Origin of the sequence: Pseudomonas rossensis (assembly GCF_039888995.1) — a bacterium.
In the GTDB taxonomy this organism is placed as follows: domain Bacteria; phylum Pseudomonadota; class Gammaproteobacteria; order Pseudomonadales; family Pseudomonadaceae; genus Aquipseudomonas; species Aquipseudomonas rossensis.
This window is the reverse complement of record NZ_JBBWCB010000050.1, coordinates 1-42,298: the sequence shown is the minus strand read 5'-3', so window position 1 is coordinate 42,298 and position 42,298 is coordinate 1. Positions and strand designations below refer to the sequence as shown.

40 protein-coding genes, 1 tRNA gene and 3 pseudogenes are annotated in these 42,298 nt (G+C 59.3%); 30 read left to right on the top strand and 14 right to left on the bottom strand.

Going from position 1 to position 42,298, the window contains the following annotated elements; genetic code table 11:
* The 4 genes from WLY71_RS15435 to WLY71_RS15420 all read left to right on the top strand — a co-directional run.
* Positions 1 to 954 (top strand): HAD-IC family P-type ATPase (locus tag WLY71_RS15435; protein WP_347804222.1); only part of this gene is annotated, 954 nt, incomplete at its 5' end.
* Between the two features lie 53 nt (positions 955 to 1,007).
* Positions 1,008 to 1,553, top strand: a complete 546-nt coding sequence (kdpC, locus tag WLY71_RS15430) for a potassium-transporting ATPase subunit KdpC (RefSeq protein WP_347804221.1) — start codon at positions 1,008 to 1,010, stop codon at positions 1,551 to 1,553.
* Positions 1,554 to 1,711: 158 nt separating this feature from the next.
* Positions 1,712 to 4,363 (top strand): DUF4118 domain-containing protein, encoded by a 2,652-nt coding sequence (locus WLY71_RS15425; RefSeq protein WP_347804220.1) that lies wholly within the window; start codon positions 1,712 to 1,714, stop codon positions 4,361 to 4,363.
* Between the two features lie 48 nt (positions 4,364 to 4,411).
* Positions 4,412 to 5,110 (top strand): response regulator, encoded by a 699-nt coding sequence (locus WLY71_RS15420; protein WP_347804219.1) that lies wholly within the window; start codon positions 4,412 to 4,414, stop codon positions 5,108 to 5,110.
* Positions 5,111 to 5,225: 115 nt separating this feature from the next.
* Here the strand turns inward: WLY71_RS15420 and WLY71_RS15415 are convergent, their stop codons facing one another.
* On the bottom strand, positions 5,226 to 6,266 hold the full coding sequence (locus WLY71_RS15415; RefSeq protein ID WP_347804218.1) for a patatin-like phospholipase family protein: 1,041 nt from the start codon (positions 6,264 to 6,266) through the stop codon (positions 5,226 to 5,228).
* Positions 6,267 to 6,487: 221 nt separating this feature from the next.
* On the opposite strand from WLY71_RS15415, the gene WLY71_RS15410 reads away from it, so the two are divergent.
* The 3 genes from WLY71_RS15410 (at position 6,488) to WLY71_RS15400 (ending at position 8,626) form a co-directional block, all read left to right on the top strand.
* Positions 6,488 to 6,766, top strand: coding sequence for a hypothetical protein (locus WLY71_RS15410; protein WP_017337340.1), 279 nt, complete (start codon positions 6,488 to 6,490; stop codon positions 6,764 to 6,766).
* An 89-nt stretch (positions 6,767 to 6,855) separates the two neighbouring features.
* Positions 6,856 to 7,614, top strand: a complete 759-nt coding sequence (locus WLY71_RS15405; protein WP_347804217.1) for a CHAD domain-containing protein — start codon at positions 6,856 to 6,858, stop codon at positions 7,612 to 7,614.
* 214 nt (positions 7,615 to 7,828) lie between these two features.
* Positions 7,829 to 8,626 (top strand): acyl-CoA thioesterase, encoded by a 798-nt coding sequence (locus tag WLY71_RS15400; RefSeq protein WP_046047940.1) that lies wholly within the window; start codon positions 7,829 to 7,831, stop codon positions 8,624 to 8,626.
* A gap of 24 nt (positions 8,627 to 8,650) precedes the next feature.
* On the opposite strand, the pseudogene WLY71_RS15395 reads toward WLY71_RS15400, so the two are convergent.
* Both WLY71_RS15395 and WLY71_RS15390 read right to left on the bottom strand, forming a co-directional pair.
* A pseudogene (locus WLY71_RS15395) lies at positions 8,651 to 8,869 on the bottom strand (terminase); the annotation flags it as partial.
* A gap of 230 nt (positions 8,870 to 9,099) precedes the next feature.
* Positions 9,100 to 10,581: a methyl-accepting chemotaxis protein gene (locus tag WLY71_RS15390; protein WP_347804216.1), complete on the bottom strand. Its 1,482-nt coding sequence runs from the start codon at positions 10,579 to 10,581 to the stop codon at positions 9,100 to 9,102.
* A 177-nt stretch (positions 10,582 to 10,758) separates the two neighbouring features.
* Between WLY71_RS15390 and WLY71_RS15385 the strand changes: the two genes are divergently transcribed.
* From WLY71_RS15385 to WLY71_RS15350, 8 genes are all read left to right on the top strand, one after another.
* The gene (locus WLY71_RS15385; protein WP_347804215.1) at positions 10,759 to 11,289 is read left to right on the top strand and encodes a hypothetical protein; all 531 of its coding nucleotides are present in this window, start codon (positions 10,759 to 10,761) and stop codon (positions 11,287 to 11,289) included.
* Positions 11,290 to 11,353: 64 nt separating this feature from the next.
* Positions 11,354 to 11,545, top strand: a complete 192-nt coding sequence (locus tag WLY71_RS15380) for a PLDc N-terminal domain-containing protein (protein ID WP_008148797.1) — start codon at positions 11,354 to 11,356, stop codon at positions 11,543 to 11,545.
* A gap of 209 nt (positions 11,546 to 11,754) precedes the next feature.
* On the top strand, positions 11,755 to 12,630 hold the full coding sequence (gene speE / locus WLY71_RS15375; protein WP_347804214.1) for a polyamine aminopropyltransferase: 876 nt from the start codon (positions 11,755 to 11,757) through the stop codon (positions 12,628 to 12,630).
* 163 nt (positions 12,631 to 12,793) lie between these two features.
* Positions 12,794 to 13,027: a hypothetical protein gene (locus tag WLY71_RS15370; protein ID WP_129442539.1), complete on the top strand. Its 234-nt coding sequence runs from the start codon at positions 12,794 to 12,796 to the stop codon at positions 13,025 to 13,027.
* A 213-nt stretch (positions 13,028 to 13,240) separates the two neighbouring features.
* Positions 13,241 to 13,582: a ribonuclease E inhibitor RraB gene (locus tag WLY71_RS15365; protein WP_008148805.1), complete on the top strand. Its 342-nt coding sequence runs from the start codon at positions 13,241 to 13,243 to the stop codon at positions 13,580 to 13,582.
* A gap of 460 nt (positions 13,583 to 14,042) precedes the next feature.
* Positions 14,043 to 15,452 (top strand): circularly permuted type 2 ATP-grasp protein, encoded by a 1,410-nt coding sequence (locus WLY71_RS15360; RefSeq protein WP_074874854.1) that lies wholly within the window; start codon positions 14,043 to 14,045, stop codon positions 15,450 to 15,452.
* A gap of 12 nt (positions 15,453 to 15,464) precedes the next feature.
* Positions 15,465 to 16,415 carry an alpha-E domain-containing protein gene (locus WLY71_RS15355; RefSeq protein ID WP_111450675.1) on the top strand — a complete coding sequence of 317 codons (951 nt, stop codon included), beginning with the start codon at positions 15,465 to 15,467 and terminating at the stop codon, positions 16,413 to 16,415.
* The gene (locus WLY71_RS15350) at positions 16,412 to 17,221 is read left to right on the top strand and encodes a transglutaminase family protein (RefSeq protein WP_347804213.1); all 810 of its coding nucleotides are present in this window, start codon (positions 16,412 to 16,414) and stop codon (positions 17,219 to 17,221) included. Before WLY71_RS15355 ends, WLY71_RS15350 begins: the two co-directional genes overlap by 4 nt.
* Positions 17,222 to 17,356: 135 nt before the next feature.
* Here WLY71_RS15350 and WLY71_RS15345 read toward each other — a convergent pair whose 3' ends face one another.
* Entirely contained in the window at positions 17,357 to 18,178 is an 822-nt protein-coding gene (locus WLY71_RS15345; protein ID WP_347804223.1) for a c-type cytochrome, read from the bottom strand.
* 109 nt (positions 18,179 to 18,287) lie between these two features.
* On the bottom strand, positions 18,288 to 18,491 hold the full coding sequence (locus tag WLY71_RS15340; RefSeq protein ID WP_347804224.1) for a hypothetical protein: 204 nt from the start codon (positions 18,489 to 18,491) through the stop codon (positions 18,288 to 18,290).
* Positions 18,492 to 18,774: 283 nt separating this feature from the next.
* On the opposite strand from WLY71_RS15340, the gene WLY71_RS15335 reads away from it, so the two are divergent.
* The 3 genes from WLY71_RS15335 to WLY71_RS15325 all read left to right on the top strand — a co-directional run bounded on the left by WLY71_RS15335 (position 18,775) and on the right by WLY71_RS15325 (position 22,976).
* Positions 18,775 to 19,980 carry an acetyl-CoA C-acetyltransferase gene (locus WLY71_RS15335; protein WP_347804212.1) on the top strand — a complete coding sequence of 402 codons (1,206 nt, stop codon included), beginning with the start codon at positions 18,775 to 18,777 and terminating at the stop codon, positions 19,978 to 19,980.
* A 33-nt stretch (positions 19,981 to 20,013) separates the two neighbouring features.
* On the top strand, positions 20,014 to 22,158 hold the full coding sequence (locus WLY71_RS15330; protein WP_347804211.1) for a 3-hydroxyacyl-CoA dehydrogenase NAD-binding domain-containing protein: 2,145 nt from the start codon (positions 20,014 to 20,016) through the stop codon (positions 22,156 to 22,158).
* 95 nt (positions 22,159 to 22,253) lie between these two features.
* Positions 22,254 to 22,976 carry an amidotransferase gene (locus WLY71_RS15325; protein WP_347804210.1) on the top strand — a complete coding sequence of 241 codons (723 nt, stop codon included), beginning with the start codon at positions 22,254 to 22,256 and terminating at the stop codon, positions 22,974 to 22,976.
* Positions 22,977 to 23,084: 108 nt separating this feature from the next.
* On the opposite strand, the gene WLY71_RS15320 is transcribed toward WLY71_RS15325, so the two are convergent.
* From WLY71_RS15320 to WLY71_RS15310, 3 genes and pseudogenes are all read right to left on the bottom strand, one after another.
* Positions 23,085 to 24,056, bottom strand: a complete 972-nt coding sequence (locus WLY71_RS15320) for a magnesium and cobalt transport protein CorA (RefSeq protein WP_347804209.1) — start codon at positions 24,054 to 24,056, stop codon at positions 23,085 to 23,087.
* A 162-nt stretch (positions 24,057 to 24,218) separates the two neighbouring features.
* Positions 24,219 to 24,939 (bottom strand): annotated as a pseudogene (locus WLY71_RS15315) (lysophospholipid acyltransferase family protein).
* Positions 24,940 to 25,153: 214 nt separating this feature from the next.
* On the bottom strand, positions 25,154 to 25,843 hold the full coding sequence (locus WLY71_RS15310) for a crotonase/enoyl-CoA hydratase family protein (protein ID WP_347804208.1): 690 nt from the start codon (positions 25,841 to 25,843) through the stop codon (positions 25,154 to 25,156).
* Positions 25,844 to 25,907: 64 nt separating this feature from the next.
* Here WLY71_RS15310 and WLY71_RS15305 point away from each other — a divergent pair, with 64 nt between their 5' ends.
* The 10 genes and pseudogenes from WLY71_RS15305 (at position 25,908) to WLY71_RS15260 (ending at position 30,623) form a co-directional block, all read left to right on the top strand.
* Entirely contained in the window at positions 25,908 to 26,057 is a 150-nt protein-coding gene (locus WLY71_RS15305) for a hypothetical protein (RefSeq protein ID WP_347804207.1), read from the top strand.
* Between the two features lie 93 nt (positions 26,058 to 26,150).
* Positions 26,151 to 26,240 (top strand) — tRNA-Ser (locus tag WLY71_RS15300).
* A gap of 328 nt (positions 26,241 to 26,568) precedes the next feature.
* Positions 26,569 to 26,751 (top strand): hypothetical protein, encoded by a 183-nt coding sequence (locus tag WLY71_RS15295; protein WP_082459027.1) that lies wholly within the window; start codon positions 26,569 to 26,571, stop codon positions 26,749 to 26,751.
* A gap of 41 nt (positions 26,752 to 26,792) precedes the next feature.
* A pseudogene (locus WLY71_RS15290) lies at positions 26,793 to 27,982 on the top strand (serine hydrolase domain-containing protein).
* 34 nt (positions 27,983 to 28,016) lie between these two features.
* Positions 28,017 to 28,337 carry a YbjQ family protein gene (locus WLY71_RS15285; protein ID WP_095130296.1) on the top strand — a complete coding sequence of 107 codons (321 nt, stop codon included), beginning with the start codon at positions 28,017 to 28,019 and terminating at the stop codon, positions 28,335 to 28,337.
* Between the two features lie 146 nt (positions 28,338 to 28,483).
* A complete protein-coding gene (locus tag WLY71_RS15280; protein ID WP_347804206.1) occupies positions 28,484 to 28,675 on the top strand; it encodes a hypothetical protein in 192 nt (63 codons plus the stop codon).
* Between the two features lie 330 nt (positions 28,676 to 29,005).
* Positions 29,006 to 29,377, top strand: coding sequence for a hypothetical protein (locus WLY71_RS15275; protein ID WP_059404653.1), 372 nt, complete (start codon positions 29,006 to 29,008; stop codon positions 29,375 to 29,377).
* A gap of 183 nt (positions 29,378 to 29,560) precedes the next feature.
* Positions 29,561 to 29,989 (top strand): glycine zipper domain-containing protein, encoded by a 429-nt coding sequence (locus tag WLY71_RS15270; RefSeq protein ID WP_347804205.1) that lies wholly within the window; start codon positions 29,561 to 29,563, stop codon positions 29,987 to 29,989.
* Positions 29,990 to 30,117: 128 nt separating this feature from the next.
* Complete coding sequence (locus WLY71_RS15265) at positions 30,118 to 30,303, top strand: hypothetical protein (protein WP_347804204.1); 186 nt, start codon at positions 30,118 to 30,120, stop codon at positions 30,301 to 30,303.
* A 107-nt stretch (positions 30,304 to 30,410) separates the two neighbouring features.
* On the top strand, positions 30,411 to 30,623 hold the full coding sequence (locus WLY71_RS15260) for a hypothetical protein (protein ID WP_347804203.1): 213 nt from the start codon (positions 30,411 to 30,413) through the stop codon (positions 30,621 to 30,623).
* A 525-nt stretch (positions 30,624 to 31,148) separates the two neighbouring features.
* On the opposite strand, the gene WLY71_RS15255 is transcribed toward WLY71_RS15260, so the two are convergent.
* A complete protein-coding gene (locus WLY71_RS15255) occupies positions 31,149 to 31,466 on the bottom strand; it encodes a hypothetical protein (RefSeq protein ID WP_347804202.1) in 318 nt (105 codons plus the stop codon).
* Between the two features lies 1 nt (position 31,467).
* Positions 31,468 to 36,264: an RHS repeat-associated core domain-containing protein gene (locus WLY71_RS15250; RefSeq protein WP_347804201.1), complete on the bottom strand. Its 4,797-nt coding sequence runs from the start codon at positions 36,262 to 36,264 to the stop codon at positions 31,468 to 31,470.
* Positions 36,265 to 36,527: 263 nt separating this feature from the next.
* On the opposite strand from WLY71_RS15250, the gene WLY71_RS15245 reads away from it, so the two are divergent.
* Positions 36,528 to 37,223 (top strand): HAD-IA family hydrolase, encoded by a 696-nt coding sequence (locus tag WLY71_RS15245; RefSeq protein ID WP_347804200.1) that lies wholly within the window; start codon positions 36,528 to 36,530, stop codon positions 37,221 to 37,223.
* A gap of 70 nt (positions 37,224 to 37,293) precedes the next feature.
* Here WLY71_RS15245 and WLY71_RS15240 read toward each other — a convergent pair whose 3' ends face one another.
* Complete coding sequence (locus WLY71_RS15240) at positions 37,294 to 38,040, bottom strand: 3-oxoacyl-ACP reductase family protein (protein WP_347804199.1); 747 nt, start codon at positions 38,038 to 38,040, stop codon at positions 37,294 to 37,296.
* Positions 38,041 to 38,165: 125 nt separating this feature from the next.
* Here WLY71_RS15240 and WLY71_RS15235 point away from each other — a divergent pair, with 125 nt between their 5' ends.
* A complete protein-coding gene (locus WLY71_RS15235) occupies positions 38,166 to 39,089 on the top strand; it encodes a LysR family transcriptional regulator (RefSeq protein ID WP_347804198.1) in 924 nt (307 codons plus the stop codon).
* A gap of 126 nt (positions 39,090 to 39,215) precedes the next feature.
* On the opposite strand, the gene WLY71_RS15230 is transcribed toward WLY71_RS15235, so the two are convergent.
* The 3 genes from WLY71_RS15230 to WLY71_RS15220 all read right to left on the bottom strand — a co-directional run.
* Positions 39,216 to 39,944 (bottom strand): aspartate/glutamate racemase family protein, encoded by a 729-nt coding sequence (locus WLY71_RS15230; protein WP_347804197.1) that lies wholly within the window; start codon positions 39,942 to 39,944, stop codon positions 39,216 to 39,218.
* Between the two features lie 56 nt (positions 39,945 to 40,000).
* The gene (locus WLY71_RS15225; RefSeq protein WP_347804196.1) at positions 40,001 to 41,542 is read right to left on the bottom strand and encodes an NCS1 family nucleobase:cation symporter-1; all 1,542 of its coding nucleotides are present in this window, start codon (positions 41,540 to 41,542) and stop codon (positions 40,001 to 40,003) included.
* 452 nt (positions 41,543 to 41,994) lie between these two features.
* A partial coding sequence (locus WLY71_RS15220; RefSeq protein ID WP_347804195.1) for a phosphoadenosine phosphosulfate reductase domain-containing protein occupies positions 41,995 to 42,298 on the bottom strand: 304 nt, incomplete at its 5' end.

Sequence of the window (42,298 nt, the reverse complement as noted above, 5' to 3'; positions counted from 1 at the left end):
GAACCAAGCGCCGAGCTGCTGACTGCCGTACCGTTCAGCGCCGAGACGCGTCTGTCTGGTGTCGACTATCAGGGCCGTGTTTATCGCAAAGGCGCGGTGGATTCGTTGCTGGCCTTCGTTGGCCTGAAACGCGCCGACCTGGCCGCGCCGCTGTCCCGGGAAATCGACAAGATCGCCCAGAGCGGTGGCACCCCGTTGCTGGTTTGCGCCGACGGTAAATTGCTCGGCGCGATCCACCTCAAGGACGTGGTCAAACCCGGCATCCGCGAGCGATTTGCCGAGCTGCGCAAGCTGGGGATTCGCACCGTCATGGTGACCGGCGACAACCCGCTGACCGCAGCGGCGATTGCGGCCGAAGCGGGCGTCGATGACGTGCTGGCTGAAGCCACTCCAGAGAAAAAACTGGCGCGCATTCGCCACGAGCAGAACGACGGTCGCCTGGTCGCCATGTGCGGCGACGGCGCCAACGACGCCCCGGCCCTGGCCCAGGCGGACGTGGGCATGGCGATGAACGACGGGACGCAAGCGGCGCGCGAGGCGGCGAACATGGTCGACCTCGACAGCGATCCGACCAAGCTGCTGGACGTGGTGCAGATCGGCAAGGAATTGCTGGTGACCCGCGGTGCGCTGACGACGTTTTCCATCGCCAACGACGTGGCCAAATACTTCGCGATTCTGCCGGCGCTGTTCGCCTCGATCTACCCGCAACTGGGTGTGCTGAACGTCATGCACCTGAGCAGTCCGCAGAGCGCGATTCTGTCGGCGATTGTGTTCAACGCATTGATCATTGTGGTGCTGATTCCGCTGGCATTGCGTGGTGTGCGGGTGCAGGCGGCGAGTGCGGCGGCGTTGCTGCGACGCAATCTGCTTATCTATGGATTGGGCGGGATTCTGGTGCCGTTTGTGGGGATCAAGGCGATCGACATGCTGTTGACCGCGTTGCATCTGGTTTGACCCTGGGGCGGTGTGCCAGGCACACCGCTTTCTGCGAATTCGAGGATTTTGAAATGTCCACATTGATACGCCCGGCCCTGAGCCTGCTCGTCCTGATGACCCTGATCACCGGCGTCGCCTACCCATTGGTCGTCACCGGTGTCGCCCAGGTCGCGTTCCCCGATCAAGCCAATGGCAGTCTGGTCCACGACGCCGATGGCAAGGTCCGCGGCTCCTCACTGATCGCCCAGGATTTCGTCGGCGACGCCTGGTTCCATCCACGGCCATCGGCCGGTGCATTTGCCACCGTGTCGAGCGGGGCCAGCAACCTTTCGCCGAGCAACCCGGCCCTGGCCATTCGGGTAACCGATGATGCCAACAAGCTGCTGGTGCCGGGCCAGGGTCCGGTGCCATTGGCGATGGTCACCACCTCCGGCCGCGGCCTCGATCCACACTTGCCACCGGCTGCGATTACCTATCAACTGGCGCGTGTTGCGGCCGCGCGCAATTTGCCGGTGGCGACCCTTCAACAATTGATGGATGCGCATATCGAGCAGCCATTGGTGGGGCCGCCGGTGGTGAACGTGTTGGCGCTGAATATGGCGCTGGAAAACCTGTAAATCGGTGGCGCCGCTAATCGCGGGCAAGCCCGCTCCCACAGGAGGCGATGGTGGATACAGAATTTGTGACCACCATCGATCCCTGTGGGAGCGGGCTTGCCCGCGAAGAGGCCCTGACAGTCACTGCATCAACATCAGAATGAGAGAGAACTTCAAGCATGAGTGACTCCGGCCGCGCCGACGCGCTGTTAGCAGACCTGCCCCGCGATGGCCGTGGCCGGCTCAAGGTTTTTCTCGGCGCCGCGCCCGGTGTCGGCAAGACCTACGCCATGCTGCAAGCGGCTCACACCCAATTGCGCCAGGGCGTGAAAGTCATTGCCGGCGTGGTCGAAACCCATGGCCGCGCCGAAACCGAAGCGCTGCTCGGCGGCTTGCCGCAGCAGCCGTTGGTGCGCTCGGAATACCGTGGCGTATTGCTTGAAGAAATGGACCTCGACGGCTTGCTGGCCACCAAACCGAAACTGGTGCTGGTGGACGAACTGGCCCACACCAACGCCCCCGGCAGCCGCCACGCCAAACGCTGGCAAGACATTCAGGAACTGCTCGCTGCGGGCATTGACGTGTTCACCACGGTCAACGTCCAGCACCTGGAAAGTCTTAACGATAAAGTGCGTGGCATCACGGGTGTGCAGGTCCGCGAAACCCTGCCCGACTGGGTGCTGCAAGAAGCCTACGAACTGCTGCTGATCGACCTGCCGCCGCGCGAGCTGCTCGAGCGTCTGCGCGATGGCAAGGTCTACGTGCCGGAGCAGGCGAGGGCGGCCATCGACGCCTTTTTCACCCAGACCAACCTCACTGCCCTGCGCGAACTGGCGATGCAAACGGCGGCGGCTCAGGTCGATGATGATTTGGCCCAGGGCTATCGCCAGTTGGGACAAGCCGCGCCAGCGGTACGCGGTCGCTTGCTGGTCGGCGTCGATGGCGATGCACAGGCCGAACGCCTGGTGCGTCACGCCAGCCGCGTCGCTCAACGTCGGCATTTGCCGTGGAGCCTGGTGCATGTGGACAACGGCAGCGTGCGTGACGAGCAGTCGCGCCTGCGTCTGCAAAGTGCCCAGCAATTGGCCGAACGCCTCGGCGGCGAAGTGGTGCTACTGCGGGCTGGTGAGGTGGCGAAAACCCTGATTCAGCACGCCGCCGAACGCCGCGCGAGTCTGGTGTTGGTCGGTCAGTCCCGGCAGCGTTTGCGTCGGCGGTTGTTCGGCGGCGGTCTGGCGTCACGCTTGCTGCGCGATGCGCGAGGGCTGGAAATCAACGTCCTCGACAGCGATCACGAACAACATCAGCCGCGTCAGCGTTCGGCGCAGTCACTGGTGTGGTTCGACTACGCGTTGGCCGTTGTTGCTACGATTTTGGCCACTGCTCTGGCCTGGGCAGTGGCGAGTGTTTTGCCGCTGCCGAACATTTCGCTGGTGTTCCTCGCCGCCGTGTTGCTGGTGGCGGTGCGCAGCAGCCTCGGCCCGGCGCTGGCCTGTGCGGCGTTGTCGTTTCTGACCTATGACTTTCTGTTCATCCCGCCGACTTTCTCCTTCAGCATCCAGCGCGAAGAAGACGTGCTGACCTTGCTGTTCTTCCTGCTGATGGCGGCGCTTACCGGTAACCTCGCGGCCCGGCAACGGCGGCAATTACAGGCGCTGCGCGACACTCAGGAAGAGACCACCGAACTGCTAGACCTGTCGCGCAAACTCACGGCTGCCACCGACCGCCAGGCGGTGGTCAGCGCAGCGGCCCAGCACCTCGATGGCTGGAGTGATCTGCAACTTTGCCTGCTCAATCAAGACGGGCAGGGCGGCTGGAAAGTCGAAACCGGTGGCCCGCTGGAATTTTCCGAAGCCGAGCGCGCTGCCGCCGATTGGGCCTGGCAACACGATCAACCGGCCGGCGCGGGCACCGGCACGCTGCCGTTCGGACGTTGGTGGTGGTGGCCGTTGTCGGTGGAAGACGGGCCACTGGCGCTGCTCGGCGTGTGTGCCAAAGAGGGGCAGACCTTGAGCGGTCAGCGTCGGCGTTTGTTGACCGCGCTGAGCCAGCCTCTGGCCCAGGCGCTGGCCCGGGCGCAATTGGCCGAAGACCTGGAAGCCGCCCGGCTGCACGGCGAAACCGAGCAACTGCGCAGTGCCTTGCTGGCCTCGGTGTCCCACGATTTGCGCACGCCGCTGACCTCCATGCGCGGCAGCATCGACAGCCTGCTGGCCCTCGGCGAAGCGATCCCGCTGGAGGATCGCCGCGAACTGCTCGAAGGCACTCGCGATGAAGCCGAGCGCCTCGATCGCTATATCCAGAACCTGCTGGACATGACCCGTCTCGGGCATGGCGCGCTGAAGCTGGCGCGGGACTGGGTGTCGCCGGCTGACATCGTCGGCAGTTCGCTTAATCGTCTGCGTGCCGTGCTGGCACCGTTGCAGGTGACCACCGAAGTGCCGCCGGAATTGCCGCTGCTTTACGTCCACGCCGCGCTGATCGAACAGGCGCTGGTCAACGTGCTGGAAAACGCCGCGCGGTTTTCACCGTCTCATGGCCGCCTGCAATTGCGTGCCGGGGCCGACGATGGCGAGCTGTTTTTCTCGGTCAGCGATGAGGGGCCGGGGATACCGGAGGAGGAGCGTGCGAAGATTTTCGACATGTTCTACACCGCCGCACGCGGTGATCGTGGCGGGCAGGGTACGGGGTTAGGGCTGGCGATCTGTCAGGGCATGGTCGGTGCTCACGGCGGGCGGATCAGCGTCGCCGATGGCATCGAAGGGCGCGGCACCTGCATCACCCTTCACTTGCCACTGCAGGAACAACCGGGTTTTGAAAGTGAAGCCTGATCCCGCTTGCGCTACTCTCTTGCCACTTCTTTGTGTTGATGTGAATTCATGAGCCAGACCGCGACCATTTTGGTCATCGACGACGAACCGCAAATCCGTAAATTCCTGCGCATCAGCCTCGCCTCCCAGGGCTACAAAGTGCTGGAGGCCGGCACCGGCACCGAAGGCCTGGCCCAGGCCGCGCTGAATAAGCCAGACCTGCTGGTGCTCGACCTCGGTTTGCCGGACATGGACGGCCAGCAAGTGCTGCGCGAGTTTCGCGAGTGGTCGACAGTGCCGGTGCTGGTGCTCTCGGTGCGCGCCAGTGAAGGGCAGAAAGTCGAAGCGCTCGACAACGGCGCCAACGACTACGTGACCAAGCCGTTTGGCATTCAGGAGTTTCTTGCGCGGGTTCGTGCCTTGTTGCGTCAGGCACCGGCGGGAGAAGCTCAAGCCGCGGCGCTGACGTTCGGCCCATTGACCGTGGATCTGGCTTATCGCCGGGTGTTGCTCGACGGCACCGAAGTCGCGCTGACCCGCAAGGAATACGCGGTGCTGGCGCAACTGGCGCGACATCCGGGGCGGGTCATCACCCAGCAGCAATTGCTCAAGGATATTTGGGGGCCGACCCATACCGAGGACACTCACTATTTGCGGATTGTGGTCGGGCACCTGCGCCAGAAACTGGCGGATGATCCGACTCAGCCGCGATTTATCGTCACCGAGGCGGGAGTTGGGTATCGGTTATTGAGTGAGGGCAGCCTTTAGTTTTAGTGTTGAAAGTTCCGGCCTCTTCGCGAGCAGGCTCGCTCCCACAGGGATATGCATTCCAATGTGGGAGCGAGCCTGCTCGCGAAGGAGCCTTATCATTCGCTCGAGAATCTCAGGAATCCCGTTCATTTTCATACCGATCCAGCGTATCCCGCGCAATCTCCCGCCCCAGCGCGATCAATTCCGGCGCTTTGTAAAACTCGAAAAACCGGCACACCCGCTTTGGCACGTTGATCAAAATATCCGGCGGATAACCGGCGATCTTGTACTGCGCCAATGAGGTTTGCATCACCTCGAAACTCTGGTTAATCAGGTCCAGCAAAGACGCCGGTCCGACGTTGTCGATGATGAACGAGCCGGTGGCGGACTTCGGCGCGCCGTCGCGTTCAGGGGCGGCGGCCGGTTGCTGGGCTTCGGGTTCGGCGGATTCGATCCACGGGTTGATCTCGGCCGCTTCTGCCATCAACGCTTCCTTTTCCAGCAGCAGCAATTGTTCCGCCTGTTTGCGGCGGAAGGGCATTTTTGAACCGAGCGAGTTGATCAGGCTGTCGAAGCGGGTCTTGAACGCCGCCGGGCGCTGGATCACCGGCAGTTGATAGTGGCGCTGGTTGGTGGAGTTGAGGTTGACCGCGATGATCAGGTCGCAATGACTCGACACCACCGGCACGATCGGTAAAGGGTTGAGGATGCCGCCGTCCACCAGCATGCGGTTGCCCTGCATCACCGGGGTGAACAGGCTGGGAATCGCCGCCGAAGCGCGCATGGCCTGGTGCAGGCAGCCTTCCTGAAACCAGATTTCCTGTTGGTTGGTCAGGTCGGTGGCCACCGCCGTGTAGGGGATGCGCAAGTCTTCGATATTGATCTCGCCGACGATCTTGCGGATCTGCCCGAAGACTTTCTCCCCGCGAATCGCGCCCAGACGAAAACTGACATCCACCAGACGTAAAACGTCGAGGTAATCCAGGCTCTCGATCCAGTCGCGATATTCATCGAGTTTACCGGCGGCATAGATCCCTCCGACCACTGCGCCCATGGAGCATCCGGCGATGCAGGCGATGTCGTAGCCACGCCGTTCGATCTCTTCAATGACCCCGATATGGGCGTAGCCCCTGGCTCCACCTGAGCCCAGCACCAGCGCGACACGCTTTTTCATGAATCGCCCTCGTCTGACAAGGTTCAACAATGCACCCATCGAGGGGCGCGCTTCAATCGCTAAGGTCGTTGCGCGAGGCGAGGGCGTCGTTTTTTCGACACTCTTTGGCGGCAGATGGGTATTCTCGCGAGCACTAGAGTTTCCGAGGCGGGGCCAAGGCACTTTTCACGCGCCAGACCGTCTTAACTGCACGACTGTTTACTATCTTTGAGGTGTGATTAATGAAAGCCTGGATCTGTGTGCCTTTGATTGCCCTAGCACTCGCCGGATGTGCCGGCAAAACCGCTTACCGTGACAGCTGCGGTAGCGGGATCGATGCCGCGTGGCGTGAACTGGATCTGGCCAAGGCTGAAGGTTTTGCCGGAACTGTCAGCTATTCCAAGGCCCTGTCGCTGCTGACCGGCGCCAAGACCCAGCAGCAATTCGAAGCGTTCGAAGGCTGCACCAAGAAGGCCGAGAAGGCGCGTTTTTATATTCGTGAATCGCGCGCGGGGCGCTGAAAGCAGCTCTAAGCTCTAAGCTGCAAGCAATAAGTCGGTCGCCCCGGATTTCGGCTGGCGGCTTGCAGCTGTTTACGGAGTAACTTCCCATGATTAACCGGTTGGTGGCCCATGTACTGGGCCTGGAAGTCCGTTTGCTGGCCTGTCAGGCACGCTTGAGTGCCCGCACCGACCCTGAAGCGCTGCACGACCTGCGTACCACGGTTCGCCGTTTGCGCAGTCTACTGCGGCCATTGCGCGGCTTGCCCGGGGTCGAACAGCTGGAAGCGGCGGCGTCCCGGGTCGGCGACTTAACCACGCCGTTGCGCGATCGCGAAGTGCTGGCGGCGTACCTGCTCGAGCATGATCAACCCGAGGCTGCCCATCGGCGTATGGCGCAGATGGCCGAGGCTTACCCGGCGGTCGCGACGAGTCCTGAAGTGGCGCAGTTGCTGATGATCCTCGACGCCTTTCCGCGTTTTCTGCGGGCCTCCCAACGTCAGGGCTTGCTCAAGGGCTTGCGTCAGCGCATCGAAAAACGTTTGGCCAAACAGTGGGAAAAACTCGACAAAGCCCTGCACGATCCGGCGCATGATCGCCACCGTTTGCGCCTGCTGATCAAGCGCGTGCGCTATGGGATCGAAGCCTATCCCGAACTGGATCGACTGCCGAAAGCCGCTATGCCGCGCTTGAAGTCCGCGCAAGGTGCCTTGGGCGATTGGCACGACTGCTGGCAATGGCTGGCCAGGTCCGAACAGGAAGCCGATTTGCAGCCCTGCGTCGCTGCCTGGAAAACCGCCATGGCCAAGGCCGAAGGCCGCGCCGACCGCGTCCTCGACAAACTCAGCGCTGCCTGTTTCAAATCCTGAAACCACCGTAGCCCAAGGAGCTGCCGAAGGCTGCGATCTTTTGATTTTCGGCATAATCGCTGACGCTAAAGATCAAAAGATCGCAGCCTTCGGCAGCTCCTACACAGGGCATGCACATCCGGCTCATCTGTCAGTGCTTTTGGCCGGAATAAGCGCTGTGCCATCCTCGCAGGCTGGTTAAGATCCTTCATCCTTTTCCCGCTCTGAGGTTTCCATGCGCTTTTCCGATCTGCTCGACGCTGTCCGCAGCCAGCCGCTGGAGCTGTCTATTCCGGCCGAATGGGCTCAGGGGCGTGCCAGTTTCGGTGGCCTGGTGGCCGCCTTGCAGTACGAAGCCATGCGCGCAAAAGTCCCGGCGGATCGTCCGGTGCGCTCGCTGGCGATCACCTTTGTCGGCCCGGTCGAGCCTGAAGTGCCCGTCAGCTTTGAAGTCGATGTGTTGCGTGAAGGCAAAGCGGTCAGCCAGGTGCTGGGTCGGGCGATGCAGAAGGGCCAGGTGGTGACGTTGGTCCAGGGCAGCTTCGGCGCCTCGCGGCCGTCGGAAGTGGCGGTGATCGCCGAACCGGCGCCCGAGATGAAGCACTGGGACGACTGCCAGGAATTGCCTTACATCAAAGGCGTGACTCCAGAGTTCATGCGGCATCTGGCGATGCGCTGGAGCGTCGGCGGTCTGCCGTTCACCGGCAACAAATCCCGCGAGATGGGCGGCTGGGTGCGCTTGCGTGGGGACGTGAAGGAAGAAGCAGTCAGCGAGTCGCATATCCTGGCGCTGGTCGACGCCTGGCCACCGGCGCTGTTGCCGCACCTGAAAAAACCGGCGATGGGCAGCACGCTGACCTGGACCATTGAATTCGTCCAGCCGTTGCTTGAACTGAGCACGCTGGACTGGTGCAAATACCTCGTCGAGATCGAGCATGCCGCTGACGGCTACGGTCATGCGGCCGCGAAATTGTGGAACGCGGACGGTCAGTTGATTGCCATGAGCCGGCAGACGGTGACGATTTTCGCCTGATCAGTGACGACGGTGGCGCTCACGGTGACCGTGGCGTTGCAGGCCGAGCGCTGCGAGCAGGCCGATCACACCGATCGCGACATTTGCGAAGCTCAGACTGAATACCCCCGAGACAATCAGCAGAAACGCCACGATGAACAGCGGCACGGCAATCAGGTGCAGCACCAGATTGGTCGGGTGCTGGTGATTGTTCGGGTACGCTCGCCATTGCCAGACGGGGAGGTTGGGGTGACGTTTGCCCATGATGGTAATCCTCGATCCATGTTGAACACATGATTGAAGAATAGGCGTGGCACTTACGGGCGGCGAATCAAGGTTGGCTATCGAAGTGATAGGTGTCATGGTCAATATTGATGGTGACCGGGCTGACGCTATCGCGAGCAAGCTCGCTCCCACATGGGATCTTCAGTGACCATTGATTTTTGGTACAAAAGAGATCCACTGTGGGAGCGAGCTTGCTCGCGATGGCGTTATCACAGCTTCAGCTGCCCGATAGCCTTGCTCAATTCCCCGGCCAACGCCGCCAGTTCATGACTGGTGGTCGCCGAATTCACAGTCTGCTGCACAGTGGTCTCGGTCACATCCCGAATGCTCACGACCGACCGATTCATCTCTTCGGCCACGTGGCTCTGCTGCTCGGCCGCCACCGCGATCTGCGTATTGCTTTCGCGCATCTGCGCCACGGCGCTGGTGATTTCTGCCAACGCTGCACCGGCCTCCTGAGCCTGCTGCACGCAATCGTCGGCCTTGAACGAGCTTTCCTGCATGAAATCCACCGCGTCCCGAGTCCCGGCCTGCAACGCGGAAACCATGATCGTGATCTCGTCAGTGGAGGTCTGGACACGTTTGGCCAGGTTACGCACTTCATCGGCGACCACCGCAAAACCGCGACCCATTTCACCGGCACGGGCCGCTTCAATCGCTGCGTTCAGCGCCAGCAGATTGGTCTGCTCGGCGATGCTGTGAATCACACTGACCACGCCGTTGATCTTCTGACTGTCCTCGGCCAGACGCTGAATCATCTCGGCAGTCTGTTGCACCCCGCTGGACAGGCCGACAATCGACTTCTGCACCCGACTGACCACTTCCTGCCCGCTGCCGGCCAGGGTGTCGGCGGTTTGAGAGAGGTCGCGGGTGGCGCCGGCGTGCTGGGCAATGTGATAGACCGTGGCGGTCATTTCGTTGATTGCCGTGGCGGCCTGATCGGTTTCGCTTTGCTGGCCGAGCATGCCGTGACGTACCTCGTTCATGCTCGACGCCAGCCGCGCCGCGCCGACATCCAGTTGCCGGGCGGTGCTGGCGACGGTGTTGACCACCCGCTGGTAACCGGCCTGCATGGCGTTGAAGGCATTGGCCATCTGCCCGACTTCGTCAGTGCAGGCCAGCGGCACACGGGCCGACAGGTCACCGGTTTTCTCGACGTGGAGCATCACGTCCTTCAGCGTATTGAGCTGGCTGAGCAGAAAGCGGATCAACAATTGCGAAGCGCCGAGCATCGCCAGCATCAGGATCGCCACCGCCACGGCATAGTTGGGAAAACGCTCGCCAAATACCTGGGTCAGGCTCGGGCCATGGGCAATTACCGCGACCTGATTGCCGTCCGTGCGCGTAAACACTTCAGCGCCCATCAACGGGTTGTTGCCGAACAGCGGCATGGCATTGATCCCGACCCAGCCGTTGGTATCGGCCAGTTCCAGAACCGGCTGCCCGTTCAGCAACGGTGCCTGCCCGCGACTGAAGGTCAGCACGTTATCGGCTTTGGGGAGCGGTTGCCCGGCAGGCCAGGCGTTGAGCAATCGCGCCTGGGCTTGTGCCGATGCCTGATAAGCATGGCTGCGGGTCTGTTGTTCGAGCTGTACGGCGTACAACACCAGCAGCAAGGTCGTGACGAAGGCGACGGCGTTGACCGCCCAGAATTTGTATTTCAGCGAGATATTGCTAAGCCAGGCACCCATGGAGGTCTTCTCTGATAGCGGAAACAGTTTCGGCAAGGTGCCAGTATTGTGCCGCTACTCAGGGCGCCGGATCTTGATGTGGGTCAACGTTCCCGCCATGCTCGCGCACAGGAATTGCGGGGCGTAATGCGCTATTCTTCGCGCCTTCAAAATTCCCTCGCTACAGGATTCCGCCCCATGAAAGCCGCACTCGTCGAACTCATCAGCAAAATCAGCTCCGGGTGCATGAGCGATGACGAAATCCTGAAAGTCGCTGACGAAGCGGCCCAGGCCTACGCCGATCCCGATGCTTTTCTGACGGCCAATCCGGATATCAACTACGACGAAACGTTCCCGATTCCGCTAGGCGAATGGATCATCGTCGGCAGTTTGCCGGAGACCGTGCTGTTCCAGGCCGACACCTATGTGGACCTGTTCGCCCAGATCGTTTCCTCGTTCGGGCCCGGCGTTGATTTCAATATCAAACCCAAGCAACTGGCCAAGACTGAAGCCCTGACGGCGCTCAATCGCATTCAGGTGCAGATGGGCAGCATGAACAAGGAAAACGGTGGTTACACGCTGATGAACTTCAGTCAGTTGCTCGACGACGAACTGCAAGTGGTGCTGGTCTACGGCAACGACGTGCCGCGCGTACTCGAGTTGTGCGCCAAAGTCGGCATCGCTGCCGCACCCTCGCTGGAAGCCCTCAAAATTGCCGTCCACGTTTAAAAAGCGGAACCCTCGCAAGGCCCGGCTATCCTAAGAGTGCATACCACTCTTAGGGAGCAACACCATGGGTTCCACGTTCAACGGTCTGATTGGCCTGATTATTCTTGCCCTGGATATCTGGGCAATCATCAACGTGCTCAAAAGTGGTGCCGACACAGGGATGAAAATCATCTGGGTGCTGCTGATCCTGCTGCTGCCGGTGCTGGGCCTGATCATCTGGGCCATCGCCGGGCCACGAGGCAACGTCCGAATCTGACTGCATCCCCGAAAACGACACCGAACCTGTGGGAGCTGGCTTGCCTGCGATTCAGGCGGCAAGGTCTGTCAGGCATACCGCGGCGATCCCATCGCAGGCAAGCCAGCTCCCACAGGTGATTGTGTCGAGGCGTCAAGCGAGGTTCGACCTGTCATGTCCCGCGACGTAGAATTCGCGCCTTGCCACCCGCATTCATCGGAGCACTTCCCATGAGCAACACCCCAACCAGCGAGTACCTGGAAACCCTCTACGAAGGCTACGGCCAGCGTTTTCGCATGGAAAAACTGCTGCACGAAGTACGCACCGAACACCAGCACCTGGTGATTTTCGAAAACTCGCGCATGGGCCGCGTCATGGCGCTGGACGGCGTGATCCAGACCACCGAAGCCGACGAATTCATCTACCACGAGATGTTGACCCACGTGCCGATCCTGGCGCATGGCACCGCCAAGCGCGTGCTGATCATCGGTGGCGGCGACGGCGGCATGCTGCGTGAAGTGGCCAAGCACCGCAGCATCGAGCACATCACCATGGTCGAGATCGACGGCACCGTGGTCGACATGTGCAAGGAGTTCCTGCCGAACCACTCCAAGGGTGCGTTCGCTGATCCACGCCTGAACCTGGTGATCGACGACGGCATGCGTTTCGTCGCCACCACCACCGAAAAATTCGACGTGATCATTTCCGACTCCACCGACCCGATCGGCCCGGGCGAAGTGCTGTTCTCGGAAAACTTCTACCAGGCCTGCCGTCGCTGCCTGAACGAAGGCGGCATCCTGGTGACCCAGAACGGCACGCCGTTCATGCAAATCGAAGAAGTCAAAACCACCGCCGGGCGCCTGCGCAGCCTGTTCCCGGACTGGCACTTCTATCAGGCGGCCGTGCCGACCTACATCGGCGGCGCCATGACCTTCGCCTGGGGCGCGACCAATACCGCCTATCGTAAATTGTCCCGGGAAACCCTGCAGCAGCGCTTCGCCGGCAGCGGCATCATCACCCGCTACTACAACCCGGAAATCCACATCGGCGCGTTCGCCTTACCGCAATACGTCCTGCAGGCTGTGAACAAGCCTAGCAACGACTGATATCGAGCAATCCAGAAAGGGCCCTCTCAGGTTGTGTGAAAACACACCGGAGACGGCCCTTTTTTCGTGCTTCACTTATAGAAGGTCCGGTTGAACGATTGGCCGGGGAAGAATGTCGAGATACATGTAAGCCCATCCATGGGTTTTATCGAGGAGGCACCTGATGCAAAAGTGGAAAGTCACTTTCGTTGATGATCACGGTGAACAAGTTGACGAGGTGTTTGAGAGCGATGAATGCCCGAACAACGAGCAAGCCGCGAAGCTCATTCGCGCCCGGTGTTTGCCTGTGGCTGCCGAACTGGACCTCAACGATCTGGAAGGGCGCACCGATGATCCGACTGTCAAAAGTCTGAAGACCCAGTACAGCATTGAAATCCTCAGCATCACGCCAATCTGAACATCTCCTGTCACATTCCTAACCAGGCCTTGGCAGCGGCTCTATCTTGAGGCTACTCTGCAATCGAGATCAGCGAACGGATCGCTAAGGTCTGGTCTTGTCAGCTACATGCTTGCTTCCCACCGGCAACGTTGTTGCCGCATCGCTCGCCCCATTCGGTTGCGCGTGCCGGGAATACGGAAAGTCTATCCATCAGTCTGAGGGGGACGTTTCATGAGCACAGCCTATCAAGAAGACATCAGCACCAGCGTCTTGCGCCGCATGAAAGAAGGCGGCTTCGACTTTTCACGATTCCATCCCATCGAGTTCTACGCCATTTTTCCGGACGAGGAGCGGGCGCGCAGGGCGGCAGGGCATTACTGCGGTGAATCCTTGAATGCACAAATCAGCGTGCGCGACGACGGCGCGTGGTACCTGGAACTGAGCAAAGTGATGTACGCCACCTATGACGGCATCGGCGACTTTGAGCAGGATTTCGAGGCGGTGGTCGAGCCTTTGGGCGGCATCATCGAAGGATGGGGCGTCAAGCAGGAGGTACGAGGGCGACTCGCATAACTTATGAACAGTGACAACACTCAGCAACGGCTGACCTCAGGGTTGGCCGTTTTCGTTTTCGCGGTTTGAAAAGATAAAAGATCGCAGCCTCGTTTTCTCCTGTAGGAGCTGTCGAGTGAAACGAGGCTGCGATCTCTTGATCGTGTTTTTGATTCATAACGTTTCAAAAACGCAAAAAAAACCGCCTGAGCAGGCGGCTAAAGGGAAGTTCATCAAGTTTTCCAGCGAATGCGCGGATTATCCGCATCGACTCCCGGGCAGTGAAATCAACTCTGGCTATGCTGGTGATAGGCGACAACATTGCTTCGCAATGAAGCGGGGGCGATCAGGTGGGGGCATTTACCGCACAGGATTGGTGCGGTGCGTGCAGTGCGATTATCCAACTGATTGATATCAAAGCGTTTATGCCGATGGCACGGGCTTTGCGAAGCCCAGATGTCCGGGTGACAAGGAGTACGGCATGATCCGCACCTATTTTGATGAGATGTACGATGCCGGCGGCCAGGTCCGCCCGCATTATCGGGAGTTTGCCCGTTGGCTGGCCGAAACGCCTGACGAGCTTTTGGCACAACGGCGACGCGAGGCCGATCTGTTATTTCATCGCGCTGGGATTACGTTCACGCTCTATGGTGATGAGCAAGGGACAGAGCGCCTGATTCCCTTCGACACCATTCCCCGCAGCATCCCCGCCAGTGAATGGCGAGTTGTCGAGCGCGGCTGCATTCAGCGGGTCAAGGCGTTGAACATGTTCCTCGCCGACCTCTATCACGAGCAGCGCATTATCAAGGCCGGCATTATTCCGGCCGAGCAAGTGCTGGCCAACGAGCAATACCAGTTGGCGATGCAAGGGCTGGATTTGCACCGCGATATCTATTCCCACATCTCCGGTGTCGATCTGGTGCGCGATGGCGACGGCACGTACTACGTGCTTGAAGACAATCTTCGTACACCGAGCGGCGTCAGCTACATGCTGGAAGACCGCAAGATGATGATGCGGTTGTTCCCCGAGTTGTTCGCGGCCCAGCGCATTGCCCCTATCGACCACTATCCGAACCTGTTGCTCGACACCCTGAAAAGCTCGAGCCCGATTGATAACCCGAGCGTGGTGGTACTGACGCCGGGTCGTTTCAACAGCGCGTTCTTTGAACATGCGTTTCTGGCGCGGGAAATGGGCGTTGAGCTGGTGGAAGGCGCGGACCTGTTCGTGCGGGATGACAAGGTCTTCATGCGCACCACGGACGGGCCGAAAGCCGTCGACGTGATCTACCGTCGCCTCGATGATGCGTTCCTCGATCCGCTTGCGTTCAACCCGGACTCGATGCTTGGCGTTCCAGGGCTGCTGTCGTCGTACCGCTCCGGCAATGTCGTGCTGGCGAATGCCATCGGCACCGGGGTCGCGGACGACAAGTCGGTGTATCCATTCGTCACGGACATGATCCGTTTCTACCTGGATGAAGAGCCGATCCTGAAGAATGTGCCGACGTGGCAGTGTCGTAATCCCTCCGAACTGTCCCACGTACTGGCCAATCTTCCGGAACTGGTGGTCAAGGAAACCCAAGGCTCCGGCGGTTACGGAATGCTGGTAGGGCCGGCGGCGACGGCGGCGGAAATCGAATCTTTCCGTGCGCGGATCAAAGCCAAGCCCCATGCGTACATCGCGCAACCGACGTTGTCCCTGTCGACCTGTCCGACCTTTGTCGAAAACGGCATCGCTCCACGCCACATCGACCTGCGTCCGTTTGTATTGTCTGGCCGCGAAACCCGGGTTGTGCCCGGCGGTTTGACCCGTGTTGCCCTGCGCGAAGGCTCCCTGGTGGTGAATTCATCCCAGGGCGGTGGAACCAAGGACACCTGGGTGGTCGAGGATTGAAGGAAGCCTGCCATGTTAAGTAGAACTGCCTCGGATTTGTATTGGATGTCGCGTTACCTGGAGCGGGCGGAAAACCTCGCACGGATGCTCGACATCAGTTATTCGCTGTCGCTGATGCCGCAGGATGGCCGAGGTGATGGCCTGCATGAACTCGCCATGCCGTTGCTGATCACCGGCACCCTGGACGATTACCTGGAACGCCACGGCGAATTGCACGCTGAACGGCTGCTGCATTTCTTCGCCCTGGACGCGGCCAACCCGGCGAGCATCTACAGCTGCCTCGGCGCCGCGCGGGCCAGTGCCCATGCGGTGCGTGGGCGAATCACCGCCGACATGTGGGAAAACATCAACGCCACCTGGCTGGAAATTCGCGGGATAGCTGATCAAGGCTTGAGTCGCTACGGCATGAGTCGATTCTGCGAGTGGATCAAGGAGCGTTCCCACCTGTTCCGCGGCGCATCCTACGGCACGATCATGCGTAACGATGCGTTCCGCTTTATTCGTCTGGGGACGTTTATCGAAAGGGCTGACAACACGTTGCGCCTGCTCGACGCCCGCTACGAAATGGCTGGCGATCAGGCAGAGGCGGTCAGCGATGGCACGGCGCACGCTTACTACCAGTGGAGTGCTTTGCTAAGGGCGTTGTCCTCTTTCGAGGCCTACACCGAAATCTATCGCGACGCCCCCGGCGCCCGGCATGTGGCAGAACTGCTGCTGTTGCGGGCCGACGTCCCGCGTTCCCTGCGCGCCTGCACCGAAGAAATTGACCAGATCCTCGCGCAACTGCCAGGGGCCAACGGTCGTCCCGCGCAACGCCTGGCCGCGGAAATCGACGCACGCTTGCGCTACACCGGCATCACCGAAATTCTCGACGAAGGCCTTCATGCCTGGCTGACCGAGTTCATCCCGCTGGTGCGCCAGTTGGGCAACGCCATTCACAGTTCCTACCTGGAGGCTGCATGAGACTTTCCATTAGCCACGAGACCACCTATCACTACGAAGATCAGGTGCGGGCGAGCATCCAGTATTTGCGACTGACACCCCACGACAGCGAGCGCCAGCATGTGCTCAGCTGGCAGCTCGACCTGCCGCGCCCGGTGCGCGCGCAACTCGATCCGTTCGGCAATATCCTGCACGTGCTGACCATGGACGAGCCCCACGAGGCGATCATCATCGGCGCGCGTGGGCAGGTGGACATCGACGAATTGCGTGAGGCGGAGCATGAAAGCCAGTCGGCGCTGCCGTTCCTGCGTTTCACGCGCCTGACCGAGCCCGATGAAGCACTGCGCGCTTTTGCCGAAAAAGAATGCAAACAACGCCGGGATCGCACGGCGCTGATCGACTTGATGCATGGACTGAACCAGCACATGACCTACACGCCGGGCTCCACCGAAGTGGACACCAGCGCCGCCCAGGCCTTCGCCGGGCGTTCGGGCGTCTGCCAGGACCACACCCACGCGTTTCTCGCCTGTGCTCGCAGCCTGGGCATTCCTTCACGTTATGTGTCGGGCTATTTGTACAGCGAGAACAGCGAACACCTGGCCAGTCACGCCTGGGCAGAAGCCTGGCTCGATGACGCCTGGTACAGCTTCGACGTGACCAATGAATTGGCGCGGCCGGAGCGTCATCTGAAACTGGCGGTGGGCCTGGATTACCTGGATGCCTGCCCGGTGCGAGGCATGCGGCGTGGCGGTGGTTGCGAGCAGATGCATGCGAAGGTGTTTGTTTCGCCGACACCGACCCCAATGATCTCAGTGCAACAGCAGTAATCAGGGATGCCGAAGAACCCCTGTGGGAGCGAGCTTGCTCGCGATGGCGTTTGTTCAGTCAGAACTGCTGCGACTGACACACCGCTATCGTCGGATCGCCGCCCGGAGCAAGCTAGCTCCCACAGGGGAATGGTGTCAGGGTTTAACCTTGCGCCCAGCCATGTGCTTCAAATACCCCACCAACCTCTCCAGGTCCCCGTCCGGCAACACCGTCGCCGAGAACCCGGGCATCTTCGCCTGTGGCCACTGGCGCAAGCTCTGCGGATCACGAATGTAGCGCTTGAGGAAATCCGCGCCGAAGTACTCGGTCGGGTTAAACGGAATATTCAGATCCGGCCCAAACTGCGCATCCCCGGCGCCGTTCAATCGATGGCACGCCAGGCAATTCTTCTGAAACAGCGCAAAGCCCTTATTCACCGGATCGTCAGCCTTCAACGCCGGATCAGGCAGCAGGGCAGGGAAGCGCTCGGCTACCGGTGCCATGCGCTTGATGCTCGCCACTTGAAATGGCCATTGCTCGGGGCTGATGTCGCCCGCCTGCGGATCGGTCCAGACCAGATAGAACGGCCCGGCGCCGGGTTTGCCTTCCGACAGCGGTGGCCATGGCTTGGCGGGTTCTTCAATCGCCAGCCACGCGCGCGCGCCCTGGGTATTGAGCAACGGCGCAGCCGACAGTTCTGCGGCAAAACCATCCAGGGCTACAGCCTGTAAGTGGTCTTCAGGCTTGATGCCCGTCAACAACGCAGCCACCGGAACAGCGCGATAGCTCATGTCCCGTTTGTAGGAAACGTCGTTGCTGATGGTGATGGTCTGAACTTGAGGATGCTTGAGCAACTCCTCGGTTTGCCAGGTGCGACTGCTCGCGCCCAGCTCAAGGTTCAGCTGTGCGGCAGACAGAGGCGTGCTGAGCAGCAAGGCCCCGAACAGAATGAGCGTTTTCAAATGATCGCCGTCCATGTCGTGGAAGTGCCGCAAAGGTTGGCACACCCACGCTGGTCCGGGTAGCGAACCAGTCACATTTTTAGAGGGCGATATAAAACCTGGCGCCGTATTTTTTATTGACCGATTAGCCGATCACCTTGGTCAGGTTCGGCAAAATCAACAACAGCGTAGTGGCGAAAAGAATGAGCCCGGCTTGACGTACTTTCGATTGTTTGAACATGGCTTGACCGCCTTTATTGTTATTTCCTGATGCCTGCCTGCATTTCTCCATGACGGCAGAGCGTTGCACTTCCTGTTTGACGAGCGCCTCGGCAAAACCCGACGACAACTTCGTACAAGTTCACCTTAGAGCCCGCGTCACGCTTGGTTTAGATCCATTTCGTATGGACTTCACATAAATTGCTTTGAAAAAGGCATGAGGCCTATTGCCAGCTTCTTGGGCGCCCGTTTGCTAGACAGCTTGGTGTCCTGAATCGGTTAATCCGGTGGTTGCCTACCGTCCGTCTGAGCGTGACCGTCAACGTCCGTGAGCGCTGCGGTCATTGAATCCAGGGCTGCTCGGCCTAAGGTGGAGGCTCTGCATTTACTCCCCGCTCAGGTTCGAGGACGTCATGACCCAAGCTTTGATTTTCGACGCGTTACGCACGCCCCGCGGCAAAGGCAAGGCCAATGGCGCCTTGCACAGCGTCAAACCGGTGAGCCTGGTAGCCGGGCTGCTCAAAGCGCTGCAACAGCGCACGTCTCTCGATACCAGTCAGGTCGACGATGTGGTACTTGGCTGCGTGACGCCCATCGGCGACCAGGGTTCCGACATCGCCAAAACCGCGACCCAGGTGGCGGATTGGGACGTCAGCGTGGCGGGTTTGCAGATCAACCGCTTCTGCGCCTCGGGGTTGGAGGCGGTGAACCTCGGCGCGATGAAGGTGCGTTCCGGCTTCGAAGACCTGGTGGTGGTCGGCGGCGTCGAGTCCATGTCCCGTGTGCCCATGGGCAGCGATGGCGGCGCCTGGGCGCTGGACCCGGAGACCAGTTTTCACAGCCATTTCGCCCCTCAAGGCGTGGGCGCTGACCTGATCGCCACGATCGAAGGCTTTAGCCGTCAGGACGTCGATGCCTATGCGCTGCACTCCCAGCAAAAGGCTGCGCGGGCAAGGTCCGACGGTTCGTTCAACAAATCGCTGGTGCCGGTGCAGGACCAGAACGGCATCATCCTGCTCGATCACGATGAATTCATCCGCGCCGAATCGACCATGGAAGCCTTGGGCCAGCTCAAGCCCAGCTTCGAGATGATCGGGCAAATGGGCTTCGATGCCACCGCGCTTCGGGTCTTCAGCCATGTTGAGCGGATCAACCACGTGCACACGGCGGGTAACAGCTCCGGGATCGTCGATGGCGCGGCGCTGATGCTGATCGGTTCAGAGGCCAAGGGCCGGGCGCTGGGTTTGCAACCGCGGGCGCGAATCGTCGCCACCGCCATCACCAGCACCGACCCGACCATCATGCTCACCGGCCCCGCGCCGGCCACCCGCAAGGCACTGGCCAAAGCCGGACTGCGGGTCGAAGACATCGACTTGTTCGAGGTCAACGAAGCTTTCGCCTCGGTGGTGCTGAAATTCATCAAGGACATGGCGATCGACCCGGACAAGGTCAACGTCAACGGCGGCTCCATCGCTATGGGCCACCCGCTGGGTGCCACTGGCTGCGCGATCCTCGGCACGTTGCTCGATGAACTGGAAACCCGACGCCTGCGCTATGGCCTCGCGACGCTGTGTGTCGGCGGCGGCATGGGCATTGCCACCATCATCGAACGCCTCTGAGCCCCGACCGACTTCAAGGGAAGCACTTTCATCATGACTGAAGCCATTCGTTACGAAAAAGGTCAGGACCAGATCGTCGTCCTGACCATCGACATGCCGGGCCAGAGCGCCAACACCATGAACGCGGTTTACCGCGAAGCCATGGCCGCGTGTGTTGCCAGACTCGTTGCCGACAAACACACCATCGCCGGCGTGATCATCACCTCGGCCAAGAAAACCTTTTTCGCCGGCGGCGACCTCAATGAACTGATCAAGGTCGGCAAGCCTGAAGCCAAAGCCTTTTACGACATGGTGCTGACACTCAAAGGGCAGCTGCGCACCCTGGAAACCCTCGGCAAACCGGTGGTCGCCGCGATCAACGGCGCCGCGTTGGGCGGCGGTTGGGAAATCTGCCTGGCGTGCCATCACCGGGTGGCGCTGGACGATTCTTCGGTGCAACTCGGCCTGCCGGAAGTGACCCTCGGCCTGTTGCCGGGCGGCGGCGGGGTGGTGCGCATGGTGCGGATGCTCGGTATTGAAAAAGCCTTGCCGTACCTGCTCGAGGGCAAGAAAATCCGGCCGCAGCAGGCGTTGCGGGCAGGTTTGATTGATGAGTTGGCGGCGGATCGTGATGAACTGCTGGCCAAGGCTCGCGCCTGGATTATCGGCAACCCTTCGGTTGTGCAGCGCTGGGACGTGAAGGGTTACCCGATTCCCGGTGGTACGCCATCGAACCCGAAAGTCGCGCAAATGCTGGCCATCGCGCCGTCTATCCTGCGCAGCAAAACCCAGGGCTGCCTGCCCGCGCCAGAGAAAATTCTCTGCGCCGCTGTGGAAGGTGCTCAGGTGGATTTCGACACCGCGCACCTGATCGAAACCCGTTACTTCACCGAATTGACCACCGGCCAGGTGTCGAAAAACCTGATCGGCACGTTCTGGTTCCAGCTCAACGAAATCAATGCCGGCAGCTCGCGGCCGCAGGGCTTTTCGCCCTACGTGACGCGTCGGGTGGGGGTGCTGGGCGCAGGCATGATGGGCGCCGGAATCGCCTTTGTCAGCGCGTCGGCCGGCATCGACGTGGTGCTCAAGGACATCAATCTTGCGGCTGCACAGAAGGGCAAGGCTCATTCGGCGGCGCTGCTGGACAAGAAGGTTGCGCGTGGCCAATTGAGTGCCGATCAGCGCGATGCAACGCTGGCGCGAATTCACCCCACTGAAAGCGACGCCGCTCTGGCCGGTTGTGATCTGATCATTGAAGCGGTGTTTGAAGATCGCGATTTGAAAGCCAACGTCTCTTCGGCGGCGCAAAACGTCGTTGGCTCGGATGCGGTGATTGCTTCCAACACGTCGACCTTGCCGATCAGCGGCCTCGCAACCGCCGTGCCGGATCAGAGCAAGTTCATCGGCCTGCATTTCTTCAGCCCCGTGGAGAAAATGCCTCTGGTGGAAATCATCAAAGGCGCCCACACCAGCGACGAAACCCTGGCTCGCGGGTTCGATTTCGTCCTGCAAATCAAGAAAACGCCGATTGTGGTCAACGACAGTCGCGGTTTCTTCACCTCGCGGGTGTTCGGCACATTCACCAACGAAGGTATCGCCATGCTGGGCGAAGGCGTGAGCGCGCCGATGATCGAGACCGAAGCACGCAAGGCCGGCATGCCGATCGGACCTCTGGCGATCTCCGACGAAGTTTCCCTCAGCTTGATGAGCCATATCCGCAAGCAAACCGCTAAAGACCTGCAAGCAGAAGGGAAACCGCTGATTGAGCACCCGGCGTTCGCAGTGATTGACTTGCTGCTCAACGAATACAAACGTCCGGGCAAGGCTGCGGGTGGTGGTTTCTACGATTATCCGGCCCGTGGGCAGAAGCATCTGTGGCCAGAGCTGAAAAGCCGTTTCGAGAAGGCTGACGGGCAGATTTCGCCGAAGGACGTGCGTGATCGGCTGCTGTTCGTGCAAGCCATCGAAACCGTGCGCTGTGTGGAGGAAGGGGTGTTGACCTCGACGGCGGACGCCAACGTCGGCTCGATCTTCGGGATTGGCTTCGCCGCCTGGACTGGCGGCGCGCTGCAGTTCATCAATCAGTACGGCGCGAAAGATTTCGTCGCCCGCGCCCAGTACCTGGCGGAGCAGTACGGCGAGCGATTCGCACCCCCTGCGCTATTGCTGGAGAAAGCGGCTAAAGGGGAGGCGTTCTAGGGGACGGGTGACGCATTCCGGGGCTTGCCTTGCCACTGTGTTTCAAGGCAGGCTCAGGGGTGTGCATTATTCCCATCAAGTGTCAGGTATTTTTTATGTCGTTACGCATCTGCATTCTGGAAACCGACATCCTGCGTCCGGAACTGGTCGATCAATATCAGGGTTACGGGCAGATGTTCCAGCATCTGTTTTCGCAGCAACCCATCGCTGCCGAGTTCACCGTGTACAACGTGATGCAGGGCGAATATCCCGGCGATGAGCTGACCTTCGACGCCTATCTGGTCACTGGCAGCAAGGCCGATTCCTTCGGCACCGACCCGTGGATTGAAACCCTCAGGGCTTACCTGCTGACCCGCTACGAGCGTGGCGACAAACTGCTGGGCGTGTGCTTCGGTCACCAACTGTTAGCGCTGCTGCTGGGCGGGAAGAGCGAACGTGCGACCCAAGGCTGGGGCGTCGGCACCCACAAGTACAAACTCGCCGCCAAGGCGCCGTGGATGAGCCCGGTGAGGGAAGAACTGACCTTGTTGATCAGCCATCAGGACCAGGTTACCGCGCTCCCGGAAAACGCCACGGTCATTGCTTCCAGCGATTTCTGCCCGTTTGCCGCGTACCACATCAACGATCAAGTGTTGTGCTTCCAGGGACATCCGGAGTTCATTCACGATTACTCGCGCGCATTGTTGGATATTCGTCAGGAAGCGCTGGGCGAGCAGATTTATTCGAAAGGTATGGCGAGCCTTGAGCACGACCATCACGGCACTACCGTTGCGGAGTGGATGATGCGGTTTGTGGCGCACAAGCCAGAAGCTGTTTGAAGCTAAAAGCATCGCGAGCAGGCTCGCTCCCACAATGATCTGCGCAACACCAACGATCCAGTGTGGGAGCGAGCCTGCTCGCGATTTTCGCAGGCAACGCGGTTTTGGCTACAGCCACCCCGACTTCCTGAAGCTCGCCCACAAACCCACACAACCCACCGTAATAAATCCCACCACCCCGAAATACCCGTATTGCCACGTCAATTCCGGCATGTTCTCGAAGTTCATCCCGTAGATCCCGGCCACCGCCGTCGGGAACGCCAGAATCGCCGCCCACGCCGCGAATTTACGCTGCACCACGCTTTGGCGTGACGCCTCCAGCAACACCCCGACCTGGATGGTCTGACTGGCAATGTCTGCCAGGGTCGTCAGGTCTTCCATCTGCCGCGTCACGTGGATCTGCACATCGCGAAAGTACGGGCGCATGTTCTTGTCGATGAACGGGAAGCTCAGCTTCTGCAATTCCTCACCGATCTCAACCATCGGCGCCGCATACCGACGCAAGCGCAATACATCGCGGCGTAAGCTATGGAGTTTTTGAATGTCGCGCTCGTTCAGGGAGCCACATATGACGTTGCTCTCGAGCTCATCGATCTCGGCATGGATCGCTTCGCCCATTGGCTGGTAGTTTTCTATCACGAAGTCGAGGATGGCATAGAGTACGAAATCTTCCCCGTGCTCCAGCAACAGCGGACGCGCCTCACAACGCTGGCGGACATAGGCGTAGGACGCTGAATGACCATTGCGTGCGGTAATGATGTAGCCGTTGCCGGCAAAGATGTGAGTCTCGATGAACTCCAGTTTGCCTTCATTCCGGATCGGCGAATACGTGACGATGAACAGTGCGTCGCCGAAGGTTTCCAGTTTCGGTCGACTGTGTTTTTCCAGGGCGTCTTCGATGGCCAGTTCGTGCAGGTTGAACTGGCGTTGTAGATTGAAGAGCTCCTGAGCGTTCGGCTCTTCGAGGCCGATCCAGACAAAGTGGTCAGGCTTTGCAGCCCAGGCGGCGCCTTCGTCGAGGGTGATATTGGTGACTTTCTTACCGGCGCTGTAAACCGCAGCAGCAACAACTCTACCCATGATAGTGATTCACTTCTTATTGGCAGCTTTCTATAAGCAAAGATGGCAGTGGCAGGCAGTGTCCAGCTTAGCCTTGTCTGCTGCTTGAGAGTCAATGAAATCTGCTGAGTTCGCAGGCAAAAGCTCGCAGGCGAAAGAAAACCCGCACAAGGCGGGTTTTTTTTACGCGGCTTGCAGTTGCCGATCCATCGAAGCGATGCACTCGCGCATTTGCTCGCGGCACTGGGCAATCAGCAGCGGCATGTCATCCAGGCTCAATCCAGCCGTAGGAATCGCCGGTAACGAGCGGATCAGAATCTTCCCACTGCGCCAACGGTTCAATCGCATGTGTTTAACGTAACTGCTGACACACACCGGAACAATCGGCACGCCGGCGGCAATGGCCATTTGAAAGGCGCCTTTCTTGAACGGCAGCAACTCTTCGCCCAGGTTGCGCGTGCCTTCCGGGAAGACCCAGATCGAAGTGTCTTCATTCTGCAGCGTGTGGGTAGTGGTCAGCATCGACTGGCGCGCTTTCTGCGCATTGCCGCGATCGATGAGCACATTGCCCGCCAGCCAGAACAACTGACCAAACAGCGGCACCCACTTCAGACTCTTCTTGCCGATACACACGGTGCGGCGAGGCACCACGTTGCCGAACACAAACAGATCGTAGTTGGACTGGTGGTTGGCGATGATCACGCAGCTGTCGGGTTTATCCATCAGCGGTCCGACGTCGACCTTCACCCGCAGACGCAAAATGCACATCGCCGGCCATGCATAAAGACGCGCGCACAAACGGCTGTTGTCCGGATTGAACGGGGCACAGGCCGAGAATCACTCCAAGTACACCGGCCAGGATAAAGTGCAGGCCCATCAATAACATACGAAACACAAACAGCATTTACAGGCCCCACCGGGACAAAAGGTGGCGCAGTGTACGGATGTGCACTGTTTTCGGCAATTGCCGCTATAGAAGTGGGAGATAGGCGATGTTTGAGCGCATGTTTCCGACTTATGGGTCAGATGCGATCTAGAGCGGTTGTAGGCTTTTCAACGGAGCGCGTAAGAAAAAGCCCGACACGACGGTCGGGCTTTTCGGTGTGGCACGTTTGGGTTTAAACCAAAATCTCCTGATCCTGGATGATCGCGTTGTCCAGCGTCTCCAGCAGCGCTTTACGCACTTTGAGCTTGGTGTTCTTGTGAGCGGTCATGTTGATCTTCTTCAACTGACGAGCCGCCGCCAGCGCCGCGCCTTGCAGCTCTTCGGCCGACACCACCAGGTCGAGGAAACCGGCATCCACGGCGCTTTGTGGATTAAACATCTCACCGTTGATGACAGAGCGGTGGAACGCCGACTTGCGCAGACGATCACGGGCCAGTTCGATACCGGCGTGGTGCATGGTCATGCCGATCTGTACTTCGTTCAGACCAATGCTGAACGGGCCGTCGACACCAATGCGGTAATCCACCGACAACAGCAGGAACGCGCCCTTGGCCACCGCATGCCCAGGGCACGCGACGATCACCGGGAACGGGTGCGACAACAGGCGACGGGCCAGCGTCGAACCGGCAGTCACCAGCGCCACGGCTTCTTTAGGGCCGGAGGTCATCACCTTCAAGTCATAACCGCCCGACAGAATCCCGGGCGTCCCGGTAATGATCACCACCGCACGATCAGTCACCGCCTGATCCAGCGCGGCGTTAAACGCAGCAATCACGTCCGGAGAGATGGCATTGACCTTGCCATTGCTCAAGGTCAGGGTCGCGATACCGTCTTCGAGATGGTAGGAAATCAACTCACTCATGACGCTATTCCTTTCAATAAAGTAGGGCAGACGTTACCCACCGCCGCAGGCCAGGTAAAGCGCCGTGACTGACCACCCAGTCACCCTTTCCCCGCCCGGCAAGCGTCGCCCGCCACGTCAGCCGCGCATTCCCCTCTATATAGAGGAGGGCGCGAAGCCGGAGATTGGCGGGTTTGCCATGGACTGGAACCTGCTCGAACGACTAAAACGCTAAGCGCATGAAAATTCTGCAAAAAAAGTTTGCCATCGGAAAAGCTTTCGACTACATTAGCGCGCCTCGACAGACAGAACATGTTTGACGAGATACGGTGAAGTGTCCGAGTGGCTTAAGGAGCACGCCTGGAAAGTGTGTATACAAGAAATTGTATCGAGAGTTCGAATCTCTCCTTCACCGCCAAATTCGATGTAACCAAAACCCCTGATTTCGAGAGAAGTCAGGGGTTTTGTGGTTTCTGGCGTCTGGATTTTGGGGATGGCAATGTTATTGACCCAAGCCCATCGGGGAAGGCGCTTCCGAAATTCATGTAGGACGGGTGATAGGCATGTGGGAAGTAATGCTGGAAAGCCAGGTAGTTGGGTGCTTCCATAAGTTTTAGCACCTGACACTAGCCGTTTCGGGAGGGGTATTCGCTTTGCGCCTTTAGGGTACAAAATGAATCAACGGCAAGGCACATGACGCGGCCTATTATCTGGAAGGACGAACGCACGTTATGCAGGAATTCACCATGGAACAGGCAGAACTGGAAAAGGTTCATGTGGAGATCGTCAAGCTGATGGCTGAGCAGCGCAAGCTGAACGCCGAGGCCGGGAAGATGACCCGTGAAACTTTTTGGTATCCGGTGGCTGTAGCGACCGGGTTGATTGGCACGGTGGCCACTGTCACAACTGTGTTGGTCAAGCTGCTCTAACCTGTTGGACTGCCCAAACCCTCTCGAATGGAATCGACACAATGTCTCACCCTCGCGCCGCTTCCCGCCGCATAGCTATTTCCCTCACCGCCGTGTTGATGAGTACCGTCTCTTTATTCGCTACCGCATCTACGACTAAGACTTTCCCCGATGCCATAGCCAGCGACCCCGCAAAACTAGGCTGGATGGTCGGCTCGCCACCACCCGCCGATCGCACCGTGCGTTTCGAAGACGGCAGCTATTTCCAGTTCCCGGCGATGCGCTGGAGTGTCTCGAACTTCCGTCAACTGATGCCAACGATCAACGTTTCACGGGGGCTCGGCGCACCGGTTCCGTTGATATCTGCGCTGCGCAAAGACATCGATGCGATCAGCTTCGTCCCGCTTGACGCGAAGGCTCCGATGACCTGGGATCAATCCCTCGCGGCCACCTACACCGACGGGATTGTGGTGATGCATCGCGGGAAAGTGTCTACGAGCGTTACTTTGGCGTGCTGAAGCCTGACGGCCAGCACGCGGCAATGTCGGTGACCAAGTCCGTGATCGGCACGTTGGGGGCGATGTTGGTGGCGGAAGGGCGAATCGATGCGAACAAGCACGTGGCCGAATACGTCCCCGAACTGGCGGCTTCCGGGTTTGGCAGCGCCACGGTGCGCCAGGTCCTCGATATGAAGACCGGCCTCAAGTACAGCGAGGACTACGCCGACCCGAACGCCGAGGTCTGGGCCCATGCAAAAGCTGGCAGCCCTCTGCCCAAGCCAAAGGACTACAGCGGTCCGCGAAGTTACTACGAGTTTTTGCAGACGGTTCAACCGCAAGGCGAACACGGCAGCGCGTTCGGCTACAAGACCGTCAATACCGATGTACTGGGCTGGATCATCGCTCGAACGACCGGTCGCAACGTCGCACAGTTGTTGTCGGAGCGGATCTGGAGCCGTTTGGGTGCTGAGCAGGACGTCTATTTCACGGTGGATTACAAGCAGGTATTCGCCCATACGGGTTACGATTTGTTGAAGGGTTGGAGCTACCGTTCAATGTGGTGGGTGACCAACAAAGAGGGCGGAGCTTTCATGGCGCGCGGGGTCCATGGGCAACGCATCTATGTCGACCCGAAAGCCGAGATGTTGATTGTTCGCTACGCCTCCCATCCGGTCGCCAGTAACTCGGCTAACGATCCGGTCACCTTGCCGGCGTTTGATGCGTTGGCTCAACATCTGTCCAGGTTGCCTTGAGTAATTATCCCGGGGCCATGAAGAAGGAAATTTAATGATCACCACCACAACCCACACCATCGAAGGCCGACAAATCACCGCCTATCTGGACATCGTCAGTGCCGAGTCGGTGCAGGGTGTCAACGTTATCCGAGATATGTTCGCCGGGATGCGGGATTTTTTCGGTGGGCGCTCTCAGACATTGGAGCGGGCGTTGAAGGAAGCACGGATTCAGGCAACCGACGAGTTGAAGGAACGGGCGCGGGCACTTCAAGCTGATGCGGTGGTGGGGCTTGATTATGAGATCAGCATGCCGGCCGGGAAGGGCGGGATGGTGGTGGTGTTCGTGACCGGAACGGCGGTCAAGTTGAGGTGAGTGGGTCACGAAGCCGTTCGTCGGGGATGCAATAATCTGAACTACAAGTCCAGTAATGACTGGCTAGTCTCAAAAGCGTTGAAGGTCGATATTTTTCAGGCAAATAGGGCTTGCCGGTGTCGACCCTTTTTTGAGAGGGGAAAGGTATGGTTGATTCGTATATCGAAGACGACGGGACTGAGTTTCCGATCAACAATTGCGTGCAGTGTGGTCAAGCGGAGTATGTGGCAGGCTTTGGTGAAGACCCGGTCCAGGTCGCCAAAGTGAAATCCAAGGTGCCCCGAACCGAAAAGGCGAATTTCTTGCCCAAGAGGGTGACGGCGCCTTCCAGGAAGTAACCGTCAACCGGACAGCCCCCGCCATTGAGCGGGGTTTTCATTTTCACAAGGTCGGCTGTTGGGATTTGGACTACAGATACACAACCCGCTGTTGGTGTTTTTTTTCACAAACTTTTCACACCTACCTACGTAGGCTCAACTTATCCGTTAGAAAGCAGTACCTGGCCCGTTCCCCAGCGGGCTTTTTTTTGCCTGTCATAAAACCTTTTCTAAAAACGATGTCCAACCGTCGCCTATTGCGAGGTTGTACTCGTGCGTGTCTGGACTTTGTCTCCTCTAAAGCATTCAATCTCGCCCCTTTCGGTTACCCCTTTTTTTGAGGTTCTTGTCATGCGTTTAACACTGCCTGCTTTGGTTCTGGGGCTTTTGGTTGCTCAAGGTGCGATGGCTGCGGGTGATGGCACTGCCGCCATCGGTGGTGGTTTGGGTGGCGCGCTGGGTAATGTGGTCGGCCAGAGCATGGGCGGCAGCACCGGTGCAGCGATTGGTGCTGGTGTAGCGGGCGCGGCCGGCAGTGCTGTTGCCGCACGCAAAGGCAGCCGCACTAAAGCAGCCATTGGTGGTGGTGTCGGCGCGGCCGGCGGTTCGGTCATTGGCAATAGCCTGGGCGGCAAGACCGGTTCCACCATCGGCGCAGGCTTGGGCGGCGCATTGGGCGGCGGCGTGGGCAGCAATCTGGCCAAAGGTCACAAGCGTCACTGATCCTGATTGATCAGCTCAAAAAGCCCGACTTGATGCCGGGCTTTTTGTATCTGGACATTTCTTCTTCGCGCTCTTCGAATTTACAGCTGTCCAAAGATCAGCGCTGGCGTGATGAAAAAGCTAGACTCACGCCATCCGTAACGCGTTCTCTTACCCCCGATACGGAATTTAGAGGTTCATATCATGCGTTTGACATTGTCCACGTTGGTTCTGGGACTTTTGGTCGCTCAAGGTGCAATGGCAGCCGGTGACGGCACCGCTGCAGTTGGCGGTGGTATTGGCGGTGCGCTAGGTGACGTGGTCGGCCGGCAAATGGGCGGCAGCACGGGTGCCGCAATTGGCGCCGGTGTAGGCGGCGCGGCAGGTAGCGCGGTCGGCGCGAACAAAGGCAGTCGCACAGAAGCGGCTATTGGTGGTGGTTTGGGGTCGGCCGGTGGCTCGGTGATCGGCAATAGCCTCGGTGGTTCTACCGGTTCGACCATTGGCGCAGGCCTGGGCGGCGCGGCGGGTGGGGCGGTAGGCAACAACTTGGGTAGCGATAGCGGCAGTTCGCATTCCGGTAGCGGCCACAAGCATAAGCATAAAAACAAGCACAAGAACAAACATCACTGATTCGACATCGAACCCCACCAGAAACCCGGCCCAGCGCCGGGTTTTTCGTTCCTGGTAGTAGGACTCTGGAACGTTTGGTCCTGGGCCGCCTCGAACTTCATACACCCCAGAATGTTGTGAGGCATGCCATGACTCCTGAAACCGAAGGCAAGGAAGAAAAAGGCCCGAGCGGGCTTCCGTTCATTAACGATCCAGGAAACGAAGACCCAGGCTCACTGATGGATGACGCAACAGTGCCGCTCAATGATTCCGATGATGCGGGCGACGTTGGAAATATCGAGTTCGAAGACGAGGAGGAAGAGGATGAAGATTGACCCTGCTGTGCGACGGACTCGACCGATCATCTCTCTGATCGAACGCAATGCAGGCGCAATCCTCGAAACTTCAGGGCCTGCTTTTCAGGCCCCACGAGAGGTGCTTTATGAACGCGGATCCCAAAGACTCCGACATCGACGAAACCCCCGAATATCCGTTGCCTTCACCGACCGATTCTCTGAGTCGCGATCAACGTCCGCCTGATGACGACACCGCTGTAGAGCAGTTGCCGTCTGATGAAGTGAAACGCGGGGATGTTGAAGCTCACCCTGACGACCCGGACATTGCCGGTGACGACGGCTCAAACGAACCGAGCTGACTATACGCTGTGGCGCAGCGCCGCTCGTCGATTGTGCGGCACCTTTAAAAAGCGATGGCTGCCAGAATTCAGGTACGCACCTTATTAAAGGAGATACACCATGATCAGGTCAAAATTGACGACCCTGACGGTTATCGGCGTGATGTTGGCCGGCTCAATGTCGGCGTTTGCTCAGTCCTCCGGCAAAGATGCACCTGTGGATAAGGGCGGGATGCCGCCTTACTCAGAAATGAATGCGGGTTCCGCTGACGGGAATGCGTTGCCGCCTGGCACCATTGGTGGTGGGAATGGTAATGATGCAAACGGAAGTAGCACCGCCCCGGAGGCGGGAAGCGGGGCGATGAGTGGTGGAGGTTCGAGTGGGAGCGGTTCTGGGAGTGGGTCTGGAGGATCCGGTAGTTCTGGGAATGCAGGAAGAGGGACGGGGGGAGCTGGTGGAGGAGCCAGTGACTCAGGCGGTTAATACCCAAATATTTCGGATAGAGTCGAGCCCAGCATTGAGCTGGGCTTTGTGACTTCAAGAAATCAAGGACATTTCTCGGCCATGTAGCCGCTTGCGACTATGGTCAAAATGACGTTGTTATCTCTGGCGGCAGCGAAGCAATAACTCGTACCGACTTCCGATGCATCCAATGCTCTTACTTCCTCAGATAACGATGTGACATCTTCCTCATACATTTCTGACACCTCGCAGCCGACGGCGCCAATTGCCTTGAATGCTAAGACATTCTGAAAAGTCACCATCCAAAGCTGTTCCTGCCAATCCAGAAACTCAACAAACAAGTTTTCATGCTCACACGTAATGCTTTCGATGGTGCCGTCTGAAACCGGAAATACAGTCATTTTAAGTACCTGGATGCTTTTCACCGACGAGAAAGCCGGTTCCATGGCCAAGCCGATAACTCTGTGGCTTGACCTTTATGATGGCCTTTTTCCTCTCCGCTTGTTTCCAGCTCAAATGGCTAGGCTTGAGCTCAATATGATAATGCTCACCGTGGTGCCTTTCGTTAAATGGACCTGCATCTCCAGGGTGACTTTCGAATCTGATGCTTGTATCAGCGTTCGGTTGCCACTCCATCCTTTGACTTCCATGTTTGGTTTGCGAAATTTTAGGTTCTACGCCGAGAACTTTTGTCAGTTCATTCGGGTCGCTTGGAAATTGGGTATAAGCGGTCGGTAGTTGAGCCTCACCCTCATCAACCTTCGCCGTCCCCGCCGGATCCTCATCCCCAAACGACGGCTTCTTACACCCATCCCCACCCGGACACTCACTCAATCCCAACGGATCAACCCACCCCGTCGGGTTCCGCGTGTACTGATACCCGTTTAACCCACCCGCCAACTTGCTCGGATCCGGCGTCAAATACCGTCCAACATCCGGATTGTAGTAGCGATGCCGGTTGTAATGCAGGCCCGTTTCCGCATCGAAATACTGCCCCTGAAACCTCAACGGCTGATCAAGCACCTGATGGGTGTCGCGGTTGAGGCGAGTCAGGCGGCCATAGGCTGTGTATCGGGCGGCCCAGATGATGTCGCCGCTGTAGTCGGTGAGTTCTTGCGGTGTGCCGAGGTGATCGAGTTGGTAGTAGAACGGGCAGGCCTGGTGTGGGCCTTTGCCGTCGAGCATGGCGAGCGGGCGGAAAGTGCCGGGTTCGTAGAGGTAACTGCGGTAGTGCTCGCGGCTGTGTTCGGCGACGAGGTGGTCGCCCTGCCAGAAGAACTCGGTGGTTTTGCCGTCGACGGTTTTGCTGATGCGGCGGCCGAAGGCGTCGTAGCGGTAGGTCGCCTGGCTGTCGTTGGGCAGGGTGGCGCCGATCAGCCGATGTTGGCAGTCGTAGCGGTACTTGGTGATCAGTTTTTGCCCGGTGCCGCGGCGCTCGCGGATGAGGTTGCCGAAGGCGTCGTAGTCGTAATGGCGGTCGCCTTGCATGAGCAGGCGATTGCCTTTGACGGTGGACGGGCCTGGACGATCCTGCATCAGCAGGTTGCCCGCCGGGTCGTGGGCGAAGCTTTCCGGTTGGTGATCGCGGGAGTGGCGGACGCGAATCAGGCGGTCGAGCGGGTCGTATTGGTAGCTGCGTTGGCCGTGTCGCGTGTCGGCAATGTAGTCGAGGTTGCCGTTGGTGCTGTAGGCATAGTCGCGGCGATACAGCGGTTGGAGGTGTTGGCTGACAGCGTGGGCTTTCAGACGGCCCTGGTCGTCATACTGATAATCGCTGAGCAACAGACCTTGTTGGCGGTTTAGTTCGCGACCTGCGAAGAAGGTATGCGACGTCAGGCGGGTGCCGTTGAGGTCGATGGCCGTCAGCGCGCCACCCTTGGCGTGGTGGTAATCGAGTTTGCTGTTGTCCGGCAGGCGCAGGCGATTGAGTTGGCCGCAGGCGTCGTAGCCATAACGCAGCGTGCCCCAGCCTTGGTGTTCGGTGATCAGCCGGTCCTGCTGGTCGTACTCAAATTCCAGCGGATGGTCGTGGCCGTCATCGACGCTGACCAACCGGCCGAGGCTGTCGTAGCGGTATTCAACCTTGTTGCCGTCGGGCAGGGTTTTGACCAGCAGGCGTCCGGCCGAATCCCGCTGATAACCCGTCACCAGCTGCGAACCGTCCTCGCCAAACTCGGTTTTCCCCAGCAGCTGGCCGTTGAGGTCGTAGGCGTACGCCGTGCGTTGGCCGTCGAATCCGGTTTCCTGTCGGATCAAACCATTGGGCGTGTAGTCCAGGAGGTATTTTTCGCCGGACTCGTTTTCGATTTCCGTGAGCAACAGCTGCGCGTTGTCGTAGCGGTACTTCAGCTGGGTGCCGTCGGCATTGATCCGACGGTTGACCAGGTGCAGATCGTCGACGTATTCGTAGCGGGTGATGCGACCCAGTTCATCGCGTTCGGCGGTGATTTTTCCGTAGGCGTTGTAGCTGAACGCGCGGCTGGCGCCGGTGGGAAGCGTCGTCTGGATCAGTCGGCCGACGGCATCCCATTGGTAGTGGGTAACGGCACCGTGTTCGTCCTGACGGGTAATCTGCCGCCCCAACGCGTCGTAGGAAAACCGCCGATGGCCACCGTCCGGCAAGGTTTCTTCGAGCAGTTGTCCCAAGGCGTTCCAGACGAACACATGCCGGCTGTTGTCCGGGTGGCGGATCGACAGCAGCTGCCCTTTTTCGTCGTAGTGATAGTGGCTGACATGGCCGTCGGGGTCGGTCGCTTCGGTAACGTCACCGTGAGCATTGCGCTGATATTTCCACACCGCTTTGCCGCGATAACGCGCATGCAGGAAACCGTTGCGATACTCGTAGGCCGTCGGTTCGTCTTGCGGCGGAATCAGTGCGATAAGCCGTCCGACCTCGTCGTAACGGTATTCGGTGACGGCGCCTAGCGGGTCCTGCTCGGCAATCAGCCGACCGTTGTCGTCGTAAGCCTTGAGGTGTTCGCCGCCGTTCAGCTCGACCTTGCGCACCAGCCGCGCCCGGTCGTCGTGGACGTAAACCTCTTCACTGCCGTCGGCGTTTTTAACCACCACACTGCCGCTGTCGTCCCAGACATAGTGCGTGTCCATCTGCGAAAACGACGCCCAATGGCGGACACATCGGGCCGCCTTGCCGGACCGTTCCCACTCCCAGAAGAAACTCGCCCCACCGGCCAATTGCCGCTGCAGAATCACGTGCTGCTCGTCGTAGTCGTAGCGCTCGCTTTCGCCGGCGGCATTGGTTGCTTCGATCAAGCGATGACAAGCGTCGTAGCGGTAGGCAACCAGCGTCTGCTCAGTACGCCAGGCGTCTTCCAGGGTGTCGGCCGGATGAAAACGCTGATACTCGACGGCGACCATGTGCCGGCGCTCATAGCGCAATAGAAGGGAGCGCCCTGCGCCGTTATCGAGGCGCTTGATCCTGTCAGAAGAGTCCCGCTGCACCGTCAGCCGATTGCCGTAGGCATTGCTGATGGCCGTCAGACGTCCTGCACGAAAGTGGAAAAAACGCGATTTTTCGCCAGCCAGCGCGAGGATCAGTTCTTCCGGCTCGTCGCCTAGATAAATCGCTGCCCGCGACAGGCTGCTGTGAATCGTCGGGCGCTCGATACTGGGTAGCGGAAAGGTCGTACGGCGGTTTTCGTGGTCGATCCAAATGACGGTGTCGCCATCGATTTCCAGGTGATGGGCGAGTGAGTGACTCCAGCCGAATCCGAGCCCGCAATCGATCTCCACCGCACTGGTGCGATAGAGCCGGGTGAAGTCGAACGGCAAAATCCCGTCCAGCGCACCGTCGGTCAGCGTGAGCAGTTCCTCGCCCGTGACCATCGATACCGGACAGCCATTGGTACAGGTCAACGGTCCGCAATCGGCGCTGTCACCGTTGGGGTTTTTCGCTTGATCCGGGGCATCGTCGCGATGTTCCTGCCTGCCAATCCTGGTCATGGCTTCAGACTTGTCGCGAGCAATGGCCACCGGATTCTTCACCAACAAAACCGGCGCAACCCCCGCGGTGATCTGCAATGACACTGCGGGCGCAGGATGGATCGGTGCATTCCGGGCATTGACCATCAGCGGTTTGAGCGCGCCAGCGTGGGCTGTCAGGTCGGACTTGGCGGTGAGCTCAGCCAATCGCAAGCTGGCGGCCGCCAGCCATTGCCGGGTCTGCGGGGACTTGATCCTGGACAGCACCTTCTCACTCAGGCGCAATTCCAGTCCCGCAGGACCGGTAAGGCACATGAGCAGGAAACTGATCAATATCTCCGTACGAATTTCCGCCACGACCTCGGCGATGTACTGCGGCGGCAGCATCCTCAGCCAACTGGTGAACGCCGCGAGATGAATGAACATCAACGGCTCGTCGCTCAGCATCAGCAACACGTTGGCGATGGACTCCGCCGAAGCGTTCAGCAGCGTTTCAAGCTCGGATCGGGTCAGGTATTCAAGGAGTTTTTCGCTGTTGGCCTGCAGGTCCGCGATCAGGGTGTAAATCTGTTTTACGTCATCCCACAAACCGTTCAGCGAGTTCTCGAAGCCGCGCCAGTCGGCCTGTTGCAGCATGCCGTAGCGCTTGATGAAACTGGCCTGGGAGAACCCGGCCAACGCTGGTTCGAACTCGGTCGTCCACTCGTTACGCAACCAACCTTCCAGTTCGCCGATGACGCCCTGATAGGAGGCGTAAAGTGCTTTGACGTGATCAGCGGATACATCGGGAAAGAACGTGATGCGATAACGCTGGCCGCGCTGGCAATCGGGGATTTCCAGGATGCCGCTGGGGCCGATCACATCGTAGATCGGCTCGCCAAACGTCTGTTCACCCGCCACGTCGGAAAGCAAAGGTTCAAGCATCACCGGCGTATTGCCGATCGGCACGAAACGCGCTGCCTCAAACATATGCACCAGGGTCAACGGACCGCTGGCCTGGCACGCGGCGACTGTCGCACTGACAGGCGTGGTCGAACTCTTCGGTGCGCTTAGACGGACTTCATTGCCGACCTTGAACACTTGCTCGACATCCAGTGCCCTACCGGTCCAGAAACTTTCAGCCCAGGCGTCGTAGTCGTTCAGGCACAGTCGAAAATCACTCAGTAGCGCTTCGATACCCGGCTGGTCAGGATCCATGGCGGCGACCACCAGCAGCCCGATGGTGTTGTTCAAGGCCAGGAGGTTGTCAGGTATGAACATTCGCAGTCCCTCGCGCGGATCAATTCAGAGCGCGAGACTTTGCGTGGGATCGGCGGGGAAAGAAGTCGGGAAAGTAAGTGTTTGGTGTAGGGGAAATCGCTAAATGACGGAGAGCACTTCGGCGCAGGTTTTAGTACCGATCAGGCATTGCCCGTTGCCCTATGCCCGCCGCGCTCGCTATGCTGCTGAATCCTTTAATCGATCGCGGACCCGGCCGTACCTGAGCCGCCTCTGGGATGTCATTAGAAAACGGATCAGATGCGATGAATGCACCACTGAATGAATTCGGCCCGATCAAGGCCGTGATTTTCGATATGGACGGCTTGTTGCTGGACACCGAGGGCATTTACACCGAGGTCACGTCCATGATTGCTGCGCGTTACGGTCGGGTCTTCGACTGGAGCGTCAAACAGCACATCATCGGCCGTGGCGCGGGTGATCTGGCGCGTTATGTGGTCGAGGCGCTGGACCTGCCGATTACCGCCGAAGAGTTTCTGGTGATCCGCGAACCGCTGATGCGCGAGCGTTTTCCTACGGCGCTGGCAATGCCTGGCGCGCAGGAGCTGGTTCGGCATCTGAAGGCCAATAACATTCCGATCGCGGTGGGAACCAGCTCTTCGCGTCAGTCGTTCGGCCAGAAAACCACCTTGCACCGCGACTGGTTCGCGCTGTTCGATTTCATCGTGACGGCCGATGATCCGGAAGTCGGCGCGGCCAAACCGGCGCCGGACATCTTCCTCACGGCGGCGCGGCGCCTGGGTGTCGCGCCTGAGGATTGCCTGGTGTTCGAGGATTCACCGTTCGGTGTCACGGCGGCGAAAGCGGCAGGAATGACCGCGATTGCGATCCCGAATGCGGCGATGGCTGACGAAAAATACGCACACGCCGACGGCATTCTTCGTACGCTGAAAGCGTTCAAACCGAGCGCTTGCGGTTTGCCGGCGCTCGAATGGGCTTAAAGCTGCGTACATGAAAACGCCGACACCCTGATCAGGGTTGCCGGCGTTTCTTTATGCGTGATTCAGAACATCAGGCGCCGAAACCACCATCGATGGTCAGGCTGGCACCGGTGATGTAGCCGGCTTCGGGACCGACGAGGTAGGCGACGAAGCTGGCGATTTCTTCCGCTTTACCGTAACGACCCACCGCCATCAACGGGATCAGGCTTTCGGCGAAGTCACCACTGGCCGGGTTCATGTCAGTGTCGACCGGGCCCGGCTGCACGTTGTTGATGGTAATGCCGCGCGGGCCGAGGTCGCGAGCCAGGCCTTTGGTCAGGCCGACCAGCGCCGACTTGCTCATGGCGTACGGGCCACCACCGGCGAAGGGCATGCGGTCGGCGTTGGTGCTGCCGATGTTGATGATGCGACCGCCTTCGGTCATGTGTTTGGCTGCGGCCTGGGTGGCGATGAACACGCTGCGCACGTTGATCGCGAGGGTCTGGTCGAAGTCTTCGAGTTTGAAATCTTCCAAGGGGGCAACGGCCAGCACACCTGCGTTGTTGACCAGAATGTCCAGGCGGCCAAAGGCTTTTACGGTGGCGGTCACGGCGTTGCGGATGGCCTCGGCGTCGGCGCTGTCAGCCTTGATGGCGAGGGCTTTGCCGCCGTTACCGGTGATGGTGTTTTGCAATTCTTCGGCTTTGGCCGTGGAGCTGACGTAGGTGAAGGCGACTGTCGCGCCTTCAGCGGCCAGGCGTTTGACGATGGCGGCGCCGATACCGCGGGATCCGCCTTGAATCAAAGCCACTTTGCCGCTGAGGTTCTGAGTAGTCATATCGATCTCCAAAGTCCCGAGGCGAGATGCGTCGGTTGATGGAGCCTAGTATCGATTCAGGATTACCGGCCGTGTAGACGGTAATTGCGATAGTCTGTGTAAACCAAAAGTTTATAGTGTCGCTTATGGAAACCTTCAGCAGTATCGAATGCTTCGTGCGCAGTGCCGAGGTCGGCAGCTTCGCCGAAGCCGCGCGCCGCTTGAGTCTGACCCCGGCGGCGGTGGGCAAGAGCGTCGCCAAGCTTGAGGCGCGTCTGGGTGTACGGCTGTTTCAGCGCAGCACTCGCAGCCTGACGCTGACTGAAGCGGGTCATGTTTTTCTCGGCGAAGTGAGTTCCAGTCTTCACACGATCCAGAATGCCGTGGCCAATCTGGCCAGCGCCGAGGGGCTACCAGCGGGGACGTTGAAGGTCAGCATGGGCACGGTGTTCGGGCGTTTGTACATCGTGCCGTTGCTCGGGGAGTTTCTGCGGCGCTTTCCGGCGATCAACCCGGACTGGCATTTCGATAACCGTCAGGTCGATCTGATCGCTCAAGGTTTCGATGCGGCGATTGGTGGGGGATTCGAGCTGCCGCAGGGGGTGGTGGCGCGCAAGCTGACCCCGGCCCACCGGGTGCTGGTGGCGTCAGCCGAGTATCTGGCGGGGCGTGAGGTGATTGCCGAGCCCGATGATCTGAAGCCTCACGATGGCATCCTGATTCGATCGCCGCAGACGGGGCGTGTGCGTTCCTGGCAATTGACCAGTCGCACCCAGCAACACAGCCCACTGACCCTCAAGGCGCGGATGACCATGAGTGATTCGGAGGCGGCCTGTGCCACGGCCGCCCAAGGGTTGGGTATTGCGCTGGTGAGCATGCCGTTTGCCGTGGGCTATCTGGAGGCCGGGACCTTGCAGCGGGTGCTGCCGGACTGGTATGTCGACGACGGCAACATTTCGATCTATTACGCGGAGCACAAACTGCTGCCCGGCAAGACCCGGGCGTTTGTGGATTTCATCATTGAGCAGTTTGCGGAGCAGGGGTTGGGGCAGCGGTTTAGTGCGCTCTGATTCAAAACCGAGGCGCGGCCATCGCGAGCAAGCTCACTCCCACAGGGTTATGCGTCGTTCCACAATGATGTAAACGACGCAGAGCCCTGTGGGAGCGAGCTTGCTCGCGATGAACGATGACGCGGTCTACCTGCAAAACTGCCCCGGCCAGCCGATAATTTTCTTCGGCCGCGGCGTCGCATAAGTCCGCACCTTGGACGTCGACAAACCCAACCGCACCAACGACTCGGCAATCGTCACCGCCGCCGTCACACCATCCACCACCGGCACGCCGGTGCGCTGACGAATCTGTTCATCCAGCCCGGCCATGCCGCCGCAGCCCAGGCAAATCACCTCGGCCTTGTCTTCAAGCACGGCCAATTCCGCCTGACGAATAATTGCCTCCAGCGCACGCTCAGGATCGGATTCCAGTTCCAGCACCGCCAAACCACTGGCCCGTACCGACGCGCAACGGTCCCAGAGTCCGGACAGTTTGAGGCGATCCTCGATCAGCGGCACGGTGCGGTCCAGCGTGGTGACCACCGAGTAGGCATGGCCGAGGAACATGGCCGTGCTGGCCGCCGCATTGGTGATGTCCACCACCGGCACGTTGAGCAACTCCTGCAAACCTTCGCGGCCGTGTTCGCCGTAACCGGCCTGGATCACGGCATCGAAGGGTTGGTCGTAGGACATCACCCGGTCCATCACCGCGATAGCGGCCAAATAACTTTCGAAATTGCCTTCGATGGAGTCGGCACCGAAGTAGGGCGTCAGGCCGATAATTTCCGTGCCGGGCGCGGCCACTGACTGAGCCGAACGCGCGATGGCCTGCGTGATGGATTCGGTGGTGTTGACGTTGACCACGAGAATTCGCATGGGAAGTCCTTATAACGGGTGGTTCTGCGGCCCGACGGTGCCGGGCCGCCTAAGGATTAATGGCTGACGTTATCGACGGCGATGGCTTCACCGCTGACGTCTGCGTAATGGGGCTGCCGTTTGGCGATGATCAGGTAGAGCATCCCGGCAATCCCGGCCCCAATCAGCCAGGAGAAGGGCGATACGCTGTCGAAGCCCGGTACCAGCGCCAGGACAATGGCGATCAGCGCGGCAGGAATGAACGCCGCGACGGCGCGTAAATTGACTCCGCGGCTGTAGTAATAAGCGCCGTTGGGGTCTTCGCTGTACAACTGCGGCACGTTGACCTGACCTTTTCGTACGAGCCAGTAGTCGACCATGATCACGCCGTACAACGGGCCGAGCAGGGCGCCGAGGCCGGACAGGAAATACACGATCACCAACGGGCTGTTATAGAGGTTCCACGGCAGGATCAGCACCGCGATGGTCGCGCTGATCAGGCCGGCGCGGCGGAATGTCAGGTATTTGGGCGCCAGGTTGCTCAGCACGAAGGCCGGGGCGACGAAGTTGGCCATGATGTTCACCGCCACGGTGACGATCAGGAACGCCAGGCAACCGAGCACCAGAAAGAAGGTGTTGGGAATCGAGGCGATGATTTCCGTCGGGCTTTCGATGATCCGTCCATTGATCTGAAATTGAGCGCCGCAGAGCAGGACGGTGATGCTGGCGAACACCAGAATATTCACCGGCAGGCCCCAGAAATTGCCGACCTTGATGGTCTTGCGGCACGGCGAAGAACGGGCGAAGTCGCAGAAGTTGAGGATCAGCGTGCCGTAGATCGACAGCCACAACGCACCACCGGCAAAGATGTTGCGCCACATCTCGCCGCCGGTCAGCGGTTCGCGGATCGACCAGGCGATGGTCGCGTTGGCCTGAAAGTACATCCACGCGGCGAGGGCGGCGACGGTCAGCAGAATCACTGGCCCGGCGAACGCCTCGTAACGCCGCACCATCTCCATGCCATAGGCGAGAATCGCCAGTTGCACGAACCAGATCGCTACGAAGCACACCCAGCCCAGGCTTGATAGACCGAGGATTGAGTTGTGGTCGTAGTCAGCGAAACCTGGATGAACCGCTATCAGCAGTACACGAAAGACCACCGAGGCCAGGTATGTCTGAATCCCAAACCAGGCAATGGCGATAACGGCGCGGATCAATGCAGGAATCTGCGCCCCGTGAATGCCGAAACTGATCCGGCTGATGACAGGAAACGGCACGCCCGTCTTTTGCCCCATGTAACCGGAGAGGTTCATGAAGCTATACACCAACGCCGCACCGATCCCCAGGGACAGCAGGATTTGCCAGCCGCCCAGTCCGAGCGCATACAGCCCGATGGCGAATGAGTAATTGGCGATGTTGTGAACGTCGTTGGTCCACAGGGCGAAAATGCTGTAGCGGCCCCAGCGTCGACCTTCGGCTTTGGTCGGCGCCAGGTCCTTGTTGTGCAGGCGAGGGCTGAGTACGACAGGTTCTTGAAACGTTTGGTCGTGAAGGGTTGAAGTGGGTGGGAAGGAGGGTAGATCCAGCGCGATGTTGTTATTGGAGAGGCTAGTACGCATTCCGGCAGGCTCCGAGCTTGGCGTCGCGATGACTGTGCATGAGCGTTGGCTCGACAAATCTTCGTCGCGGGCAGTCAGCATCATTGGTTACGGGGCATCTGCAGCCTGTACGGGATAGGGCGCTTCAGGCTTGCGGATCTAAAGTGTGTGTATGTTTTGATGTGATTGTATACAAAACATGTATGCACTTAAGCCAGAACCATGCCAGTCAGCGATCTATGAATTCCTCCTCTAATTTCGTTTTGTTATCTATTCGCCGTAAGGGACTGAAATAAAGGCGATATAAATTGACCGAGTGAACAGGTATTTGTTTTTCAGCGGGATTTGTACGAAAAGTCGACTGAGGAAGTCAGGGCAGGGGCGTGTAATTTTTTGGGGCGCTGAAATTATAAGTGCACACAAAAATGGCACCTATGGTGACATTCGTGTGTACACATTTTTTGAGGCGGTTTTTAAGCTTTGGATTTGCTGATGATGTTGCCCGCATGCAGACCGCATTCTTTTTGCGTCGCTTCTTCCCACCACCAACGACCTTCGCGCTCGTGCTGGTTCGGCAACACCGGACGGGTACAGGGCTCGCAGCCGATGCTGATGAACCCGCGTTCGTGCAGGCTGTTGTACGGCAGCTCCAGCATGCGGATGTAACCCCAGATCTCTTCACTGGTCATTTGCGCCAGCGGGTTGAATTTGTACAGGGTGCGTTCCGGGGTGGAGAACGCGGTGTCGATTTCCAGCACCGCGTTCTCCACCCCGGAA

Excerpts from the sequence above, each read along its gene's own strand:
- WLY71_RS15260 (WP_347804203.1), top strand. The coding sequence starts at position 30,411 with ATGAACGCGGATCCCAAAGACTCCGACATCGACGAAACCCCCGAATAT.
- WLY71_RS15225 (WP_347804196.1), bottom strand. The coding sequence starts at position 41,542 with ATGCGTACTAGCCTCTCCAATAACAACATCGCGCTGGATCTACCCTCC.
- WLY71_RS15390 (WP_347804216.1), bottom strand. The coding sequence starts at position 10,581 with ATGGGTGCCTGGCTTAGCAATATCTCGCTGAAATACAAATTCTGGGCG.
- WLY71_RS15405 (WP_347804217.1), top strand. The coding sequence starts at position 6,856 with ATGATTAACCGGTTGGTGGCCCATGTACTGGGCCTGGAAGTCCGTTTG.
- WLY71_RS15325 (WP_347804210.1), top strand. The coding sequence starts at position 22,254 with ATGTCGTTACGCATCTGCATTCTGGAAACCGACATCCTGCGTCCGGAA.
- WLY71_RS15425 (WP_347804220.1), top strand. The coding sequence starts at position 1,712 with ATGAGTGACTCCGGCCGCGCCGACGCGCTGTTAGCAGACCTGCCCCGC.
- WLY71_RS15275 (WP_059404653.1), top strand. The coding sequence starts at position 29,006 with ATGCGTTTAACACTGCCTGCTTTGGTTCTGGGGCTTTTGGTTGCTCAA.
- kdpC (WP_347804221.1), top strand. The coding sequence starts at position 1,008 with ATGTCCACATTGATACGCCCGGCCCTGAGCCTGCTCGTCCTGATGACC.
- WLY71_RS15255 (WP_347804202.1), bottom strand. The coding sequence starts at position 31,466 with ATGACTGTATTTCCGGTTTCAGACGGCACCATCGAAAGCATTACGTGT.
- WLY71_RS15280 (WP_347804206.1), top strand. The coding sequence starts at position 28,484 with ATGGTTGATTCGTATATCGAAGACGACGGGACTGAGTTTCCGATCAAC.
- WLY71_RS15320 (WP_347804209.1), bottom strand. The coding sequence starts at position 24,056 with ATGGGTAGAGTTGTTGCTGCTGCGGTTTACAGCGCCGGTAAGAAAGTC.
- WLY71_RS15265 (WP_347804204.1), top strand. The coding sequence starts at position 30,118 with ATGACTCCTGAAACCGAAGGCAAGGAAGAAAAAGGCCCGAGCGGGCTT.
- WLY71_RS15310 (WP_347804208.1), bottom strand. The coding sequence starts at position 25,843 with ATGAGTGAGTTGATTTCCTACCATCTCGAAGACGGTATCGCGACCCTG.
- WLY71_RS15335 (WP_347804212.1), top strand. The coding sequence starts at position 18,775 with ATGACCCAAGCTTTGATTTTCGACGCGTTACGCACGCCCCGCGGCAAA.
- WLY71_RS15270 (WP_347804205.1), top strand. The coding sequence starts at position 29,561 with ATGCGTTTGACATTGTCCACGTTGGTTCTGGGACTTTTGGTCGCTCAA.
- WLY71_RS15415 (WP_347804218.1), bottom strand. The coding sequence starts at position 6,266 with ATGAAAAAGCGTGTCGCGCTGGTGCTGGGCTCAGGTGGAGCCAGGGGC.
- WLY71_RS15235 (WP_347804198.1), top strand. The coding sequence starts at position 38,166 with ATGGAAACCTTCAGCAGTATCGAATGCTTCGTGCGCAGTGCCGAGGTC.
- WLY71_RS15330 (WP_347804211.1), top strand. The coding sequence starts at position 20,014 with ATGACTGAAGCCATTCGTTACGAAAAAGGTCAGGACCAGATCGTCGTC.
- WLY71_RS15380 (WP_008148797.1), top strand. The coding sequence starts at position 11,354 with ATGGGTTCCACGTTCAACGGTCTGATTGGCCTGATTATTCTTGCCCTG.
- WLY71_RS15285 (WP_095130296.1), top strand. The coding sequence starts at position 28,017 with ATGATCACCACCACAACCCACACCATCGAAGGCCGACAAATCACCGCC.
- WLY71_RS15295 (WP_082459027.1), top strand. The coding sequence starts at position 26,569 with ATGGAACAGGCAGAACTGGAAAAGGTTCATGTGGAGATCGTCAAGCTG.
- WLY71_RS15230 (WP_347804197.1), bottom strand. The coding sequence starts at position 39,944 with ATGCGAATTCTCGTGGTCAACGTCAACACCACCGAATCCATCACGCAG.
- WLY71_RS15365 (WP_008148805.1), top strand. The coding sequence starts at position 13,241 with ATGAGCACAGCCTATCAAGAAGACATCAGCACCAGCGTCTTGCGCCGC.
- WLY71_RS15240 (WP_347804199.1), bottom strand. The coding sequence starts at position 38,040 with ATGACTACTCAGAACCTCAGCGGCAAAGTGGCTTTGATTCAAGGCGGA.
- WLY71_RS15350 (WP_347804213.1), top strand. The coding sequence starts at position 16,412 with ATGAGACTTTCCATTAGCCACGAGACCACCTATCACTACGAAGATCAG.
- WLY71_RS15360 (WP_074874854.1), top strand. The coding sequence starts at position 14,043 with ATGATCCGCACCTATTTTGATGAGATGTACGATGCCGGCGGCCAGGTC.
- WLY71_RS15250 (WP_347804201.1), bottom strand. The coding sequence starts at position 36,264 with ATGTTCATACCTGACAACCTCCTGGCCTTGAACAACACCATCGGGCTG.
- WLY71_RS15370 (WP_129442539.1), top strand. The coding sequence starts at position 12,794 with ATGCAAAAGTGGAAAGTCACTTTCGTTGATGATCACGGTGAACAAGTT.
- WLY71_RS15355 (WP_111450675.1), top strand. The coding sequence starts at position 15,465 with ATGTTAAGTAGAACTGCCTCGGATTTGTATTGGATGTCGCGTTACCTG.
- WLY71_RS15420 (WP_347804219.1), top strand. The coding sequence starts at position 4,412 with ATGAGCCAGACCGCGACCATTTTGGTCATCGACGACGAACCGCAAATC.
- WLY71_RS15400 (WP_046047940.1), top strand. The coding sequence starts at position 7,829 with ATGCGCTTTTCCGATCTGCTCGACGCTGTCCGCAGCCAGCCGCTGGAG.
- WLY71_RS15385 (WP_347804215.1), top strand. The coding sequence starts at position 10,759 with ATGAAAGCCGCACTCGTCGAACTCATCAGCAAAATCAGCTCCGGGTGC.
- WLY71_RS15245 (WP_347804200.1), top strand. The coding sequence starts at position 36,528 with ATGAATGCACCACTGAATGAATTCGGCCCGATCAAGGCCGTGATTTTC.
- WLY71_RS15345 (WP_347804223.1), bottom strand. The coding sequence starts at position 18,178 with ATGGACGGCGATCATTTGAAAACGCTCATTCTGTTCGGGGCCTTGCTG.
- WLY71_RS15410 (WP_017337340.1), top strand. The coding sequence starts at position 6,488 with ATGAAAGCCTGGATCTGTGTGCCTTTGATTGCCCTAGCACTCGCCGGA.
- speE (WP_347804214.1), top strand. The coding sequence starts at position 11,755 with ATGAGCAACACCCCAACCAGCGAGTACCTGGAAACCCTCTACGAAGGC.